The organism is Pseudomonas cremoris, assembly GCF_014230465.1.
Genome location: NZ_JAAXCY010000021.1, coordinates 1 through 50,789, shown reverse-complemented (window position 1 = coordinate 50,789; position 50,789 = coordinate 1). Strand labels below are relative to the sequence as shown.

General features: G+C 60.4%; 44 protein-coding genes and 1 pseudogene. 25 read left to right on the top strand and 20 right to left on the bottom strand.

Translation table 11 applies throughout. The annotated features are described in order from the left end of the window. Window positions 1-151 precede the first annotated feature (151 nt). Window positions 152-1,132 (bottom strand): Abi family protein, encoded by a 981-nt coding sequence (locus HF257_RS32530; RefSeq protein WP_020189851.1) that lies wholly within the window; start codon window positions 1,130-1,132, stop codon window positions 152-154. A 458-nt stretch (window positions 1,133-1,590) separates the two neighbouring features. Between HF257_RS32530 and HF257_RS32525 the strand changes: the two genes are divergently transcribed. After that, the gene (locus HF257_RS32525) at window positions 1,591-2,136 is read left to right on the top strand and encodes a sce7726 family protein (protein ID WP_020189852.1); all 546 of its coding nucleotides are present in this window, start codon (window positions 1,591-1,593) and stop codon (window positions 2,134-2,136) included. On the opposite strand, the gene HF257_RS32520 is transcribed toward HF257_RS32525, so the two are convergent. Beyond that, on the bottom strand, window positions 2,133-3,197 hold the full coding sequence (locus HF257_RS32520; protein WP_020189853.1) for a beta family protein: 1,065 nt from the start codon (window positions 3,195-3,197) through the stop codon (window positions 2,133-2,135). The genes HF257_RS32525 and HF257_RS32520 overlap by 4 nt on opposite strands. A gap of 250 nt (window positions 3,198-3,447) precedes the next feature. Further along, window positions 3,448-4,506: a hypothetical protein gene (locus HF257_RS32515; protein ID WP_020189854.1), complete on the bottom strand. Its 1,059-nt coding sequence runs from the start codon at window positions 4,504-4,506 to the stop codon at window positions 3,448-3,450. 303 nt (window positions 4,507-4,809) lie between these two features. Here HF257_RS32515 and thyA point away from each other — a divergent pair. After that, window positions 4,810-5,091: pseudogene (thyA, locus tag HF257_RS32510) on the top strand (thymidylate synthase); the annotation flags it as partial. Between the two features lie 133 nt (window positions 5,092-5,224). On the opposite strand, the gene cadR reads toward thyA, so the two are convergent. Beyond that, window positions 5,225-5,665, bottom strand: coding sequence for a Cd(II)/Pb(II)-responsive transcriptional regulator (gene cadR / locus HF257_RS32505; RefSeq protein ID WP_185709741.1), 441 nt, complete (start codon window positions 5,663-5,665; stop codon window positions 5,225-5,227). 85 nt (window positions 5,666-5,750) lie between these two features. On the opposite strand from cadR, the gene HF257_RS32500 reads away from it, so the two are divergent. The 8 genes from HF257_RS32500 (at window position 5,751) to HF257_RS32465 (ending at window position 15,262) form a co-directional block, all read left to right on the top strand. After that, window positions 5,751-8,015: a heavy metal translocating P-type ATPase gene (locus tag HF257_RS32500; RefSeq protein ID WP_185709740.1), complete on the top strand. Its 2,265-nt coding sequence runs from the start codon at window positions 5,751-5,753 to the stop codon at window positions 8,013-8,015. A 16-nt stretch (window positions 8,016-8,031) separates the two neighbouring features. Then, window positions 8,032-8,895: a LysR family transcriptional regulator gene (locus HF257_RS32495; RefSeq protein ID WP_185709739.1), complete on the top strand. Its 864-nt coding sequence runs from the start codon at window positions 8,032-8,034 to the stop codon at window positions 8,893-8,895. A gap of 119 nt (window positions 8,896-9,014) precedes the next feature. After that, window positions 9,015-10,079, top strand: a complete 1,065-nt coding sequence (locus HF257_RS32490) for a putative 2-aminoethylphosphonate ABC transporter ATP-binding protein (RefSeq protein WP_185709738.1) — start codon at window positions 9,015-9,017, stop codon at window positions 10,077-10,079. Window position 10,080: 1 nt separating this feature from the next. Beyond that, window positions 10,081-11,793: a putative 2-aminoethylphosphonate ABC transporter permease subunit gene (locus HF257_RS32485; RefSeq protein WP_185712150.1), complete on the top strand. Its 1,713-nt coding sequence runs from the start codon at window positions 10,081-10,083 to the stop codon at window positions 11,791-11,793. Window positions 11,794-11,812: 19 nt separating this feature from the next. Further along, a complete protein-coding gene (locus HF257_RS32480; RefSeq protein WP_185709736.1) occupies window positions 11,813-12,835 on the top strand; it encodes a putative 2-aminoethylphosphonate ABC transporter substrate-binding protein in 1,023 nt (340 codons plus the stop codon). A gap of 125 nt (window positions 12,836-12,960) precedes the next feature. Continuing rightward, window positions 12,961-14,094, top strand: a complete 1,134-nt coding sequence (locus HF257_RS32475) for a TIGR03364 family FAD-dependent oxidoreductase (RefSeq protein ID WP_185709735.1) — start codon at window positions 12,961-12,963, stop codon at window positions 14,092-14,094. Beyond that, a complete protein-coding gene (locus HF257_RS32470) occupies window positions 14,094-14,648 on the top strand; it encodes a phosphonate degradation HD-domain oxygenase (protein WP_185709734.1) in 555 nt (184 codons plus the stop codon). The genes HF257_RS32475 and HF257_RS32470 overlap by 1 nt, the downstream gene beginning before the upstream one ends. A gap of 92 nt (window positions 14,649-14,740) precedes the next feature. Beyond that, window positions 14,741-15,262, top strand: a complete 522-nt coding sequence (locus HF257_RS32465; RefSeq protein ID WP_185709733.1) for a hypothetical protein — start codon at window positions 14,741-14,743, stop codon at window positions 15,260-15,262. Window positions 15,263-15,267: 5 nt separating this feature from the next. Here the strand turns inward: HF257_RS32465 and HF257_RS32460 are convergent, their stop codons facing one another. Both HF257_RS32460 and HF257_RS32455 read right to left on the bottom strand, forming a co-directional pair. Then, window positions 15,268-16,635, bottom strand: a complete 1,368-nt coding sequence (locus tag HF257_RS32460) for a DUF3482 domain-containing protein (RefSeq protein WP_185709732.1) — start codon at window positions 16,633-16,635, stop codon at window positions 15,268-15,270. Then, window positions 16,628-17,998 carry a DUF2868 domain-containing protein gene (locus HF257_RS32455; protein ID WP_185709731.1) on the bottom strand — a complete coding sequence of 457 codons (1,371 nt, stop codon included), beginning with the start codon at window positions 17,996-17,998 and terminating at the stop codon, window positions 16,628-16,630. Before HF257_RS32455 ends, HF257_RS32460 begins: the two co-directional genes overlap by 8 nt. A gap of 69 nt (window positions 17,999-18,067) precedes the next feature. Between HF257_RS32455 and HF257_RS32450 the strand changes: the two genes are divergently transcribed. Continuing rightward, window positions 18,068-18,580: a dihydrofolate reductase gene (locus HF257_RS32450; RefSeq protein ID WP_185709730.1), complete on the top strand. Its 513-nt coding sequence runs from the start codon at window positions 18,068-18,070 to the stop codon at window positions 18,578-18,580. 96 nt (window positions 18,581-18,676) lie between these two features. Here the strand turns inward: HF257_RS32450 and HF257_RS32445 are convergent, their stop codons facing one another. Next, complete coding sequence (locus HF257_RS32445) at window positions 18,677-20,068, bottom strand: L-cystine transporter (protein ID WP_185709729.1); 1,392 nt, start codon at window positions 20,066-20,068, stop codon at window positions 18,677-18,679. 239 nt (window positions 20,069-20,307) lie between these two features. On the opposite strand from HF257_RS32445, the gene HF257_RS32440 reads away from it, so the two are divergent. The 4 genes from HF257_RS32440 to HF257_RS32425 all read left to right on the top strand — a co-directional run bounded on the left by HF257_RS32440 (window position 20,308) and on the right by HF257_RS32425 (window position 25,651). Beyond that, window positions 20,308-21,366, top strand: a complete 1,059-nt coding sequence (locus HF257_RS32440; protein WP_185709728.1) for an HAD family hydrolase — start codon at window positions 20,308-20,310, stop codon at window positions 21,364-21,366. A gap of 216 nt (window positions 21,367-21,582) precedes the next feature. Further along, entirely contained in the window at window positions 21,583-22,116 is a 534-nt protein-coding gene (locus HF257_RS32435; protein WP_135291902.1) for an RNA polymerase sigma factor, read from the top strand. Continuing rightward, on the top strand, window positions 22,113-23,060 hold the full coding sequence (locus tag HF257_RS32430) for a FecR family protein (protein WP_185709727.1): 948 nt from the start codon (window positions 22,113-22,115) through the stop codon (window positions 23,058-23,060). The genes HF257_RS32435 and HF257_RS32430 overlap by 4 nt, the downstream gene beginning before the upstream one ends. A gap of 131 nt (window positions 23,061-23,191) precedes the next feature. Further along, window positions 23,192-25,651, top strand: coding sequence for a TonB-dependent siderophore receptor (locus HF257_RS32425; RefSeq protein ID WP_185709726.1), 2,460 nt, complete (start codon window positions 23,192-23,194; stop codon window positions 25,649-25,651). 187 nt (window positions 25,652-25,838) lie between these two features. Here HF257_RS32425 and ilvD read toward each other — a convergent pair whose 3' ends face one another. Beyond that, the gene (gene ilvD, locus HF257_RS32420; RefSeq protein ID WP_078050582.1) at window positions 25,839-27,680 is read right to left on the bottom strand and encodes a dihydroxy-acid dehydratase; all 1,842 of its coding nucleotides are present in this window, start codon (window positions 27,678-27,680) and stop codon (window positions 25,839-25,841) included. 278 nt (window positions 27,681-27,958) lie between these two features. Between ilvD and HF257_RS32415 the strand changes: the two genes are divergently transcribed. Further along, window positions 27,959-29,692 (top strand): DUF4153 domain-containing protein, encoded by a 1,734-nt coding sequence (locus HF257_RS32415; RefSeq protein WP_185709725.1) that lies wholly within the window; start codon window positions 27,959-27,961, stop codon window positions 29,690-29,692. Here HF257_RS32415 and HF257_RS32410 read toward each other — a convergent pair. Then, window positions 29,667-30,842: an MFS transporter gene (locus HF257_RS32410; protein WP_185709724.1), complete on the bottom strand. Its 1,176-nt coding sequence runs from the start codon at window positions 30,840-30,842 to the stop codon at window positions 29,667-29,669. The two genes, HF257_RS32415 and HF257_RS32410, sit on opposite strands and share 26 nt — an antisense overlap. 233 nt (window positions 30,843-31,075) lie before the next feature. Next, window positions 31,076-32,272: a class I SAM-dependent rRNA methyltransferase gene (locus HF257_RS32405; protein WP_003195152.1), complete on the bottom strand. Its 1,197-nt coding sequence runs from the start codon at window positions 32,270-32,272 to the stop codon at window positions 31,076-31,078. Window positions 32,273-32,569: 297 nt separating this feature from the next. Here HF257_RS32405 and HF257_RS32400 point away from each other — a divergent pair, with 297 nt between their 5' ends. Next, on the top strand, window positions 32,570-33,382 hold the full coding sequence (locus HF257_RS32400) for an HDOD domain-containing protein (protein WP_185709827.1): 813 nt from the start codon (window positions 32,570-32,572) through the stop codon (window positions 33,380-33,382). Window positions 33,383-33,403: 21 nt separating this feature from the next. Next, window positions 33,404-34,216, top strand: a complete 813-nt coding sequence (mutM, locus tag HF257_RS32395; RefSeq protein WP_185709723.1) for a bifunctional DNA-formamidopyrimidine glycosylase/DNA-(apurinic or apyrimidinic site) lyase — start codon at window positions 33,404-33,406, stop codon at window positions 34,214-34,216. A gap of 114 nt (window positions 34,217-34,330) precedes the next feature. Here mutM and HF257_RS32390 read toward each other — a convergent pair whose 3' ends face one another. The 5 genes from HF257_RS32390 to HF257_RS32370 all read right to left on the bottom strand — a co-directional run bounded on the left by HF257_RS32390 (window position 34,331) and on the right by HF257_RS32370 (window position 39,040). Continuing rightward, entirely contained in the window at window positions 34,331-34,582 is a 252-nt protein-coding gene (locus HF257_RS32390; protein ID WP_008364838.1) for a YfhL family 4Fe-4S dicluster ferredoxin, read from the bottom strand. Window positions 34,583-34,684: 102 nt separating this feature from the next. Next, on the bottom strand, window positions 34,685-35,164 hold the full coding sequence (coaD, locus tag HF257_RS32385; RefSeq protein WP_003176711.1) for a pantetheine-phosphate adenylyltransferase: 480 nt from the start codon (window positions 35,162-35,164) through the stop codon (window positions 34,685-34,687). A gap of 114 nt (window positions 35,165-35,278) precedes the next feature. Further along, the gene (locus HF257_RS32380; RefSeq protein ID WP_185712149.1) at window positions 35,279-36,874 is read right to left on the bottom strand and encodes a GMC family oxidoreductase; all 1,596 of its coding nucleotides are present in this window, start codon (window positions 36,872-36,874) and stop codon (window positions 35,279-35,281) included. 164 nt (window positions 36,875-37,038) lie between these two features. Further along, a complete protein-coding gene (locus tag HF257_RS32375) occupies window positions 37,039-37,584 on the bottom strand; it encodes a twin-arginine translocation pathway signal protein (RefSeq protein ID WP_185709721.1) in 546 nt (181 codons plus the stop codon). A 28-nt stretch (window positions 37,585-37,612) separates the two neighbouring features. After that, a complete protein-coding gene (locus tag HF257_RS32370; RefSeq protein WP_185709720.1) occupies window positions 37,613-39,040 on the bottom strand; it encodes a coniferyl aldehyde dehydrogenase in 1,428 nt (475 codons plus the stop codon). Between the two features lie 147 nt (window positions 39,041-39,187). Between HF257_RS32370 and HF257_RS32365 the strand changes: the two genes are divergently transcribed. Then, window positions 39,188-39,859: a TetR/AcrR family transcriptional regulator gene (locus HF257_RS32365; RefSeq protein WP_185709719.1), complete on the top strand. Its 672-nt coding sequence runs from the start codon at window positions 39,188-39,190 to the stop codon at window positions 39,857-39,859. A gap of 33 nt (window positions 39,860-39,892) precedes the next feature. Beyond that, complete coding sequence (locus tag HF257_RS32360; RefSeq protein WP_185709718.1) at window positions 39,893-40,747, top strand: sulfurtransferase; 855 nt, start codon at window positions 39,893-39,895, stop codon at window positions 40,745-40,747. A 120-nt stretch (window positions 40,748-40,867) separates the two neighbouring features. On the opposite strand, the gene HF257_RS32355 is transcribed toward HF257_RS32360, so the two are convergent. From HF257_RS32355 to HF257_RS32340, 4 genes are all read right to left on the bottom strand, one after another. Then, window positions 40,868-41,863 carry a hydrolase gene (locus tag HF257_RS32355; protein WP_185709717.1) on the bottom strand — a complete coding sequence of 332 codons (996 nt, stop codon included), beginning with the start codon at window positions 41,861-41,863 and terminating at the stop codon, window positions 40,868-40,870. Between the two features lie 106 nt (window positions 41,864-41,969). Next, window positions 41,970-42,575 (bottom strand): 16S rRNA (guanine(966)-N(2))-methyltransferase RsmD, encoded by a 606-nt coding sequence (gene rsmD, locus HF257_RS32350; RefSeq protein ID WP_185709716.1) that lies wholly within the window; start codon window positions 42,573-42,575, stop codon window positions 41,970-41,972. Continuing rightward, window positions 42,575-44,065: a M16 family metallopeptidase gene (locus tag HF257_RS32345; protein WP_185709715.1), complete on the bottom strand. Its 1,491-nt coding sequence runs from the start codon at window positions 44,063-44,065 to the stop codon at window positions 42,575-42,577. The genes rsmD and HF257_RS32345 overlap by 1 nt, the downstream gene beginning before the upstream one ends. Beyond that, the gene (locus HF257_RS32340) at window positions 44,058-45,413 is read right to left on the bottom strand and encodes a M16 family metallopeptidase (protein ID WP_185709714.1); all 1,356 of its coding nucleotides are present in this window, start codon (window positions 45,411-45,413) and stop codon (window positions 44,058-44,060) included. The genes HF257_RS32345 and HF257_RS32340 overlap by 8 nt, the downstream gene beginning before the upstream one ends. 233 nt (window positions 45,414-45,646) lie before the next feature. On the opposite strand from HF257_RS32340, the gene ftsY reads away from it, so the two are divergent. The 4 genes from ftsY (at window position 45,647) to rpoH (ending at window position 49,679) form a co-directional block, all read left to right on the top strand. Then, complete coding sequence (gene ftsY / locus HF257_RS32335) at window positions 45,647-47,008, top strand: signal recognition particle-docking protein FtsY (RefSeq protein ID WP_185709713.1); 1,362 nt, start codon at window positions 45,647-45,649, stop codon at window positions 47,006-47,008. Continuing rightward, a complete protein-coding gene (gene ftsE / locus HF257_RS32330) occupies window positions 47,005-47,676 on the top strand; it encodes a cell division ATP-binding protein FtsE (RefSeq protein ID WP_017737950.1) in 672 nt (223 codons plus the stop codon). The genes ftsY and ftsE overlap by 4 nt, the downstream gene beginning before the upstream one ends. Continuing rightward, on the top strand, window positions 47,673-48,698 hold the full coding sequence (gene ftsX / locus HF257_RS32325) for a permease-like cell division protein FtsX (RefSeq protein WP_185709712.1): 1,026 nt from the start codon (window positions 47,673-47,675) through the stop codon (window positions 48,696-48,698). The genes ftsE and ftsX overlap by 4 nt, the downstream gene beginning before the upstream one ends. A 126-nt stretch (window positions 48,699-48,824) precedes the next feature. After that, window positions 48,825-49,679, top strand: coding sequence for an RNA polymerase sigma factor RpoH (gene rpoH / locus HF257_RS32320; protein ID WP_003176698.1), 855 nt, complete (start codon window positions 48,825-48,827; stop codon window positions 49,677-49,679). Between the two features lie 126 nt (window positions 49,680-49,805). On the opposite strand, the gene mtgA is transcribed toward rpoH, so the two are convergent. Then, window positions 49,806-50,528, bottom strand: coding sequence for a monofunctional biosynthetic peptidoglycan transglycosylase (gene mtgA, locus HF257_RS32315; RefSeq protein WP_185709711.1), 723 nt, complete (start codon window positions 50,526-50,528; stop codon window positions 49,806-49,808). Between the two features lie 74 nt (window positions 50,529-50,602). Between mtgA and HF257_RS32310 the strand changes: the two genes are divergently transcribed. Beyond that, window positions 50,603-50,789, top strand: a 187-nt coding sequence (locus tag HF257_RS32310; protein ID WP_185712148.1) for a DUF423 domain-containing protein, incomplete at its 3' end; no start/stop codon positions are given.

The following is a 50,789-nucleotide window of genomic DNA, read 5'->3' as shown; positions in this document are numbered from 1 at the left end:
ACACGTCCCGCCGAGCCGGCTTTGCCGGCACGATAATTACTAATCCCTTCAGCTAAGCATCTATCAAGAAGCGGGCATTGCTTCGCGTGCCATATCTAAAATCAACGTGTATTAGCGGGACGCTTACGGACGGCCACACGCCTGTGAGGCCTCAGTGAGTGGGATAGAAATTTCCAATCACTTTTTGCTGGTGCGAGATCTGGATTGGTTTGCCACCCTTGAGTACCAGTTTCATGCCCCAGGATTTGGTCATGCTGCTGAGCTTGACGTCCGAGTGGGTGTACCCGCGCTTGAAGCCGTCCAAGGCCTCCTGGGTCATCAGGTACAAGGTCTTTTGATGAAATTCTGACTGAACATGGTCACTGGCTCTGTCGCTCGAAAGCCAATGGAGCGTCTGGGTGATTCGGCGATAGAGCATGTTCAGTCTGGCCAGCACTTCGACCTCAGTAGTGGGCGCCGGATACTCGACATTGACCGTTACCCCCTTGGCTTCTTTCTTCTCTTCTTTGATGTCCGGGATTTTCCACAGCGGCTCGAAATGGGCGACCCGGTTGCGCAGCGACCTGACGGTCTCAAGGCGGGCGTAGACGGTGCCTACGTTCGTCTTGTTGTTCCAGTGACCAGCGTTACTCGCGTAGCGATGGTGAGGAAAGATCGTCGGGATGATCGTGTCCCAAGACAGGTTGAGATCCAGCAGTGGTGCCCAGAAGCCGAACGTCATATTCGCAATCACTTGATTGGGGCTGACCGGGTGGAGTTTCGGGGTGTAGGTGTGTCGCTTTTGAGCCTTGTTCCAGTACCTGTCGTGAGTGACGGCCTGCACCTTCTCCCAGCTTTTGCCGCTCAATCTCAATACTTCGTACCAATTGTTGGCATCAGCGCTGCCGATGATTCTGGAAGAATGCTGGGCCATCGCATACTGGCTAAGAGCGAGGTGGAAGCGATTTCTCAACGCTACTTCGACGATGCCTGTTAAGCGCATGAAATTCGTGGATAGAACCTCGTTCCAGCAATACAGGCCGTACAGTTCTGAGTCGGACGCCGGGATGAAAAAACGTCTGTAGGAGGACAGCCTGGCAGCTGAAATGGAATCCAGCGAGCTGAGTAGGTTGAACGGCGTCGGGTTGTACATGGTTGCTTCCACTGCGGTTTCAGCGCGAGCTTAGCCGGCGTGCATTGCGTTGAGCGCCGGTGGTTGGCCGATAGGATGACTTGGCTATGGGTTTAAATGGCGCTTCAATATCATATCATCGCTGGTGATGTGGGTTGGGCGGCTGTGAAACGGGGCCTCTCAAGTCGAGACCCTAAGCCCGGAGGACTCCATTAGTGCGACACACCATCGTCCGCTCACCGCGAATGCGCGGACGTCGCCTGCCTTGCGAATCGACCACCGTTAGGGTCTGAGGTCGGCCAGGGAGATCGGCCAGAGGCAAGCTGATCAAACCAGGAATGACCAGGCTCACGCCTGGCCTTGCGTCATCATCTCCACCCCTTGCCGGACAGGTATCACACACATGCGAGCCCTTGGTGATCGACGACTGGGCGCTTTTTTAGCGTGAGAAGCCTCAACTGTCTGTCTATAATCCGCGCATGTTGAATCCTACCGAAATCCGCCCAATCCTCAAGCAGTGGGTCGCGAAAGCGATGTCCCATGAAGAGAGTGACGTCTTCATCGAGGAGCTGTGCTTCATCGATAAGGCCAGACGCGCCGATCTCGTTCATGCCAACGGCAAGCTGACCGCTTTCGAAATCAAGTCCCATGCTGACACGTTGACTCGCTGGGAGGGCCAGCAGCAGGCCTATATGGCGTGCTTTGACGAAGTCTGGCTATGCTGCCATTCAAAGCACTTGGTGAAGGCTCTTGAGTCATGTCTGCCGCATGTTGGCGTACTCGTCGTCGATGACTATTCCGGCATGGCGATGATTCGAAAGGCGAAGCCCAACAAGCTCCAGGATAAATTCCACCTTACGGGATTTTTGTGGCGTAGTGAGTTGGATGCACTCGCTAACCAGCATGGGGTGCCAACGAAAAGTCGCGACCTCATAAAAGAAGTGCGCCGCCAGCTCAGCGACGCCCTTCCCATGAATGTGATCAGGTCACATGTATTGGTCAGCCTGAAACAACGTTATCGTTAGAGTAAGTCATCGGCGTCGAGGTCATCGAAGCCGTCAGTATCTACGATGGACTGGATCATGGCGCAGATATGCTGATTGATCCTGTATCCATTCCATGTTCCGTTGTTCCCGTAGCCGGTAGATGTGGCGACAATTCTGCTGTACTCACGAGTGGCCCAGCAGAAGTCGTCGCCGTGATAACCCGGTAAGCCTCTGATCTCTTGGGCGATTTCAATGTATCGCACAAATTCCTTATCCGAGCCTTTGCGTCGCTGCCACCATTCCGTTGGGGTGTAATAGCAGGCGAAAGGAAGTACAGGCATGCCTCGTATGTATTCCATTGAGGCGGTTGGGTTGGTGGCCGCATAATCCCCGTAGACGATATCTGACTCTATGCCGGTGGTGTCGACCCTTCCTTGCCATGCAACGTCGTAACAGGCGGAGGAACGGGAGGTATTTGAGGCTGGCTTATCGATAGGAAAGGAGGTGCTCATCAGAACCAGATTCCGTATCTGATAGCTGTTGAGTTGGCGCAGGGATACATTGAAATCCGACCCTGAGGCAGTATTGGCCGGAGTTGTGGCGCCGAAGTCCAAAATCACCGTCGCAGTGTCCGGGCTGTCAAGAGCATCCAGGATTGATAGCAATCTGTTCCACGAAGTCGCGGTGGGGTTTTCCGGACAGGTAACCCTGATGGCTATATGTGGGAAATCGCCCTGAAGAGCGAGAGCACTTTGGATGACTGCTCGTTGAGGGTCGTCATCAACCCAGGAGACCACCGGTATAACGTTCTGGTTGATGCCTGCCACATCGGAGAAGAAGCGCCGTTTGTTCTCAAACGCGCCATGAGGATTGTGCAGGTCATTGGTAGTAATGAATTCTTCACCAACGTCCTTCGTTATTCTTGAAGCGTCTAGGAAAAAAGGATGCTCAGTCCAACTCGCTAGGAATGTTTGAAGGTGTCTGTCGTCGTCACCTCGCATGTCCAACAGCGGAGCCACGACTTCCCGCCTGTGGTCTTCCAGATTTATCAGCGCCTTAACGTCATTCTGACCAACTCGTAAACAAGCCACGTACTGCATCTTGCACTCCTTGCATGGTGTGAAAACCGGTTTCGCCGTAATGCTGAAGGCATGGCGAGTCACAGGCCCCGGCAATCAGCGAGCGTCGACATACGGAACATGTCGGTTTTGCCCACTGCCACTGGCCGACGTCATGCTCCCAGTGAGACGGCAGGTCGAGATTGGTACGATAGCACTTGGCCACTCAATAGAAGCCTTAATGCGTTGTTTTTCGGATATGGGGTGCGCGTATGTCCGATTAGTCTGTGGGTTACTCATAATGGAGTTCACCAAACAGTCCGATCATGAGGTCACCATCCAGGATCTCAAAAGGGAGGGTGACATACTGGTCAGGGTGCCGGGGCAGCGCCTTACCATCGTGCGGTGCATTCTTCGTGTGCCCTTGAACCTTTTCTCCGTTCTCCTTGATATAGGGGAGCACGACGATGCGGCCATGGTTCTTGGATAGGATCGTGCCCTCGTGCCACAAAGTGTTCCCCTCTTCGCTGCTGGACTCGCCACCCGTGTTTTTCAGCACCCACCGTGGCACCCCGTCGTCCTCATACCAGAACACGAAGCCACCACAGACCAGTACCCTCTGGCCGCGCATCCTCGCCTCTGCGAGCATTTGCTTGACGCTTGCTAATTGCAGCAGCTGGTTCGCTCGGGGGAGTAAAAGTGCGCGTATCTGCGCTTTGGTTCTTCCCCAGTGGTCGGCTCCCGAAAGACCAAACCCTTTGGCTGTCACTTCGCGCAGACAGATCTGCGAGCGTTTGGGAGGCAGGGCTCCGATCTGCTCCCATGTCTGATCATCGACACGGCGAAGGCACGTGTTGAATCTCGGCAAGGCAACTATTTCTAGATAAGGCGCACGCTTAAGTTCCTCGTGGAGCGGTTGCCGCAAGCTCTCCATCGTATTGTGCAATTTCAGCTCTTGCGCGGAGAGCCGGGGCAGATGGGCGTTCCGCTTGATTGCCTCGCGCTCCATGAGCTCCTCTTCTCCCTGGATGCGGCGCGCCGCCGTCAGTGCTTTCTCGACTTTCAGGGTGGTTGAGTTTTGAAGCACAGGATCCGGTACCGCCTGAGCCACCAGTTCATTGGTGCGGCTGTTGAATTCGTCTGCAGCTTCCATGGCCTCCTCGTAGGAGGTGAAAACAGCCGCCCTCGCATGGCCACTGCCGTTATCGTAGAAGTAACGCTTCCAGGACAGTTGGGACTCGGGAAAAAGCTTGAGTGCCCGCAGTTGCCACGTCCATCCGATCCCGAATTGTCGGAATGGAAGCACGGCCAGGGTGGGCCTTGAGTGGTATGGCATCTGATCTAGGCGCATCAATTCTCCCTGCTGTTTGCGTCATAGCGGCTGCGGAAGTGCTGAAGTTGTTCCTAGGGCGATTGATTCCCCCGACACCATGGATAGCACATTGCCAGAATGAGTCAATTTCTTGGCTACAGGCCACGTATTTCGGGCCTTCAGGAGAAAGGGGGCTGCGGGCGGGACTTTAAAAAACTGATGGTTTATCCAGTGTCGGGGGTTGCACAGGTAATGTGCAAACGCTATAATGCACATATACAAAGTTGCTTGGAAGGCATTACAAGTCAGCGTAATGTGCGGTAAAGGTGGGGGGTGAAACTGCTCGGCCTGCCGTACAACACCGCTGCCCTGGCGTTGCTCACCCATATGCTGGCGCAGCAGTGCGACCTGATCCCCCACGAGATCATCGTCACCACGGGCGACACCCACGCCTACAGCAACCACATGGAACAGATCCAGACCCAGCTGGCGCGCACGCCGAAGAAGCTGCCGGAGCTGGTGATCAAGCGTAAACCTGCGTCGATCTATGACTACAAGTTCGAAGACTTTGAAATTGTGGGTTATGACGCGGATCCAAGCATCAAGGCTGACGTCGCTATCTAAAGGCTGCCTCGATCATAAAATGTGGGAGCTGGCTTGCCTGCGATAGCGGTGGATCAGCGACATAGATGTCGCCTGACACTCAGCCATCGCAGGCAAGCCAGCTCCCACAGTTTGATTCGGTTTTCACCCCTGGCTAGTGGCCATGGCTTCTGCCCACATGCGAAGGCTCCGCCTCGCTGGCCGCCACACTCCCGCTGACCTCCAATCGCTGCAAAATCCCGCACTGCTCCCCGCCGCCACAGCGTTGGCGCAGGTCCAGCAACTGTTCCTGCAACGCCAGCAGCCCATCGATCCGCGCTTTGACATGGTGGATATGCTCGTCGATCAACGCATTCACGCTCTCGCACTGGTCCTGGGGACTGTCACGCAAACCCAGCAGGCTGCGGATCTCCTCCAGCGTCATGTCCAAACTGCGGCAGTTACGGATGAAGACCAGCCGCTCGGTGTGCGCCTGCGTGTAGACGCGGTAGTTGGCGTCTGTGCGTGCCGGGGGCGGCAGCAGGCCTTCCTTTTCGTAATACCGGATGGTTTCCACCGGGCAGTCGGTCAGTTTGGCCAGTTCGCCGATCTTCATTGCAGCAATCTCCAAATGGGTGCTTGACCCTATAGTGGCTACAGGGTCTTTACTTGGCAACAGGCACCTTTACGGACGCGACAGAATGAGCGATTCCATCCACACCCCGAATAAACATGATCACAACCACGACCATAGCCACGACCATGGTTCCAAACTGACGCCGGTCAAAAAGCACGACCACGCGGGCGGCTCCTGCTGCTCCGGTGCTGTGGCGCCTGCCGTTGTCACGCTGAGCGAAGCGCCGACCGCCGGCTCGCGTGTGAGCACCTTCCGCATCGAAGCCATGGACTGCCCCACCGAACAGACGCTGATCCAGAACAAACTGGGCAAGCTCGCTGGCGTGCAGCAGCTGGAATTCAACCTGATCAACCGGATTCTCGGCGTGACCCACGACCTGCCGAGCACCACGCCGATCATCGAGGCGATTAAATCCATCGGCATGCAAGCCGACCCCATTGAAGAAGGTGCCCCAGCCGCCGCGCCACCGGCGAAGAAACATTGGTGGCCGCTGGCGTTGTCCGGCATCGGGGCATTGGGTGCCGAGGTGCTGCACTTCACCAATGCCGCGCCTACCTGGGTGATTGCGTTGGTGGCGCTGGTGTCGATCCTCAGCGGTGGCCTCACCACCTATAAAAAGGGTTGGATCGCCCTCAAGAACCTCAACTTGAACATCAACGCGCTGATGAGCATCGCGGTCACCGGCGCAGTGCTGATTGGCCAGTGGCCGGAAGCGGCAATGGTGATGTTCCTGTTTACCGTGGCCGAACTGATCGAAGCCAAGTCCCTGGACCGTGCGCGCAACGCCATCAGCGGCTTGATGCAAATGACCCCGGAGCAGGCCACGGTGCAACAGGCCGATGGTTCGTGGGCGGAACAAGAAGTTAAAAGCATCGAATTAGGTGCGATTGTGCGGGTAAAACCCGGTGAGCGCATCGGCCTGGACGGTGAGGTCACCGCCGGTCAGTCCACCATCGACCAAGCGCCGATCACCGGCGAAAGCCTGCCGATTGAAAAGACCGTGGGCGATAAAGTCTTCGCCGGGACGATCAACCAGGCCGGTTCCCTTGAATACAAAGTGACCGCTGCGGCCAACAACTCCACCCTGGCGCGCATCATCCACGCGGTGGAACAGGCCCAGGGCGCGCGGGCGCCGACCCAGCGGTTTGTCGACAGCTTTTCGAAGGTCTACACCCCGGCAGTGTTCCTGTTTGCCCTTGGTGTGGCGTTGATTCCACCGCTGTTCATGGCTGGCGCGTGGTTCGACTGGATCTACCGCGCCCTGGTGCTGCTGGTGGTCGCATGCCCTTGTGCACTGGTGATCTCAACGCCGGTGACCATCGTCAGCGGCCTGGCGGCGGCGGCGCGCAAAGGCATCCTGATCAAGGGCGGCGTGTACCTGGAGGGAGGTTACAAACTCGACTACCTGGCCCTCGACAAGACCGGCACCATCACCCACGGCAAACCGGTGCAAACCGATTACCTGGCACTGTTCCCCAACATCGAAGACAGTGCCCCGGCCCTGGCCGCCAGTTTGGCTGGGCGATCCGACCACCCGGTGTCGCTGGCAATCGCCAATGCGGCTGTGGATAAAAACCTGCCAAGCCACATTGTGGATAACTTTGAGGCCCTGGCCGGTCGCGGTGTGCGCGGTGATATCAACGGCGAAACCTACCACCTGGGCAACCACCGCCTAGTGGAAGACCTTGGCCTGTGCTCACCGGAGCTGGAAGAAAAACTGTTCGCCCTGGAAAAACAAGGCAAGTCGGTGGTGTTGCTACTCGACAAGTCCGGTCCGCTGGCACTGTTCGCCGTGGCGGATACGGTCAAGGACAGCAGCCGCGAAGCGATCCAGCAGTTGCATGAGCTGGGCATCAAGACCCTGATGCTCACCGGCGACAACACCCACACCGCCAAGGCGATTGGTGCCCAGGTCGGCATCGACCAGGCCCAGGGTGACTTGCTGCCCACTGACAAACTGCAGGCTATCGAAACCCTCTACGGCCAAGGCCATCGCGTCGGCATGGTCGGCGACGGGATTAACGACGCACCGGCCCTGGCCCGCGCCGAGATTGGTTTTGCCATGGCTGCTGCCGGTACCGACACCGCCATCGAGACCGCCGACGTGGCCTTGATGGATGATGATTTGCGCAAGATTCCGGCATTCATTCGGTTGTCGCGGCAAACGTCGAGTATCCTCAAGCAGAACATCGCCCTGGCGCTGGTGATCAAGGCGATCTTCCTTGCGGTCACGTTCCTAGGCATGGCCACCATGTGGATGGCGGTGTTCGCCGACATGGGCGTGAGCCTGTTGGTGGTGTTCAATGGCCTGCGCTTGCTGCGCAAATAGAGGATGAGAGGGTGGTGTGCTGAGTGCCGAGCTAAAGGCTTTTTTCATGGTCGCCCGCCTGGGCAGCATTACCCAGGCGGCGAAAAAACTCGGCCTGAGCCAGCCCACGGTCACCACCCAGATTCGCAACCTGGAAAGCCAATACGGCGTTGAACTGTTTTATCGCGGTGGCCGCCGCCTCACCGTCAGCGACGAAGGTGCGCGCCTGCTGCCGATGGTCAAGGCGCTGTTGCAGCAGGAAGCGGACATCGAGTTTTTCTTGCGCAACAGCGGCCAGGTTCAGGGCGCGCTGAGGATTGCCGCGACGGCGCCGTATTACATCCTCGACCTGGTCAAAGCCTTTCGCGAACGTCTGCCGCAGGTTGAGGTGTCGGTGGAAATCGGCAATTCCCAGCAGGTGTTGGAAGCGCTGGATGATTACCGCGTCGACGTGGCTGCATCCTCGCAGCTGCTGGAAGACCCCCGCCTGATCCGCCGTGTGCTGGGCACCGACCCGCTGGTGCTGGCGGTGCATCGCAACCATCCCCTGGCCAAGCTCGACCATGTGCCACTCAGCGCGTTGGCTGGGCACACCTTGTTGATGCGTGAAGCGGGCTCGACCACGCGGCGGTTGACCGAGGAGATGCTGCAGGGCGCCAACGTGAGTTACGGGCCGCTGCTGGAGATCGGCAGCCGTGAATCGATCCGCGAGGCGGTGCTACGCAATATCGGCATCAGCATCATTGCGCGTCAGGAAGTGCCCCATGACCCGCAGCTGCGCGTGTTGACCATCGAGAATGCGCCGCAAATTCCGGAGTATCTGTACTGCCTCAAGGAAAGAAAGGGCGCGCGGTTGCCGGCGGCGTTTCTGGGGTTGGCGCAGGAAATGTCGCCGCTCTGACCGAGGCCCGCTCACTACAAAATCCACCAATACCACTATCACTCCCTTTTGCCTTCCTGCCACATGAGCGACGCATTGCCTGCCTAGCATGGCCTTCATCAGTTTGATGAGGTGCCCCCATGAACACACTCCTGACCCAGCCCGGCGCGCCAATGAAGGTGCGCGGTGTCCAGAAACGCTTCGGCGCCTTTACTGCGCTGGACAATGTCTCCCTGGACGTCGCCGCCGGCGAGTTGGTGTGCCTGCTGGGCCCGTCCGGCTGTGGCAAAACCACCTTGTTGCGTTGCATCGCTGGCCTGGAGCGCCAGGACAGCGGTGAACTTTACCTGGGCGAGCGTGACGTTTCCCTGCTGCCTCCCCAAGCGCGGGACTACGGCATTCTGTTCCAGTCCTACGCGCTGTTTCCCAACCTGACGGTAGAGGCGAACATCGGCTACGGCCTCACTGGCAGTGGTCGCGATGAAGTGCGCAAGCGCGTCGGGCAGATGTTGGAACTGGTAGGCCTGGTGGGCAGCGAAAAGAAATACCCCGGCCAACTCTCTGGTGGCCAGCAACAACGCGTGGCCCTGGCCCGTGCGCTGGCGCCGGCGCCTTCTTTGCTGTTGCTGGATGAGCCGATGTCCGCCCTTGATGCCCGCGTTCGTGAGCATCTGTGCACCGAGCTGCGCCAACTGCAACGCCGCCTGGGCATCACCACATTGATGGTCACCCACAACCAGGACGAAGCCATGTTGATGGCCGACCGCATCGCCGTGATGAACAACGGCAAGGTCGAGCAATACGCTACGCCCCAGGAGATCTACGATCGCCCGGCCACACCGTTCGTGGCGGAGTTTGTCGGCCAGGGCAACTGGCTGCCGTTCAGTCGCAACAGCGCCAGCCACGCCCAAGTCGGCGGGATGAACATGCGTCTGGCCGAGGATGCCGGCGTGGCCAAGTCCGGTCGGCTGTTCTGCCGCCCGGAAGCCATCAGCGTCAACCCGCCGGTGCATGAAGAAAACCTGTTCCCGGCCAAGGTCCGCGAGATCACCTTTCTCGGCAACCGTTGCCGCATGAGCTTCGAATTGGAGCAATTGCCGGGTCACCCGTTGCTGGCCGAACTGGCACCGGAAGCCATGCCGCGCCTGGGTGCCCAAGACATCTGGGTCGCCTTGCCGCCGCGCAGCCTGCAGGTGTTTGCCTGAGATGGCCGCTGTCATGACCTTGCCCGTTGTGCGTCAGGTGTCTCGCGCCGAACTCGGCGACCGTCTCTTCGTGGTCGGCGGCAAACTGCTCTGGCTGTGCCTGTTGGGCGTGGCGGTGTTGCTGCCATTGCTGGCGATTTTCTGGCGAGGGTTCAGCAGCGAAGCCGGGCAGGGCGGAGGTCTTGTCGCCGCACGGGAGCTGGTAACCAGCGCCAATTTCCACTGGCTGCTGGGCAATAGCCTGAAAGTTTCCCTGAGTGTGGCGGCCATTGTCGTACCGCTGGCCTACCTGTTTGCCTACGCGTTGCAACGCACGCTAATCCCCGGCAAGGCGATTTGGCGCGGTATTTCGCTGCTGCCCCTGATGGCGCCGTCGATGTTGCCGGGCATCGCGCTGGTCTACCTGTTCGGTAACCAGGGCATGTTGCGCGGGTTGCTCTCGGACAACATCTACGGCTTCTGGGGCATTGTGCTGGGCGAAGTGATCTACACCTTCCCACATGCCTTGATGATTCTGCTGTCGGCGCTGTCCTTGGCCGATGCGCGACTGTTCGATGCGGCCTCGAGCATGGGCGCCAGCCCGGCCCGGGCATTTCGCAGCATTACTTGGCCGGCCACGCGCCAGGCGGTGTTCGCCGCGTTTTGCCTGGTTTTCACCCTGACCATCACCGATTTCGGCGTGCCTGTTGTCGTCGGTGGCGACTACCAAGTGCTGGCGCTGGAAGCCTACAAGGCAGTCGTTGGTCAGCAACAGTTCGGTCGCGGTGCGTTGATCGGCATGGTGTTGTTGCTGCCGGCGCTGTTCAGCTTTGGTATGGATGCCTGGCTGCGTCGCCGTCATGGCGACGCCATGAGTGGCCGCGCCCAAGTGTTCCAACCGGCGCCGTCGCGTTTGAGAGACGGCTGCTACCTGGCCATCGTGTTGCTGATCTGTGCGGTTTTGCTGCTGGTGTTCGGCATGGCGGTGTACTCCTCGCTGGTGAAGTTCTGGCCGTACAACCTGTCGCTGTCCCTCAACCATTACCAGTTTGAAGACACCGCTGGCGGTGGTTGGCTGGCCTATCGCAACAGCCTCACCATGGATCTGTGCACGGCGCTGATCGGCAGTGTGCTGATCTTCACCGGCGCCTACCTGATGGAAAAGACCAAGGGGCAAAAGGGCTTGAACCTGGCGCTGCGCATGCTCAGTTTTGTGCCGATGGCCGTGCCGGGGCTGGTGTTGGGCCTGGGCTACGTGTTCTTTTTCAACCTTAATGGCAACCCACTGCACGTGTTCTACGGGACCATGACCTTGCTGGTGGTGTGCACCATTGCGCATTATTTGACCACCGCACAGATGACCGCCACCACCGCCCTGCGCCAGTTGGACGCCGAGTTCGAAGCGGCCGCGTTGTCCCTCAAGGCGCCGCTGTACCGCCATTACCTGAAAGTCACGGTGCCGATCTGCTTGCCCGCCTTGCTGGACATCGTGCGCTACCTGTTCGTGTCGGCCATGACCACCGTGTCCGCCGCGATTTTCCTCTACAGCCCCGACACCATCCTCGCCGCCGTCGCCGTGTTGAACATGGACGACGCCGGCAACGTGGGCGGTGCGGCGGCCATGTCCACCCTGATCCTGTTCACCTCGGCCGGCGTCTCGCTGCTGCTGGCGTGGGCTTCACGTGGCGCACTGCGTCGCTCCCAAGCCTGGCGCCAAACCGCGCCTGGTCAATAATCCCGATAGGAGGTGTTCCATGTTCAAGCCCCTGGCGCTGGTCGCTGCCGTACTGTCTGCATTCAGCCTGAATGCCTTCGCCAAGACCGATCTTACGGTGTACACGGCCCTCGAAGCCGAGCAGTTGAAGACCTACAAGCAAGCATTCGAAGAGGCCAACCCCGACATCGAGATCAAGTGGGTGCGTGACTCCACCGGGATCATCACCGCCAAGCTTCTGGCCGAGAAAGACCGCCCGCAGGCCGATGCCGTTTGGGGCCTGGCTGCTTCCAGCCTGGCGATCCTGGACCAGCAGGGCATGCTGGATAACTATGCGCCGAAGGACCTGGACAAGATCGGCAAAAACTACCGTGACCCTGCCAACCCACCGGCCTGGGTCGGCATGGACGTATGGGCCGCGACCATCTGCTTCAACACTGTCGAAGCCGAAAAGCAGGGCCTGACCAAGCCGGTGAGCTGGCAGGACCTGACCAAGCCTGAGTACAAGGGCAAGATCGTGATGCCTAACCCGGCGTCGTCCGGCACGGGCTTCCTGGACGTGAGCGCCTGGTTGCAAACCTACGGCGAGAAGCAGGGCTGGCAGTACATGGACGACCTGCACCAGAACATCGGCCAGTACGTTCACTCCGGTTCCAAGCCGTGCAAGCTGGCGGCATCCGGCGAGTTCCCGATTGGGATTTCGTTTGAATACCCGGCAGTGCAGTTGAAACGCCAGGGTGCGCCGCTGGACATCATCCTGCCCAAAGAAGGCCTGGGTTGGGACATTGAGGCGACGGCTGTGATGAAGGGCACTGCGCATGCCGACGCGGCTAAAAAGCTTGCTGACTTCTCCGCCAGCCCCGCTGCGATGGAGTTGTACAAGGACAACTTCGCCGTGCTCGCCCAGCCGGGGATTGCCAAGCCGCAGACCGAATTGCCAGCGGACTATGAGCAACGGTTGATCAAGAACGACTTTGCCTGGGCGTCGAAGAACCGCGACAGCATCCTCACCGAATGGCGCAAGCGCTATGACGGGAAGTCGGAAAAGGTAGCCGGTCAGTAAGGTTTTCGTTAGGGCTATTGGCCTCTTCGCGAGCAAGCCCGCTCCCACATTTGAATGGATTCACACATCAAACTGTGGGAGCGGGCTTGCTCGCGAAAGCGGCTTTGAATTCAGGACATCACTGCATGACACAACAAAATGATCTGCTCATTGTTGGCGCCGGCATCCTCGGCCTGTCCCACGCCTACGCCGCCGCCAAACGCGGCCTCAAGGTCAAGGTCTTCGAACGCAGCGCCACGCCGCTGGGCGCTTCGGTGCGCAACTTCGGCCAGGCCCTGGTTACCGGCCAACCGCCGGGCACGATGCTCGACCTGGCGCGGGAAAGCCGCGATATCTGGGGCCATTGGGCCCAGGTCGCAGGCCTGCAACTCAAGCGCAACGGCTCATACCTGTTCGCCCGTACCGAAGCCGAAGAGCATCTGTTGGAAGCCTTCTGCGCCGGCCGCGCAAAAGAGTACGGCTACAACGTCGAGTTGCTGCAAGGAGCGGCGATGAAGGATGTGTACGGCGGCCAATTTCGCCATCACCGCGCTGCACTGCACGGCCAGGATGACCAGCAACTGTATTCGCGCGAAGCGATCCCGGCGTTGATCCACTACCTCAGCCAGGAATTGAACGTGGAGTTTCACTTCTCCACGCTGGTGCGCGACGTCGAACCCGGCCAGCTTCACAGCACAGCAGGCAGCTTTCGTGGCGAGCAGATCATCGTGTGTTCCGGCCATGACTACCAAACCCTGCTGGCCGACGCGCTGGCCGAGCTCAACCCGAGCATCTGCCGCCTGCAAATGCTGCGTGCCCGACCGGCGGTGAATCTCAACCTGCAACACGCCTTGCTCACCGGCCTGAGTTGCGTGCACTACGGCGCCTTCGCCGATCTGCCCGAGGCTGCGGCGGTGCAGGCGCAGATCCTGCGCGAGGTACCGCACCTGCATGAACACGGCATCCACCTGTTGATCAGCCCGACGCCCCATGGCGAACTGATCATCGGCGACTCCCACGACTACGGCAGTGATGCCTCGCCGTTCAATGCCGAGCGGGTGGATGACTGGATGATCGAGTTGGCCGAGCAGACCCTGGGCGGCAAGATCCAAGTGGTGGAGCGTTGGCAGGGTGTGTACGGCTCACGCGGGCCGGGGCCGTTTTCGTTCCTGCGCGCGGCACCGGGGGTGAGTGCAGCGTTGATGCACACGGGCGTGGGCATGAGCGTCGGGCCGGCGCTGGCCGAGCGCAATATCAGCACTTTGTGGGGAGCCGTGTGATGAGCCCGGAACAGGCAATTGCCGACGTATTCGGCTTGTATGAGCAACACGGCGCGGCGGATTACATCGGCGAGCCGGTGTCGCAGATCGAGCATATGTCCCAGGCCGCGCAACGGGCGATGGCCGAGGGCTTTGACGATGAAGTGGTGCTGGCGGCGTTTTTCCACGACATCGGTCACCTCTGCGGGCAGGGCGCAGACAACATGGGCGGCTACGGTGTCGTCAGCCATGAACGGCTGGGGGCGGATTATCTACGTCGCGCAGGCTTCAGCGAGCGCATGGCCAAGCTGGTGGAGTATCACGTGCAGGCCAAGCGTTACCTGACGTTCAGCCAGCCGGACTATTACGCCCGGTTGAGCGAAGCCAGCCGTCGCACGTTGGCTTATCAGGGTGGAGTGATGAGCGCGGACGAAGCCCACTCCTTCGAACAGGACCCTCTGTGCGCGGTGAGTCTGCGCATGCGTCACTGGGATGAACAGGCCAAGGAACTGAACGTGCCGGTGTTGGATTTGAAATTGCTCAAATTCAAGGCCGCCCGGCTACTAGCTGCATAGACTGGCCTTACGCTAAACGCAGATGCGACGCCTATAGCATCGGCCAGCGTGTCACTAAGGTGTTTGCTTCTTAAATCAAAGGAGCAACCCGGATGCGCTATTTGAAAGCTATTGCCCAGGACCTGCATGGCAACGGTCACGCCAATACCGTCATTCTGCACTTCTATCAGCAACGAGTTGGCAGGCCCGATGAATTGATCCACGACATCGTCGGCAGCGACATGTCCTCTTGTGCGAGATGGACAGGACGTAGCCATCACGATGCGCTTGACCTGAACAAGTCCAGGATCGCCAGCTTCGCCGACAGCTTTTTGAGGCTCAACTGGTTCAATCCAGCCAGCCATTGGCGGCGCACACTTGTCGTGTATGTGGATCATTTCGGCAAAAAAGGACGCCCAAACTCGGTCAAGTTCGACTTTCGGGAGAGCACGACATCTGGCGGACAAGCGTCGCTGGTCTGCAATGCCGCAGCCTATGACGGAGACAGCGATGGGGTGCTCGAGACGTTTACCAACAGCGACGTCGACCGCAACGGGGTGGCCGACAACGTCGACAAGGAACTGATCCGATCCCTTGGCACCACGTTTCTAGGCTTAACGTGGTACGCACATTAATCGGGTCACGCTTCGTCTAGGCGTTGAGCCAACGCCTCGACCTGCTCCTGGCGCTCGGCCTGGCTCAGCTTGGCGTGGGGGTTGAGGGATGACCATTGCGGATGGGCGCGGGCTTTGTGCAGGGCGTCCGGCAATTTGCCTTCGCGCCAGGTTTTGTCTTGAGGCGTGTCGACCTTGATGCTGTGCATCGCCGCGTGGCCGCGCAGGTTCAGGGCCTTGAGCAGCTGGCGTTGGCGCAGGGCGAGCAGGCGCAGCACGCTGTCGTCTACGGTCAGCTCGCGTTGGCCTTTGATTTTGCCCAGCAGGCGGCTGCCATAGCTGCGCGCGGTTTGCAGCGCGCCACCGGCAATCGCACCGGCGAGGGCGGCGGCGCCCAGCGTCAGGCCGCCCACCAGTAGATCCACACCGGCACCGGCTGCCGCGCCTGCGGCGATCCCGCCACCGACGCGCACCCCTAGTTGTTTGAGGGTCTCGGGGTTGAACAGGTCGTCGCCCCAGCGTCCGTCCAGCAGCGGCAAGTCACTGGCGGCGGCGTCCTGCGGGCGGAAACCGAAGAGCTTGAGCAGCGCTTCCACGCATTTTTGTTCACGTTGGCGTATGGCCTTGCGCAGCTCGTTGATGGCTTGCGGCTCATCTTCCGTCACCACGCTGCGACGGCAGGCGGCGCAGTCGATCAGCAGTTCGGCGATCAAGCGGGCAGCGCTTTGCTGACGGGCCTGGCGTTGGGCCTCTTGATCCAGGATCAAGCGTTCCAATTGCGGTCGTGCGCTTTCCAGCAGCAGGGCGAGGCTTTCATACAGGCGCCGTTCGCCGTCTTCCGGTGGTGCCACGCTGTCGAAGCGCACCAGCGCATGCAAGCCCAGGCGGGCGAGGGCTTCACGCCAGTCCGGCTCGCGATGGTCGCTGCTGCTGACAAAGTTGAGCACCGGCAGCAGCGGCTTGCCGCAACTGGCCAGCACTTGCAGCTCGTCACGGTATTTGGCCAGTACTGGCTCGCGGGCGTCGATTACGTACAGGCCGGCGTCGGAGGCCAGCAACTGGCGCAGTACTTTGGCTTCCTGCTCGAAACGCTGGCGTGCTTCGCTACCTTCGAGGAAGCGCGCCAGGCGGGCCGGGCCGTCGAGGCGTTCGCCAGGGCGGTCCAGGCGTTCCAGATAATCGAGCAGGGCGATGGCATCTTCCAGGCCGGGGGTGTCGTACAGCTCCAACAGTGCTTCGCCATCCACCGACAAGCGTGCACCTTCCACATGCCGGGTGGTGCTGGGGCGATGGGAGACTTCGCCAAAACCCACGTCGCGTGTCAGGGTGCGCAGCAGCGAGGTCTTGCCGACATTGGTGTGGCCGACCACGGCCAGTTTCAGCGGTTTAGTCATGACCGGTCTCCAGCCAATTCAGCGGCGCGCTGTCGGCGAAGGGCAGCTCCAATTGCTGCAGCGCGGCGTGCCAGTCGCCCAGTCGCTCGGCATCCAGGGCTTGGCCGGGCGGGGCTTGCAGCAGCCACACCCGTGTTTCGGTGGCGCTGCGCGCCAGCTCGGCGATCAGCGCCAGGCTGCCGCGATCCGGCGAGCGACGTGGGTCGCAGGCGATGGCCAGGCGTGCAGGTGGGAAGCGCGTGAGTTGTTCCAGCAGCTTGTTGCGCGATTCACGGCTGTCGAGGATGCCGGCGTTGTTCACGCTGGCGGGCAGCTCGGGCGGCCACGGGTGCTGGTCGTCCAGCTCGATGGCCACCAGCAGCGCGCCGTCGCTGTGCAGTTCGCTGACGCCGCCGGTGACGTGGTGCAGTTGATCGGGTGCGGCGTCGTTGACGCCGAGACGTTCGCTGCTGGGCATCAGGCGTTCGCGCAAATGGCTGTAGCCGGGCAGGTTGAGGTCCAGGCGCAGGGCGGCGCGCCCGCGTTTCCAGCGCCACAGGCACAGCAGAGCGAGGATCAGGCGCGGCAGCAGGCCGTAGACCAGCAACACACCCACCAGCCAGGCGGCCCAGGCTTGGCGAGCGCTTTCGATATTCAGGGCAGAATCGCCGCTGGTGCGGATCATCTCGACGGTGGGCACGTTGAAGCCCAGCAGGGCGGGCAGGGTGCCCAATGCTTGAGTCACCGCGACGAAGGTGTCGGCACTGAGAATGGTGGTTTCCCACACAAAACCGTAACGGCGTGTGGCAAGCAGCGTAAGCAGAATCACCAGTGCGCTGAGCAATGCCAGCAGCCACAGGCTGTTGACCAACACGCCGACGGCCCAGCGGTTGAGCTTCTGGCGTTGCAGCAGCAATAAAAGCGCTGGCGCCAGTTGCGCAGCCTTGGCGTCACGGGCGAGTTTTTCGCTGAGCCATAACCACAGGCGCCCAAGGCTGGCGCCATGCTCGCCGGCAAACAGTAGGCCCAGGGCCCAGCTGATCAGCAGGATCAGATTCAAGCCGAGCAGGCTGCCGAGCGCCCAGAACACATTCACCGGGGTCAAGCCGTTACCCAGCGCGGCAAAGGCCAAACCGGCGCCGCTGACCACCGCGACAATCGCCAGCAGCACCAGCGCCAGGCGTGCCCCTTGCAGCCAGCGGGTGAGGGCGACTGTCAGGCCGTCACGTTCGGCCAGGTGCAAGGCGCGCTGTTGAATGCGCGTCGGCAAGTCGCCACCGGCCGCGCGGGCCAGGCGATTGGCTTCCAGGTCTTCCAGGGGCCCTGCGTGTTCTTCGCGCAGGCGCACGGTTTCTGTCAGCCAGAGTGTGTGCAGAGGAGTCACGCGCTGTCCTGTTGTGTTTGTGAGCCTGGAGCATAACCCCTGGCTCGGGGCTCTGGTATTCTCGTCGCCATGAAAAAAACTCTCGCTTTAAGCCTGATCGCAGCCCTCGGTGAAAACCGCGTGATCGGCGTCGACAACAGCATGCCCTGGCATTTGCCGGGCGATTTCAAATATTTCAAGGCCACCACGCTTGGCAAGCCGATCATCATGGGGCGCAAGACCTGGGATTCCCTGGGCCGACCGTTACCGGGGCGCTTGAACATCGTGGTCAGCCGTCAGACCGATCTGACGCTTGAAGGTGCGGAAGTTTTTCCGTCGCTGGATGCAGCGGTAGAGCGCGCAGAAGCATGGGCGCTGGCGCAGGGCGTTGATGAGCTGATGCTGATCGGCGGCGCGCAGTTGTATGCGCAGGGTCTGGAGCAGGCGGATCGCCTGTATTTGACGCGGGTGGCGCTGAGCCCGGAAGGGGATGCTTGGTTTCCGGAGTTTGATCAGGGGCAGTGGAAGCTGGTGTCGAATCTAGAGAATCCGGCTGAGGGTGACAAACCGGCGTACAACTTTGAGGTTTGGGAAAAAGCCTAAGAGCTTCGCGAGCAAGCCCGCTCTCACATTTGACCGAGTTCTAACATGAGAATGTGGTCAAACTGTGGGAGCGGGCTTGCTCGCGAATGCGGTCTATCAGGCCTGCGCTAACTCAGCATGCTCATCGGCATCCAACATCGCCTTATCCGTCTGCCCCATGATCTGGCTGGTAATCGCCCCCGCTGTCATCGAGCCGTTCACGTTCAGCGCCGTACGGCCCATGTCGATCAGCGGCTCCACCGAAATCAGCAGCGCCACCAGTGACACTGGCAAACCCATGGCCGGCAGCACGATCAACGCGGCAAACGTCGCACCGCCGCCAACGCCGGCAACCCCTGCCGAACTCAACGTCACAATCGCCACCAGGGTCGCGATCCACAGCGGGTCCAGCGGATTGATGCCCACGGTCGGCGCGACCATCACCGCCAACATGGCGGGGTAGAGGCCGGCGCAGCCGTTCTGGCCGATGGTTGCACCAAACGAGGCCGCGAACCCGGCGATGGACTGCGGGATGCCGAGGCGGCGGGTCTGCGCTTCAATGCTCAGCGGAATGGCTGCGGCGCTGGAGCGGCTGGTGAAGGCAAACGTCAGTACCGGCCACACTTTGCGGAAGAAACGCAGCGGGTTGATGCCGGCCAGGGACAGCAGCAGGCCGTGCACTACGAACATCAGGCCCAGGGCCAGGTACGACACCACCACAAAACTGCCGAGCTTGATGATGTCCTGCAGGTTGGAACCGGCGACCACCTTGGTCATCAACGCCAATACACCGTAGGGCGTGAGCTTCATCACCAGGCGCACCAGGCGCATCACCCAGGCTTGCAGGGTGTCGATGGCGTTGAGGACTTTCTGGCCTTTTTCCACGTCATCCTTGAGCAGTTGCAGCGCGGCAACCCCCAGGAATGCAGCAAAAATCACTACGCTGATGATCGACGTCGGCTTGGCCCGGGCCAGATCGGCGAACGGGTTCGACGGCACGAACGACAGCAGCAGTTGCGGGATATTCAGGTCGGCGACCTTGCCCGCGTAGTCACTCTGGATCACTTGCAGGCGTGCCATTTCCTGGGTGCCGGCCACCAGGCCTTCGGCGGTAAGGCCGAACAGGTTGGTCAGGCCGATGCCGATCAACGCCGCAATGGCAGTGGTGAACAGCAGGGTGCCGATGGTCAGGAAGCTGATTTTGCCCAGGGACGCAGCGTTGTGCAGACGGGCCACAGCGCTGAGGATCGAGGCAAATACCAGCGGGATCACGATCATTTGCAGCAATTGCACATAGCCATTGCCGACCAGGTCAAACCAGCCGATAGAGGCCTTGAGCACCGGGTTACCGGCGCCGTAGATCGAATGCAGCGCCACACCAAACGCCACGCCCAGCACCAAGGCAAACAACACCTTCTTGGCCAGGCTCCAATTGGTACGACGGGTTTGTGCCAGGCCCAGTAACAGGGCCACGAACACCAGTAAGTTGAGAATCAGGGGCAGATTCATTGAAGCTCCGTAAGAGGCTGCCAATCGCGTGAGCCTGCGATTGCGAACCGGAAAGCCTAACAGCTTGATATCTAATGAATTAATAACAAGATGGAATGGTGACTGTCGTTTTTGGAATAAGCCGCTGAAGCCCAGGCGTACGGCATTGGCGCAATCACGACGCAAGCGGTCGCGCTCGGACGGGAACTGTCACACAGATTTGTTAGCGTCGATGTCTTTCACTCAGGGAGAAAACGCTCATGAAGCTCGCGCCAAAACTGCTTGCCGCCGCCTTCTGCCTTGGCCTTGTCAGCCAGGCATTCGCCGCCACCGAGTTGAAACACTGGCCGGCGCCTGCCGCCAAGCAACTGAACGAAATGATCGCCGCCAACGCCAACAAGGGTAACTTTGCGGTGTTCGACATGGACAACACCAGCTACCGCTACGACCTCGAAGAGTCCTTGCTGCCCTATCTGGAAAACAAGGGCCTGATCACCCGCGACAGCATGGACCCGTCCCTCAAGCTGATCCCGTTCAAAGACACCGCCGACCACAAGGAAAGCCTGTTCAGCTACTACTATCGCCTCTGCGAAGTCGACGACATGGTCTGCTACCCATGGGTTGCGCAGATTTTTTCCGGCTTCACCCTCAAGGAACTCAAGGGCTACGTGGATGAGCTGATGGCCTCCGGCAAGCCCGTGCCCGTCACCTATTACGAAGGCGACGTGGTGAAGAACTCCGAGGTGCAGCCGCCGAAGGTCTTCACCGGCCAGGCCGAGCTGTACAACAAGTTGATGGAAAACGGCATTGAGGTGTACGTGATGACCGCCGCCTCGGAAGAGCTGGTGCGCATGGTCGCCGCCGATCCGAAGTACGGCTACAACGTCAAACCCGAGAACGTCATCGGTGTGAGCACGTTGCTCAAGGACCGCAAGACCGGCGAGCTGACCACCGCGCGCAAACAAATCGCCGCTGGAAAATATGACGAGAAAGCCAACCTCGGCCTGGAACTCACGCCTTACCTGTGGACCCCGGCAACCTGGATGGCCGGTAAACATGCGGCGATCCTCACCTATATCGACGAGTGGAAGAAGCCGGTGATCGTCGGCGGGGATACGCCCAGCAGCGACGGCTACATGCTGTTCCATGATGTAGACGTGGCCAAGGGTGGCATCCATTTGTGGGTCAACCGTAAAGACAAATACATGACCCAGCTCAACGGCATGATGGCCAAGCATGCATCGGCGCAGGCCAAAGAAGGGTTGCCGGTGACTGCCGATAAGAACTGGGTGATCGTTAAGCCGGAGGAAATTCAGTAATACCGAGTTGCCCCCATCGCAGGCAAGCCAGCTCCCACAGTTGACCGAGTTTCATCATGAGAATGCGGTCAAAATGTGGGAGCGTGCTTGCTCGCGAAGACGGCCTCAAGAACGCCGCCGAACCCACAGTAAAAAATAGATATCAATTGCGAACCAATCTCATCCTCTGCTAGCGTGCGCACCTCCTGAACCCCTCGTTCTTCTCAAGGTCGTGCCGTGCTCTCCTGGAATTCGCAGATCGCGCGCCTGTTCGCGGAGCAGAAAAAAGCCCTCGAAGCCTTCGTCACCCGACGCACGGGCAGCGCCCAGGTGGCTGCTGACCTGACCCAGGAATCGTTCCTGCGTCTGGCGCGCCTGGATTCGGGCGAGAAGATCGATAACCTCCCAGCCTTTCTCTTCACCATCGCCAGCAACCTGGTGCGCGATCACCAGCGCCAGGCCATCCGCCGCGAGCGCCTCGATGCTGGCGAACCCAGCGAAGAACTGCCGTGCACCAACCCTGGTGCCGACGAACAATTGGCCGCCTACCAGCAGGAACAACTGATGCAGGACGCAATCCTGGCGTTGCCCGAAGCGACTCGGCAGATCTTCCTGCTCTATCATGTCGACGAACTTTCCTACCGCGAGATTGGCGAACGTCTGTCCATCACCCCGCGCAGTGTGGAATACCAATTGCGTCGCGCCTTGATTGAATGCCGCGCCTACATCAAGACGCGGCTCGCCTGCGACACACAAGGACGTCGGTCATGACCGCCACCCCCACAGCCGACGAATTGTTCGAAGAAGCATCCGGCTGGTACTTCCGCCTGCAGGCCGAGGACGTCACCCCAGCCGAAATGGAAAATTTTGCCGCCTGGCTCGGCCAAGGCCAGGCCCAGGATGATGCCTGGCAGGAAGTGCAGGCGCTGCTCGGCGGCTTGCGTGAGCCGGCTCGGGTGGTGCGCCGCGCCGAACAGGCCGCCTGGCGCAAACCTGCGCGACGTTGGGCCTGCGCCGCCGCCGTGTTGCTGGCGGTGGGGCTGACCGTACAAAACACCCCTTGGCTGGACCGCCTGCGTGCGGACTACGCCACCGGCACCGGTGAGTCTCGTACCGTTGAATTGGCGGACGGCTCCCAGTTACAACTCAATACCGACAGCGCGATTCAAGTGCGTATGAGCGGCGGTGAGCGTCAGATTCGTCTGCTGCGCGGCGAAGGTTTTTTCAGCGTGACCAAAGACCCGACGCGGCCGTTCGTGGTGCAGTCCGGCGATGGCTGGGTCAAGGTGGTCGGCACCCAATTCAGCGTGGCACGGCGTGATGCGCAGACGCGAGTGCAAGTGGCCCAAGGCAAGGTGCAGGTCAGTGCCGGCAGCGGCACACCGGTGTACCTGGAACCTGGGCTGGCCGTGGAATATCAGGACCAGCACCTGGCCGATGTCCACGGTTTCGACCCGGCTAGCGGCTTTGCCTGGCGTCAGCGGCAATTGGTGTTTCGCCAGCAGCCGCTGTCGGAAGTGGTCACCGAGCTGAACCGCTACTGGCCCGGAAAAACGTTGGTACTGGGGGATGCGTTGCGTAACCGCGTGGTGTCCGGCGTGTTCGAGATCGACAAACCCGATGCAGTAATCAAGGCGTTGGAGTACACCCTCAACCTGCACGCCGAGCACTACACCCCGTATTTGTTGGTGTTGCGCGAAGGCAAAGCATCCTGAGTGCAACTTTTTCAAAATATTTTCAGGGTTTCTCCGTACGGCATCGTCCTTGATCACTGAGGCGCAAATAGTAAGCACTCTCAAGTAGTGCAGCGCCGATCACAGACTTTTTGCACCGGGGAGCATCATCCATGGCACACCGATTCGCCGCACGGCCTTTGTTGGCACTGGCCATTTCCATCGCCAGTTGCACTGCGCCACTGTCCTTGCAGGCCGCTCAGACCACCCAGGCCCAGAGCTATCGCTTCGATATTCCAGGGCAAAGCCTGGACGGTGCGCTGGCGGCGTTTTCGGCGGTGACGCGGGTTCAGGTGCTGGTGTCCGGTGAGCTGACTCAAGGTGTGGTATCGCCAGGGGTGAGTGGCAATCTGGGGCAGCGCGAGGCACTCGGCCTATTGCTCGGCGGCACCGGGCTCAGCGCGGCCTTTATCAATGCCGATACCGTCACCCTCGAAAAGCGCGTGGACACTGGAAGCGCCCTCGAAGTCGGCGCGACTACCATCAGCGCTGACCACCTGGGGACGACCACCGAAGGTAGCGGTTCCTACACCACCGGTGCCGTGACCATCGGCAAAGGTACGCAAAAGCTCAAGGACATCCCACAGTCCGTCAGCGTGCTGACACGCAAGGCCATGGATGACCAGAACATCAGCACCCTGACCCAAGCGATTGAAGCGGTGCCGGGCATGGCGTCGGTCAAGTCGCCAGGGCCGGGGATGTTCATGTTTGCGCGGGGTTTCGAGATTGAATCGCTGCAATACGACGGCGTACCGGTGCCCCGCAACGTGTATGCGCTGGGCAGCTACATCACCGAGAACATGGTGATCTACGACCGTATGGAAGTCCTGCGTGGTGCGGCCGGCTTGCTGCAAGGTGCCAACAGTCCGGGCGGTGCGGTGAACCTGGTGCGTAAACGCCCACAAGCGGCACCCACTGTGACCTTGAGCGCCAAGGCGGGTAGCTGGGACCGTTATGCGTCCCAGGCGGACGTCGGCGGCCCGTTGAACGAAGCCGGGACGATCCGTGGGCGGGCGGTGGTCAACTATGAGAAGGGCCATTCCTTCACCGACTACGTGTGGAACTGGGAGCAGACCGTCTACGGTGCGCTGGACTTTGACCTGGACGACGACACTACCCTGGGCGTCGGTTTCAGCAACAAGAAGAGCCACGGGCGGCCGTATCTGATTGCCTTGCCGCGCCACACCGACGGCAGCGCGCTGGATGTATCGCGCTCCACGTACACCGGGGCGAGTTGGAACCGTTCGTTCAACGACCAGACCGCGGTGTACCTGGATCTTGAGCATCGCTTTAACGACCATTGGAAATTCAACGCTTCGGCGTTGGCGATGAATGAGTCCAATGAAGCGACGTATCAGTTCATCGTCGGCGCGGTACCGGTGGGTAGTACCAAAAGCGGTAACTACGCCGACTATTCCACCGACTTCTACGGCAAAAATCGTGGCTTCGACGCCTACGTCAGCGGCGACTTCGAAGCGCTGTCGTTCAAGCAAAGCCTGGTGCTGGGCGGCAACTATTCCAAGTACAACACCGACGATGGTTATGCCCGCGCCTTCACGCCGGGTGCCGATATTGGTGCTATCGACCATCACCGCCCGGAGCCGACCTACAACAGCATTGCCGATCGCGCCAACCTGGCCTTGAGCACCTACGACATCACCCAAAAAGGTCTATACGGCACTTGGCGGATCAACCTGACGGACCCCCTCACATTGATCCTCGGTGCCCGCACCAGCTGGTATGACTTTGCCTTTGACCAGGACAACTACTACGCCCGTCAGTACGAAGAGGGCGGCGAGAAAAACTCGGTCAAGAGCAATGGCAAGGTCACACCGTTTGCTGGGCTGGTGTATGCACTGGATGACCAGTGGTCGGTGTACGGCAGCTACGCCGAAGTGTTTATCCCGCAAACTCAACTGACCCAGCAAAAGACCGGTCTGCCGCCCATTGAGGGGCGCAACTACGAGGTGGGCATCAAGGGCGAGTTGATGGATGGCCGTCTCAATACCTCCCTGGCACTGTTCCGCTATATCCACGAAAACCGCGCCGTCACGGATTTCAGTACGGACATTGACGGCCCCAACGCTTGCAGTGGTTGGTACTGCTCCACCGCTTCGGGCAAGGTGCGCAGCCAGGGGCTGGAGGCTGAGATCAGCGGCCAATTGGCGCCGGGTTTGCAGATCAGCAGCAGCTATACCTACAACACCACCGTGTTTTTGAAAGACACCGAACTCAAAGGCAAGGTGTTCAGTACGGCGGTGCCCAAGCACATGCTGCGGATTTGGAGTGATTACAAACTGCCAGGAGATTTGAGCCGCATCAGCCTAGGGGCAGGGGTTAATGCACAAACGGCCACCACCAGTTTTGACCGCAACTTCGGCCAGGCCGGTTTTGCCATCTTCAATTCGCGGGTTGCCTATGAGGCCAGTGATGAAGTGACCTTGGCGGTGAACGTGAACAACATCTTGGACAAGCGCTACTACATCCCTTCGTATAGCCAGTTGGTGGGCAACAACTACTTTGGCGACCCGCGAAACATGATGTTCAGCGTGACCTACAAGCCGCAATTTTAAGACCCGCCGCAGTACCCCTGTGGGAGCGGGCTTGCTCGCGAAGACGGTGGGTCAGGCAACACACCTGTAACTGACAGACCGCCTTCGCGAGCAAGCCCGCTCCCACATTTTGATCTCCAGTGTTCTGGAGGGTTTTGGCCAGGCAAAAAAATGCCCCGCATGTGCGGGGCATTTTTATGAGCGAGTCTTACAGACCGTCAAGCATCGCCTTGTTACGCACAGCACCCTTGTCGGCACTGGTGGCCAGCAGGGCGTAGGCCTTCAACGCAGTCGTCACTTTACGCGGACGCTTCTCAACCGGCTTCCAACCTTTCTTGTCTTGCTCAACCCGGCGTGCCGCCAGTTCTTCATCGCTGATCAACAGGTTGATCGAGCGGTTCGGAATGTCGATCAGTACCTTGTCGCCATCCTGCACCAGGCCAATCGCGCCACCGGCAGCGGCTTCCGGCGAAGCGTGGCCGATGGACAGGCCCGAGGTGCCACCAGAGAAACGCCCGTCGGTCAGCAAGGCGCAGGCTTTGCCCAGGCCCTTGGATTTCAGGTAGGACGTCGGGTACAGCATCTCCTGCATACCCGGGCCGCCTTTCGGGCCTTCGTAGCGGATGATCACGATGTCGCCTTCCTTCACTTCGTCAGCGAGGATGCCGCGAACCGAGCTGTCCTGGCTTTCGTAGATCTTGGCGCGGCCTTCGAAGACGTGGATGGATTCATCCACACCGGCGGTTTTCACCACGCAGCCGTCCAGGGCAATGTTGCCGTACAGCACGGCCAGGCCGCCTTCTTGCGAATAGGCGTGCTCGACACTGCGGATGCAGCCGTTCTCACGGTCGTCGTCCAGGGTGTCCCAACGGGTCGACTGGCTGAACGCGGTCTGGGTCGGGATGCCCGCCGGGCCGGCCTTGAAGAAGGTGTGCACGGCTTCGTCGTCAGTCTGGGTGATGTCCCACTTGGCGATGCCTTCGGCGATGGACTTGCTGTGCACGGTCGGCAGGTCGGTGTGCAGCAAGCCGCCACGGGCCAGGGAGCCGAGGATCGAGAAGATCCCGCCGGCACGGTGCACGTCTTCCATGTGGTACTTCTGGATGTTCGGCGCGACCTTGCACAGTTGCGGCACGTGGCGGGACAGACGGTCGATGTCGCGCAGGTCGAAATCGATCTCGGCTTCCTGGGCGGCGGCCAGCAAGTGCAGGATGGTGTTGGTGGAACCGCCCATGGCGATGTCCAAGGTCATGGCGTTTTCGAACGCCTTGAAGTTGGCGATGTTGCGCGGCAACACCGACTCGTCGTTCTCGCCGTAGTAACGCTTGCACAGCTCGACGATGGTGCGGCCGGCCTGCAGGAACAGTTGCTCGCGGTCGCTGTGGGTGGCGAGCGTGGAACCGTTGCCCGGCAAGGCCAGGCCCAGGGCTTCCACCAGGCAGTTCATCGAGTTGGCAGTGAACATGCCGGAGCACGAACCGCAGGTTGGGCAAGCACTGCGCTCGTATTCCGCGACCTTCTCGTCAGAAGCGCTGGAATCGGCGGCGATGACCATGGCGTCCACCAGGTCCAGGCCGTGGGAGGCGAGCTTGGTCTTGCCGGCTTCCATCGGGCCGCCGGAAACGAAGATCACCGGAATGTTCAGGCGCAGGGAGGCCATCAGCATGCCGGGGGTGATCTTGTCGCAGTTGGAGATGCACACGATGGCGTCGGCGCAGTGGGCGTTGACCATGTATTCCACGGAGTCGGCGATGATCTCGCGGCTCGGCAGGGAATACAGCATGCCGTCATGGCCCATGGCGATGCCGTCGTCCACGGCGATGGTGTTGAATTCCTTGGCAACGCCGCCAGCGCGCTCGATCTCGCGGGCGACCAGTTGGCCCAGGTCCTTTAGGTGGACGTGGCCCGGTACGAATTGGGTAAACGAGTTGGCAATCGCGATGATCGGCTTCTTGAAGTCGTCATCTTTCATCCCCGTGGCGCGCCACAGTGCGCGTGCGCCGGCCATGTTGCGGCCATGGGTGGATGTTTTCGAGCGGTAATCTGGCATGGAGCACTCCGGGCGGCTAATCAGGTATCAATGGGGAGTGAGCTTCTATTGACGTCTGGAACACCCGAAAAATGGCCGTGTGTCCGGAAGTTGCCACTCGCGTCGCGGGATCGCCGCTTGCTTGGGCCTCGAGCTCATAAACCCGCCGGGGGATGACTGGCGATGAATAGGGCCGATTCTACACCGCTGGAGGCTGGAGGGAACGGGGCAATACAGGGCCTGCGGCTTTGTTTAGACTGGCGGCCTTTTTTGCCCCTCCCCACTCCAAAGGAACTGGAATGCCCGGTATCAATCGTTTTCTTGGGTTCTACCTGCTGATCGGCCTGGTCCAGGGAATCGCCTTCTATTACTCCGACCAGCTTTATCGCGTAAACGAAGCGCTGTTTTTTGTCACCTACACCCTGGCCCTGGTGGGCGGCACCACGTTGCAGTTGCTCGGGGAAAAAGTCCGACACTGGCGTTCGTTGTTGCCGACGCTGGTGTTTACCCTGCTGATGGGCGGCATGACGCTGTGGGTGTGTTACGGCGTCGAGCATATCGACAACAATCGTTGGGCGATCAACTCCTGGTTTATCAGCGTGGTGGTGCTGAGCTACGTCTGTGCCAGCTTCCTGTTCGCCTGGCCCTCTGCCAAAGGCCAGCGCTGGCGCTATGAAGACCTGTTCCAGCAAGCCTGGAACAGTGTGTTTATCGTGCTCTATGCGTTGATCCTGGTGGGGCTGTTCATGGCGTTGCTCAAGCTGTGGAGCCGTCTGTTCCTGATGCTGGGCATCGAGTTTTTCGAGCGGCACTTCTGGAGTGAGTTGTTCCTGTGTTTCGCCCTGCCGCTGGTGTTCGCGCTCGGCATGTACTTGGCGGCGCGCAGCGAGAAGGTCATCGGCCAGATGCGCAGCATGCTACTCAGTGCCTGTGGCCTGCTGCTGCCGTTGATTGCGCTGATCAGTGTGCTGTTTACCCTGGCCCTGCCGTTTACCGGGCTCGGGCGGATCTGGGCCACGGGCTACTCCACGCCGATTTTGTTGGTGTTGGCGGGTGCGCAGTTGTTCCTGCTCAACGGGGTGTTCCAGGATGGCCGGCAGCCCCGGCCCTATCCCCAGTGGCTGACGCGCTTTATCGAGTTGAGCCTGTTGTGCCTGCCGGTCCTCGCGGCGCTGGCGTTTTATTCGAGCTGGCTGCGGGTTGAGCAATACGCCTTGTCGCCGCAACGCTTCATCGCCCTGGCGGCGGCGTTGCTGTGCGGTTTGTACGGCCTGGCGGCGGTGTGGGCGGTGGTGTTGCGTAAACCGGTGTGGCTGGGCAACTTGCGCGTGACCAACCCAGCGCTGGCGTTGCTGTTTTGTGCGCTGGTGGTGTTGATCAACACGCCGCTGCTCAACCCGGTACAGATTAGTGTGAATGATCAGGTGCAACGCTTGCTCGACGGGCGCACCAAGGCTGAGGCCTTTGATGCGCACTACCTGCGTTTCGGCCTGGAGAAGGCGGGTGAAGAAGCGTACGCCCAGTTGCAGGTCGACCTGGATAAAGAGCGTATTCTTGACGCGGACTCGCGGCGCGTCTTGCGCGAGCGGATGGACGACACCGCGCTGAGCTTCAGCGAGCAATACGCCAAGGAGCGCGCCAACCGGCCCAAGGCCGAACTGGAATGGATCGGCCCCAAGCCCAAAGGCAGCGAGCAGTTTGCTGAGCTGAGCCTGGAAACCCACTCCCCGTGCGAGTCCAATTGTGTGTTGTGGGCAGTGGATCTCGACCTGGATGGACAACCCGAAGTGCTGGCGATTCCGAACACCGGCTACCGCCACGACTCCAAGCCACCGCGCATCTTTGCCCTGGATGAGAAGGGCAAGTGGGACGATCGCGGCCCATTGGTCTGGACGCAACTGCCGGAGGGTTACGTGGACACCGAGATGTTGATCCACGACATCCGCATAGGCAGGATCGAGCTGGTGAAGCCGCGTTACCGGCAGTTGCAGACCAGTGACATGCTGCTCACGCCGGTGATGCGCGAGCCGTAGCCTGGCGGTTGGTCACCAGCCCCCATAGGCTGAACACGATAAAACTGAGGGCGATGGTCAGCAGCAAATGATCGCCCGCCTGGGCCAGCGCCGCGCTGCTGACGGCGGCGGTGAGAAACATGATGCTGTTGCCCGCCGACGCCGCCGTGCCGGCGCTGTTTGAAAACAGTAGCATCGCTGCGGAAATCGCGGCGGGTCGCACCAGAGTGACGGCGAGGGCGCTGATCAGCATCGGGATCAGCAGGGTCACGGTGGTGATCGCGTCCATACTGACGATCAACGTCAGCAGCCCACCGGCGATTGTCAGCAAGGCGAGGCCGATATTGATCTGCCGGTACAGGGGGATGCGTTTCTGCAAATACGACGCCCCGACCCCGCCGAGCAGGTAGGCCACGCCATACACCATCAGCACCAAAGCGTATTGGTATTCGGAGAGCTTCAATGCATCCATGAAGATCAGCGGTGTGACGCTGATGAGGGCGAAGTAGCAGGCGAAGACCAGCGCGGCGATCCACCAGTAGCGCAGGAAATGCTTATTGCGCATGACGGCCTTGAGGGTGCCGATGATCGACAACGGCTCGCGATGCGGGCTGGCGGACTTCGACGGCAAGATGCACAACGCGTGGATCAACATGCCCAGCGCCATCAGGGCAAAGCCGTAGAAGCTGCCTTGCCAGTCGAAGGTGGTTTGCAGCCAGGAGCCGATCAATGGCGAAAGCGCCACAAACGAGCCGCTCAAGGTCATGTAATACAGGCGTATGCGGGCGCGATCTTGCTCATCGAACAAGTCCTCCACCAGCGCGTGGCCCAATACAAAGAACCCACAACCCATTGCCTGCACACTGCGAAACAGCAGAAAGCCCAGGTAGTCCTGCGCCAGTGCGCAGCCGATGGCACCGAGGATCGACAGGCCGATGCAGCCGACCAGCACTTCCTTGCGCCCCCATTTATCCGACAGCGGCCCGGCCACCAGTTGGGAGATCGCAAAAACCAGCGTGAACAGGCTGATGGACAGTGCGACATCGGCGGTGGGCGTATCGAAGTGGGCGGACAGGGCAGGAAAAGAGGGCAGCAGGATATTGATCGGGAAGAAGCTGATCAGGGAGATGCAGGTGATGAGGATGAAGCGCGAAAGGGTGGGCCCAGACATTGTTTTTGTTTTCCGGAAGTAGAACCAGCAACCGATACTAGTCTGCGGAAAATGGAATTCAATTGTCGTGGCACGAAAAAGCGGTCCTGACACGCCGCAAAACAATGTGGGAGCGGCGGTGCGACGATTCGACTTGCTCGCGAATGCGGTGTGTCAGTTAACAACTCTGTAACTGATCCACCGCATTCGCGAGCAAGCCCGCTCCCACATTTTGATCTGCGTTCTAGATTTACTTAGCTGTTAGGCAACAACCGGCACGTAATGCTCTTGATGTAGCGCGTCTCTGCAATCGCCGGGTGCACCGGGTGATCCGGGCCCTGGCCGCCACGCTCCAGCATCTGGATATTGCGGTCCAAGTGACGGGCGCTGGTCAGCAGGATGTTCTGCAGGTCATCTTCCGGCAAGTGCATGGAGCACGAAGCGCTGACCAGGATGCCGTCCTTGCTGAGCAGGCGCATGGCTTGCTCGTTCAGCCGGCGGTAGGCGCCTTCGCCGTTCTTCATGTCTTTTTTGCGTTTGATGAAGGCCGGTGGGTCGGCGACGATCACGTCGAAGCGTTCTTCGCTGGCTTTCAGCTCTTTGAGGGCTTCAAACACGTCGCCTTCGATGCAGGTCATCTTCTCGGCGAAGCCGTTCAGCGCGGCGTTGCGCTCAACGCCATCGAGAGCGAAGGCGGAGGCGTCGACGCAGAACACTTCACTGGCGCCGAAGGCAGCAGCTTGCACGCCCCAGCCGCCGATGTAGCTGTATAGGTCGAGCACGCGTTTGCCTTTGGCATACGGGGCCAGGCGTGCGCGGTTCATGCGGTGGTCGTAGAACCAGCCGGTTTTCTGGCCCTGAATCACTGGGGCTTCGAATTTCACGCCGTTTTCTTCCAGCGCAACCCACTCCGGCACCAGGCCGAACACGGTTTCAACGTAGCGGTTGAGGCCTTCGGCGTCGCGTGCGGCGGAGTCGTTCTTGAACAGGATGCCGCTAGGCTTGAGCACTTGGGTCAGCGCAGCGATCACGTCTTCCTTATGGGCTTCCATGGTCGCGGAGGCGATCTGTACCACCAGGATGTCGCCGAAACGGTCGACGACCAGGCCTGGCAACAGGTCGGAATCGCCGTAGACAAGGCGGTAGAACGGCTTGTCGAACAGGCGATCACGCAGGGACAGGGCGACGTTCAGGCGGTGCACCAGCAGCGACTTGTCCAACGGCAACTTGATGTCGCGCGAGAGCAGGCGGGCGCAGATCAGGTTGTTCGGGCTCATGGCCACGATGCCCAGGGTCTTGCCGCCGGCCGCTTCCAGGATAGCCTGGTCGCCTGCCTGGAAGCCGTGGAGTGGGGTGGCGGCCACGTCGATTTCGTTGCTGTAGACCCACAGGTGGCCGTTGCGCAAACGACGATCGGCGTTGGCTTTGAGACGCAGGCTTGGCAGGGACATGACGTCGCTCCGGAAAAAAGAGCGGGAGTATACCGTGTTGTGTAGGAGTTGGCGGCGCCGCCGGACATGTGGGAGCGGGCTTGCTCGCGAAGGCGGCGGGTCAGCCAACTAATCCTTCACTGATACACCGCCTTCGCGAGCAAGCCCGCTCCCACATTTAATTGGGTTTCAGTTCAGGTTTTTGAGGTGTCGGTCAGATTGCCATCGGGGTTAGAATCCCCGCCTAGCCCAGAGTGTGTACTTATGTCCCAAGAGCTTTCCGCCGAGCAGATCCAACAGGCCCTGCAAGGCATCAGCGTGCCGCCCCAACCGCAGATCATGGTGGATCTGCAGATGGAGCAATACATGCCCGACCCGGACCTGGAAGTGATCGCGCGGTTGATCTCCCAGGACCCTGGCCTGTCCGGCGCATTGCTGAAAATCGTCAACTCGCCGTATTACGGCCTGAGCAACAAGATCGCCTCGATCCAGCGCGCGGTGAACCTGCTGGGCAGTCGTTCGATCATCAATCTGATCAACGCGCAGTCGATCAAGGGCGAGATGAGCGACGACACCATCGTCACCCTCAACCGCTTCTGGGACACCGCCCAGGATGTGGCCATGACTTGCCTCACCCTGGCCAAGCGCACCGGCTCCCAAGCCGTGGACGAAGCCTATGCCCTGGGCCTGTTCCACGATTGCGGCGTGCCGTTGATGCTCAAGCGCTTCCCCAACTACATGGCCGTGCTGGAAGAGGCCTACGCCAATGCCGGCGCGGACTGCCGCGTGGTCGACACCGAGAACAACGCGTTCAACACCAACCATGCCGTGGTGGGCTACTACACCGCCAAATCCTGGCGCCTGCCGGAGCACGTGACCGACGCCATCGCCAACCACCACAACGCCTTGGCGATATTCAGCGACGAGTCTTCGCGCAACCCGCAGCTTAAAAACCTGCTGGCGATCCTGAAGATGGCCGAGCACATCTGCTCGTCCTACCGCGTGCTGGGCAACCAGGCTGTGGACCATGAGTGGAATGCCATTGGCCATATGGTGCTGGACTACGTGGGCCTGTCGGACTACGACTTCGAAAGCATGAAGCTGTCGATCCGCGAGTTGGGCACCCACTAAACCCTTCTTCAAGAGGTCTGCATGCCCGAGTTACCTGAAGTCGAAACCACCCGGCGCGGAATCGCGCCACACCTGGAAGGCCAGCGCGTCAGCCGCGTGGTGGTACGTGAGCGGCGCCTGCGCTGGCCGATCCCGGAAGACCTGGATGTGCGCCTGTCCGGGCAGCGCATCGTGCTGGTGGAACGGCGGGCCAAGTACCTGTTGATCAATGCCGAAGTGGGCACCTTGATCAGCCACTTGGGCATGTCGGGCAACCTGCGATTGGTTGAAGCCGGCTTGCCGGCGGCCAAACATGAACACGTGGATATCGAGTTGGAGTCGGGCCTGGCCCTGCGCTACACCGATCCTCGGCGTTTTGGCGCGATGCTCTGGAGCCAGGACCCGCACAACCACGAGTTGTTGATTCGCCTGGGTCCGGAGCCGTTGACCGACCTGTTCGATGGCGAGCGGTTGTTCAAACTGTCCCGTGGGCGTTCGATGGCGGTGAAGCCGTTCATCATGGACAACGCGGTGGTGGTAGGCGTGGGCAATATCTACGCGACGGAAGCGCTATTTGCGGCGGGGATTGATCCGCGTCGTGAGGCGGGTGGTATTTCGCGGGCGCGTTATCTGAAGCTGGCGATCGAGATCAAGCGCGTGCTGGCCGCTGCCATCGAGCGCGGCGGTACTACGTTGCGGGACTTTATCGGTGGGGACGGACAGCCGGGGTATTTCCAGCAGGAACTGTTTGTTTATGGCCGGGGTGGCGAAGCATGCAAGGTCTGCGGGACTGAGCTGCGCAATGTGGTGCTGGGGCAGCGGGCGAGTGTGTTTTGCCCTAGGTGCCAGAGCTGATTGCTGTGTGATGGCTGATGCCGCCTTCGCGAGCAAGCCCGCTCCCACATTCGACCGCATTCTCATGTTGGAACTGGGTTTAATGTGGGAGCGGGCTTGCTCGCGAAGAGGCCCTTAAGCCTTACCGGTAATCTTCCGGTACTTCTCCATCAGCTGCTCTTCCGACTCCGGATGAGCTTCATCCAATGGAATGCAATCCACCGGGCACACCTGCTGGCACTGGGGTTCGTCATAGTGGCCAACACACTGCGTGCACAGGTTAGGGTCGATCACGTAGATCTCTTCACCTTGGGAAATGGCAGCGTTCGGGCACTCGGGTTCGCAGACGTCGCAATTGATGCAATCGTCGGTGATGATCAGGGACATGGAAACTCCTGCCAGGGCTGTCAGCCAGGGCATCTGAAAACTAATGCGCGCAATTGTGCCGCATTGGCGCCCGCAGTGCGAGCAGGCGCCGATCAGGGGACCTTACTTCTTGAAGCGCAACGTCAGCGCATCGGCCACGGCTGGGTGCACGAACTTGGTGATATCACCGCCCAAAGCGGCAATTTCACGGACCAACGTCGAGGAAATGAACGAATAACGTTCCGACGGTGTGAGGAACAGGCTTTCCACGTCCGGCGCCAGCTGGCGGTTCATGTTGGCCAGCTGGAATTCATATTCGAAGTCCGATACCGCGCGCAGGCCGCGCAGGAACACATTGGCGTTCTGCTCTTTGGCGAAGTGCGCGAGCAACGTGGAAAAGCCCACCACTTCCACATTGGGCAGGTGCTTGGTGACCTCACGCGCCAGCTCCACGCGCTGTTCCAAGGGAAACAGCGGGTTTTTCTTGGGGCTGGCTGCGACCGCGATGATCACATGGTCGAACAAGCGCGAGGCGCGTTCGACCAGGTCGCCATGGCCTTTGGTAATCGGGTCGAAGGTACCTGGGTACAACACTCGGTTCATCGCGTCGTCCTGGCGGAGTCCGTTGGGGAACCGGATGGTATCGCAGCCATCCCGGTCGGCCAAGTCAACTTATGCAGAAGAAAGCACTATAGACAGCACGAATAGCGTGTTTTTTCACGCCGTTTTCAGACGTTCGGCCAAGGCTGTCGCCAGTTGGGCGGTCAATCCGTACACCGACAATTGTGGATTGGCCCCAATACTGGTGGGGAATAACGACCCATCGTGGATCGACAAGTTGCGCAACTGATGATGCCGACCAAGGCTGTCGGCCACCGCTTTTTTCGGGTCTTCGCCCATCGCGCAACCGCCCATCACATGGGCGCTGCCCAGGCAGGTGCGGTGCAATTCCAAGTTGAGGCCGTCGATCAGCGTGCGGGCTTCACCGAGGGTTTTGACGTAGCGCGCATCATGATGCAACGGCTTGACCGACTTGGCCCCTGCCGCAAACTGGATCTCGGCCATACTGTGGAACGCACGGCGCAGGCCGTCCCAGGCGTAGTCGGACACTTGGTAGTCGAGCACTGGCGTGCCGTCGCCATGTAAATCCACGGTGCCACCGGGGCTGTCGGGGTGAAAACCGTCGCGTAGCAAAGCGAGCATGGCGTGGGTGTTAGGCAGTTGGCTCATGTCCAGGGCGTTTTGGGTTCCGTAGCCGCCGAGCAGGGTACTGGCCAGTGCAGGGTGTAGGGGCGGAGCTTCAAGCTTGTACGACATTTTGCCGGTGGTGCCGTCTTGCCATTGGAAATGGTCGGAATAGATCGACTGCGGGGCGCCGTAGAACGGGTTGATCACCTCATCGAACAGCCCAGCGGAGAAGTTCACCAGATGCAGGAACGTGCGCTTGCCCACTCGCGAATGCGGGTCCGGCGCGTCCGAGCGCATCAGCAGCGCCGGGCTGTTGATACCACCGCCGGAGAGCACGTAGTGCTTGGCCTTGACCGTGATCTTGCGGCCGGTCGGCGCTACGCACAGGGCATCCATGGCCACGCATTCCAGGCTGCTGATGGTGTCGCCGCTGTATTTGAGGCGTTCGGCGCGCGCCAGGTAGAGCAGCTCGCCGCCTTTTTCGAGGGTGGACGGGATGGTGGTCACCAACATCGACTGTTTGGCGTTGACCGGGCAACCCATGCCGCAATAACCGAGGTTGAAACAGCCGCGCACATTACGTGGGATTACATGCCAGCTGTAGCCGAGCTTTTCGCAGCCTTTGCGGATCACATCGTTGTTGGCATTGGGCGGCATGGCCCAGGGCGCGATGCCGAGGCGCTGTTCCATCTTTTCGAACCACGGCGCCATTTCGGCACTGCTGTGGCCCCTTACCGCGTATTCACTGGCCCAGTGGGAAAGGGTCGCGTCGGGTGTACGAAAGCTGGATGTCCAGTTGATCAAGGTGGTGCCGCCCACGGCCCGACCCTGCAAGATAGTGATCGCACCGTCCTTGCTCATGCGGCCGATGCCTTCCTGGTACAGGCTGGTGTAGGCCTCGTCTTCCAGCAGCTTGAAATCGCTGCTGGTCTTGAGCGGGCCTTCTTCGATCAACAGCACTTTGTAGCCTGCCGCGCTGAGGATCTCAGCCGTGGTGCCACCCCCGGCGCCGCTGCCGATGATGGCGACGTCGGCTTCCAGGGTCAGGTCGCTGTCGAGGGCTGCGCCATTGTGGGTTTTCCAGCCACGGGCGAGGCCTTCACGGAACAGATCGGGTACGGGCATAGGTGTGCACTCTTGTTGTTATAGGTGTCGGTCGCTACGAAGTTGCAATCTAAATGTGGGAGCGGGCTTGCTCGCGAAGGCGGTGGGTCAGCCGCTACGTTCGTCACTGATGCACCGCTTTCGCGAGCAAGCCCGCTCCCACATTTTTGATTGGGTTTTCAAGGCTAGATCTTCGGTGGCCCTGGATAGCCGCAATGCGCCCACGATGCCGGCTGGAAGTACCACGCCATGATCACCAGCTTGAGCAACGAGCCCTGGCCCATGCGCAGCAGGTTCAAGTAGCTGTTTTCCCAGCGGTGCAGGAAGTTGCGGATCTGCTCGGCGCTGGCGGTATCCCAGTTGCCCCACATCCCCGTCAACGGCCCACGAGTGATGCCCATGCCCAGTACGTCGAACAGTTGCTGGGTGAGCTTGAACATTTCCGGCGACAAGCGCTGCAGGCTGAAATCGAGCTTTTTAAGCGTGCCCTCTATCCCGCTGGTCACTTCTTGGGCGCTGGCCACACCTTCCAGCAGCACCGGGATCACCGCCCGTAGAAACGGCAAATCACTGCTGCGCAACATCGCAAAGCCGCTGGCCGGCGTGCTGGCGGAGCAGCCACTGAGGCTGGCGCCCAGCCCGGCCGTGGCCAGGAAGGCACTGGCGCATAGGCCGATTTTCAAGACGCCGCGCCTTGATAGCGCAGGTGTTTCAGTCAGGCTTGGGTTCATTTTTATTGTTATCCCGGGAGTGGCGTTATCAGCGGATAAACAGCTTCTGGATCAACTTCTGGATCGACTTTCCATAAGGCGGGTAGATCAATTTCGCCGCGTTCAGGCGTTGCTTCACCAATACGCCCTTGGCTTTGCTGAAGGTGAGAAACCCCTCATGGCCGTGATAGTGGCCCATGCCCGAAGGGCCGATACCGCCAAATGGCATGTCGTCCTGAGCCACGTGCAGCAAAGTGTCGTTCAGGCATACGCCGCCGGAGTGGGTTTCGTGGAGCACACGGTTCTGCTCGCCCTTGTTGTAGCCGAAGTAGTACAGGGCCAGCGGGCGAGGGCGCTGGTTGATGTAGGCAAAGGCCTGGTCGAGGTCGCGATACGGCACGATGGGCAGCACCGGGCCGAAGATTTCATCCTGCATCACCGTCATGTCATCGCTGACATTCAGCAACAGGCTGTGGGCCATGCGCCGGGCTTGGCCTTGGTCGTACAGCGGGATCAGAGTGGCGCCTTTGTCGGTGGCGTCCTTCACGTAGGCGTTGAGTCGGGCCAGCTGCCGCTCGTTGATGATCGCGGTGTAGTCCGGGTTATCGGCCAGGGTGGGATAGAACCCGCGCACGGCCTTGGTGTAGGCCTCGATGAAGCCGTCAACCCGATCTTCCGGCACCAACACGTAGTCCGGTGCCACGCAGGTTTGCCCGGCATTCAGCGCTTTGCCGAAGGCGATACGCTCGGCGGCGTCCCTGAGCGGCACATCGGCGGAGACGATAGCGGGCGACTTGCCGCCCAGTTCCAGGGTGACCGGGGTCAAGTGCTCGGCCGCCGCCCGCATCACATGCTTGCCGATGCTGGTGGCGCCGGTGAACAGCAGATGGTCGAAGCGCAGCTTTGAAAACGCCATGCCCACGTCGGCCTCGCCCAGCACCACGCACACCAAGTCCTCGGGGAAGATCTTTGCCAGCAGCGCCTTGAGCAACTCGCCCGTGGCGGGTGTCGATTCGCTGAGCTTGAGCATCACCCGGTTACCGGCAGCCAGGGCGCCGACCAGCGGGCCGATGGCCAAGTAAAGCGGGTAGTTCCACGGCACGATCACCCCAACCACGCCCAACGGCTGGTAGATGACTTTGGCTGACGCGGGTTGAAAGGCGATGCCTACAGCGCGGCGGGAAGGTTTCATCCAGCTCTTGAGGTGTTTGCTGGCGTAGTGAATGCCATGCAGGCTGGGCATCAGTTCGGCGAACAAGGTCTCGTCGGCGCTGCGGTGGCTGAAATCCTGGCTGATGGCGTTGATCAACGCTTGGCGTTCGTCGCTGAGCAGGTCGCGCAGGGCCTTGAGCCATTGCTGGCGCTGAGCGGCTGGCGGCATCGGGTTGGCTGCATAGGCGCGTTGTTGGGCGTCGAACAGGTCCTGGAGTTGATCCAGCGCCTGGGAATCTTGCAGGTAAGCAATGTTGGCAGACATGGCGCAGTTCCCAATTGTTATAGGTCTGCATCGATTTTTAGAGTCATTGCTCTAAATTGTCAAATAACATTGCAGCAACATGCAGTTTTATCCCGGCAAGGATAGGCCGTAAGATGCCCCATCACGTGTACAGAAGCTGATTCCCCTATGGCACCACGAGTAAAGACCAGCGAGCGCATTGTGCAAACCAGCCTGGAGCTTTTTAACCAGCAGGGCGAGCGCAGCGTCAGTACCAACCATATTGCCGCCCATATGGAGATTTCGCCGGGCAACCTGTACTACCACTTCCCCAACAAGCAGGCGATCATCGCCGTGCTGTTTCGCGAATACGAAGCCTTGGTGGACAGTTTTCTGCGCCCGCCCCAGGGCCGCGCCGTGACCGTTGAAGACAAGCGCTTCTACCTGCAAGCCGTGCTGGCGGGCATGTGGCGTTATCGCTTCCTGCACCGCGACCTTGAGCACTTGCTGGAGAGCGACCCGGAGTTGGCCACCGGCTACCGGCGTTTTTCCCAGCGCTGCCTGACCCAAGGCAATGCCATCTACCAGGGGTTTGTCGATGCCGGCATTCTCAGCATGGACCCGATACAAACCGAAGCCCTGACCCTCAACGCATGGATCATCCTGACTTCGTGGGTACGGTTTTTGTGCACCACCAATGAAAACTCCGCCCACTTGAGCGCCGAGGCGATCAAGCGCGGGGTGTATCAGGTGCTGGTGCTGGAGGCGGGTTTTGTCACGCCCGAAGCCAAAGATGCGGTGGATGCGTTGTTCAAAGAGTTTTACGTGCCGTTGAATCAGGCACTGGAAGAAGTGAAGTAGGACCTTTCCCGAATCTAGCTACTGGAGTCCGTCATGCCGCTTGCCCAACTGATCAGCCCCCAGCAATTGGCCGAGCGCCAGAAGGCCGGCGGCTTGGTAATCCTTGATTGCCGTTTTGCCCTGGAAGACCCGGATTACGGGCGTTGCAGCTACGCCGAAGGGCACATCGAAGGCGCGCAGTATGCCGACCTGGAGCGTCATCTCAGCGGGCCGGTGAGCAAAGGCGTAACGGGCCGCCATCCGTTGCCGGCGGCGGACACCCTGGTTCGACAACTGCGCGCTTGGGGCATCAACGCCGATACCGATGTAGTGCTGTATGACGACGGCCCCGGCGCATTTGCCGCTCGGGCCTGGTGGTTGCTGGCCTGGCTGGGCAAGCGTGATGGTGTGTTTATTCTGGATGGTGGGCTCAAAGCGTGGCATTCGGCAGGTTTCCCACTGAGCCTGGATGCACCGGTGATTGAGCCCGGCACCTTTGCCGGTACACCGGATAATCACCTGCTGCTGGACGCCGAGCACCTGCAAAAACGCCTGGGCCAACCGGGCCTGACCTTGATCGATGCCCGTGCCCAAGCGCGTTTTCGTGGCGAAGTGGAGCCGATCGATCCGGTTGCCGGGCATATTCCTGGGGCGCAGTGTGCGGCGTTCAATGAAAACCTGGGCAGTGACGGGCGCTTCTTGCCGGCTGAGCAGCTCAAACAGCGTTTTGCTGCTCAACTGCAAGGCCGTTCACCGGATGAACTGGTGGCGTATTGCGGCTCGGGGGTGACGGCGTGCCATAACCTGTTTGCCCTGAGTTTGGCGGGTTATCCGTTGGGCAAGTTGTATGCGGGGTCTTGGAGTGAGTGGATCACTGATCCAGCGCGGGCAATTGCGACTGGCGACTGAGTTGTCCGACGTGTAAACCCAATCCAAATGTGGGAGCGGGCTTGCTCGCGAATACGGTGTATCAGTCACACATGTATCGACTGACACTCCGCATTCGCGAGCAAGCCCGCTCCCACAGTTTTAACCGTGTTGTGTCAGTAGCCATTGGGGAATGCGGCGTTCCAAGTAATAGCTGGGGCGCTTGAGCGTTCCGTCAACGAACCCAACATGCCCGCCCTTAGCCAGCAACTCAAACTCCGTGCAATCCGACAGTTCGCTCGCCTCAGGCAAGCTATGGGCAAACACAAACGGATCATCCGCCGCCTGGATAATCAGCGTAGGCGTGCGGATTTCACCCAGGTAATACCGGCTCGACGCACGGCGGTAATAGTCCTCGGCACTGAGAAAGCCATGCAACGGCGCCGTCACCCGCCCATCAAAATCCCAGAACGTGCGCATCTTCTCCAGCGAGCCCAAGGCCTCCAGGGCTTTGAGCCCGTCGGCGCGACCGTCCTGTAGAAAGCGACTCTGTTTGACGCGGATATACGCCAGCATCTCGCGCATGAAGTGCTTCTGATACACCCGCGAAAAACCCAGCCCGATGCGGTCCGCGCATTGGTCCAGACGAAATGGTACCGACACCGCTGCAGCGCCCTGTAGCCCCGAAGCCGTGCCCGTTTCACCCAAGTGCTTGAGCAACACATTGCCCCCGAGCGAATACCCCACGGCGTACAACGGCGCCAGTGGCCGCTTGGCACGCAAATGGGCAATCGCTGCCGCCAGGTCTTCGCTGGCGCCCGAGTGATAGCTGCGGGCCAGCAGGTTAGGTTCGCCGGAACAGCCCCTCCAGTTCAGCGCTGCGCTGGCCCAGCCTCGGCCGGAGAGGGCTTTTTGCAGGCCGGCCACATAGGGCGAGTTGGACGAGCCGGTCAGCCCATGCAGCACCAGCACCAACGGCGCTTGCGCGTCATGGGGGCCATGCCAGTCGAGGTCAAGGAAGTCGCCATCATCCAGCCACAGGCGTTCGCGTTGGCGTTCAATATGGGTAGTAGGTCGCCACAGCGGCCCCCACAGGGTTTGCAAGTGAGGGTTGCCGAGGCCAAAGGCCGGGGTGAACAGGTCGGCGGAAGGGGTCATGAATGCCTGTCCTGTAGGAGCGAGCTTGCTCGCGAAAAACGCGGGGTCACCGCGTATTTCGCGTCTTCAGCGTTATCGTTAACCGTTTTCGTGAGCAAGCTCGCTCCTACACGGAGCGCTGCCACAACGCGTAATACACCCGCCCGGACTTCTGTTCCCGGTGCAGGCGCCAGCCAGCCGGCAAGCCGAGTGTGGACGGTGCGGTCTCGCTTTCAGTGTAGATCCACGAATCCGGCGCCAGCCATTGGCGATCTTCCAGCAGAGCGCACACGGTCGGCAGCAGGTTCTGATTGAACGGTGGGTCGAGGAAAACCACGTCGAATTCGCTGGCCGGCTGGGTTTCCAGGTAGCGCAGGGCGTCAGCGGTCTGGACCTGGCCAGTGGTGCAGCGCAGCGTGCCCAAGTGTTCCTTGAGGCTTGAAACCGCCACATTACTGGCGTCCAACGCCTGGCCCAAGGCGGCGCCACGGGACAGCGCCTCCAGGAACAAAGCGCCACTGCCCGCGAACGGGTCCAGCACCTTGGCGCCCGCGATATACGGCGCGAGCCAGTTGAACAGGGTTTCACGCACACGGTCCGGCGTCGGGCGCAGGCCCACCACGTCGGGGAAGCTCAGCTTGCGGCTGCGCCATTCGCCGCCAATGATGCGAAGTTGGCCCACACCGTTATGCACGTTGTGGACAGGTTTTTTTGGGCGAGATGAACTGGCCATTAATGCTCCGGAACCCCGAGCGGCTGCTCGGCAGGTTTATCAGTGGGGGGCGGTAGTGGCTTTTGCGCAATCGTCGGGCCGGCGGTCACGATGACCATTTTGTCGGCGCTCAAGTGTTTGTTCATTGCAGCCTTGACCTGCTCTACGGTCAGGGCCTGGGATTGTTTCATGAAATCCTCAAGATAGCTCAGCGGCAGGTTGTAGAAACCCATTGCCCCCAGCTGTCCGACGATATCGGCGTTGCTGGCGGTAGACAGTGGGAAGCTGCCAGCCAGCTCACGCTTGGCGTCATCCAGTTCCTTTTGAGTCGGGCCGGTCTTGAGGTAGTCGGCCAGCACGTCTTCCACCAGGCGCAGGGTGCCGCCGCTCATTTCGGCGCGGGTCTGCAGGTTGATCATGAACGGGCCACGTACCTGCATCGGTGAGAAACCGGAGTAGACGCCGTAGGTCAGGCCGCGCTTCTCACGCACTTCGCTCATCAAACGGGTGCCGAAACCACCGCCGCCGAGGATCTGGTTACCCAGCGACAACGCTGCGTAGTCCGGGTCGGCACGGTCGATGCCCAGTTGGGCGAACAGCAAGTGCGTCTGCTTGGATGGGAACTCAATATGGCTCAAGCCGGCCTTGGGTTCGGTCGGTTGGGCGATCTTCGCCAGGGCGGACCCTTTGGGCAGCGAGGCCGACACCTTGGCCGTCATGGCCTCGGCTTCAGCGCGGGTGAGGTCGCCCACCACGGCAATCACTGCGTTACCCGCGGCGTAAGCCTTGGCGTGGAACGCCTGCAACTGTGCCAGGGTAATCTTCGGAACGCTCTGGGGCGTGCCTTCGCTCGGGTGAGCGTAAGGGTGGTCGCCATACAGGCGCTTGAACAGCTCAAGGCTGGCCAGCTTGGCCGGGTTCTGCTTCTGGTATTCGAAACCGGCGAGGATCTGGTTCTTGATCCGGGCCAGCGAATCGGCCGGGAAGGTAGGCTTGCCGATCACCTGATCAAACAGCGTCAGGGCCGCGTCGCGTTTATCGCTCTCGCTCAAGCTGCGCAGGGATACCAGCGCCATGTCGCGGTAGGCGCCATTGCCAAAGTCCGCGCCCAGGCCTTCGAAGTCGCGGGCGATCTGGCTCACATCCTTGCCCGGTACGCCTTCGTTGAGCATGGCGTTGGTCATCAGCGCCAGGCCCGGTACGTCGCCGTCCTGGCTGCTGCCGGCGGCGAACAGAATGCGCATGTCGAACATCGGCAGCTCGTGGGCTTCTACGAACAGCACCTTGGCGCCTTCGGCGGTGGTCCAGGTTTGCACGTCGAGCTTGCGGTTGGTCGGCGCCTTGCCGTCCAGCTCCGCCAACGACTGCAGCTTGTTGGCCGATTGAGCTTTTTCCAGCGCCGGGCTGGCCACGGATTCACTCGGGCGCAGGAAATACACGGCGCTCGCCGCGACCAAGGTGACAACGATCAGGCCGGGGAAGATCAGGCGGCTGCTTTTGCGATCACTCATGAGCGGTCTCCTGGGGTAGAACATGGGCGACGCTGAGACGTTCGCGAGTGAAATAGGTGCGCGCGGCTTTCTGGATATCTTCTGGGGTCACGCTTTGCAGGTCGGCAAGCTCCGTGTCCATCAGTTTCCATGACAGGCCAACGGTTTCCAGCGAGCCGATGGCCGTGGCCTGGCTGGTGATGGAGTCACGCTGGTAGACCAGGCCGGCGATGACCTGGGCGCGGATACGCTCCAGTTCTGCGGCGGTCGGTGGCTTGGCTTTCAGTTCATCCAGCAGGCGCCACAGGCCGGCTTCGGCTTGGGCGATGGTCTTTTTCTTCTGCTGGTTCGGCGTGGCCGAAAGGGTGAACAGGCTGTCGCCACGGGTATAGGCGTCGTAGCTGGTGGAGGCGGCGGAGACCAGTTCTTCACCGCGCTCCAGTTGCTCGGAAATACGCGCGCTGTAGCCGCCGTCCAACAGGGCCGAGATCAGGCGCAGGGCCTGGACCGAACGCTTGTCTTCGGCAGTGGCCAGGCCGGGTACGTTGAAACCGAGGATCACGCTGGGCAGTTGGGTCTGCACTTTCATGGTCAGCAAGCGTTCGCCAGGCTCGGCCAGTTCCATCGGGATCTTGGCGGGCGGCACGTCACGCTTGGGAATCGGGCCGAAATACCGCTGGGCCAGGGTTTTCACTTCATCTGGAGTGACATCGCCGACCACCACCAGCGTGGCGTTGTTCGGCACATACCAGGATTGGTACCAGTGGCGCAGCTCTTCGACTTTCATGCGGTCCAGGTCGGCCATCCATCCGATGGTCGGCGTGTGGTAGCCGCTGGCGGGGTAGGCCATGGCCTTGAAGCGCTCGTAGGCCTTGGACATTGGATTGTCGTCAGTGCGCAGGCGGCGTTCTTCCTTGATCACCTCGATTTCACGGCTGAACTCGTCGGCCGGCAGGCGCAGGCTGGCCATGCGGTCGGCTTCCAGTTCGAAGGCCACGCCCAGGCGGTCACGGGCCAGTACTTGGTAGTACGCGGTGTAATCGTCGCTGGTGAAGGCGTTTTCTTCGGCGCCCAGGTCGCGCAGGATCAGCGAGGCTTCGCCTGGGCCGACCTTGGCGCTGCCCTTGAACATCATGTGCTCAAGGGCGTGGGACAAACCGGTCTGGCCCGGGGTTTCGTAGCTCGAGCCGACCTTGTACCAGACCTGGGAAACCACCACCGGCGCGCGATGGTCTTCGCGCACGACCACCTTGAGGCCGTTATCCAGGGTGAATTCATGGGTGGGTTGTGGGTCGGCAGCCAAGGCTGAAAGAGGCAGACAAACTGTGCTGAACAGCAGGCCTGCGGCGTGGCGGGCTAGAGCATTCATTCGTTTTTAAACCTGTTGGGCTGCCCGCTTGGTCTTAGCGTCGGCGGGCGAGGAGGTGCTAGGATACTGGTCGGATTTACGGACGGCCACTGCGGCAGTCTTGTTTAGGCCCTATTTAGGCCTTACAAAATGTTGCGCATGAACGAGCTGGCTAAAAAACAGTCTGTTACGCATCGAATTTTATTTACCGACGCGCCCCCCTGGCGCGTCGCTACCTTGAGATAGCCGTCTCCATGTTTGGTTCCAACGACGACAAGAAGACCCCAGCCACGGCTGGCGAGAAAAAAGGCCTGTTCGGATGGCTGCGCAAAAAGCCGCAGGAAACCGTCGACGAACAACCACAGGTTCAGCCTGAGCCGACCCCAGCCCCTATAGTAGAAGCCGAACCGGTTGCTGAAGCCCCAGCGCCGGTGGTGTTGCCGATGGCTGAGCCGGTGTTGCAGCCAGTCGTAGAGGCTGCACTTGAGCCAGAACCAGAGCCTGAGCACAAACCGTGGCTGGAACTGCCGGTGGCCGAAGAGCCCGTGGCATTGGTCGAAGACGTGCAGGCTGAACACATCACGCCGCCGATTCCCGCCGTGGTTGAGCCGGTGCCGGTCGTTGCCGAAGCGCTTTTGCCTGCGGTGATCGAGCCTGTGCCAGTGGCTGCAGCTGTCGAAGCGAGCAAGACCGGCTTCTTCGCCCGTCTCAAGCAAGGCCTGAGCAAGACCAGCGCCAGCATCGGCGAAGGCATGGCCAGCCTGTTCCTCGGCAAAAAAGTCATCGATGACGAGCTGCTGGAAGACATCGAAACCCGTCTGCTCACCGCCGACGTGGGCGTCGAAGCCACCGCTGTGATCATCCAGAGCCTGACCCAGAAGGTCGCGCGCAAGCAGCTGACCGACGCCGACGCCCTCTACAAATCCCTGCAGGCCGAGCTGGCCGCCATGCTCAAACCGGTGGAAGCGCCGCTGGTGATCACCCCGAACAAGCCGTTCGTGATCCTGGTGGTCGGCGTCAACGGCGCTGGCAAAACCACCACCATCGGCAAGCTGGCCAAGAAGCTGCAGTCCGAAGGCAAGAAGGTCATGCTGGCCGCCGGCGATACCTTCCGTGCCGCAGCGGTTGAGCAACTGCAAGTCTGGGGCGAGCGCAACAAGATCCCGGTTATCGCCCAGCACACCGGCGCCGACTCGGCTTCAGTGATCTTCGACGCCGTGCAAGCCGCCAAGGCCCGTAACATCGACGTATTGATCGCCGATACCGCCGGTCGCCTGCACACCAAAGACAATTTGATGGAAGAGCTGAAGAAAGTGCGCCGCGTGATCGGCAAGCTCGACGCAGACGCTCCGCACGAAGTGCTGCTGGTGCTCGACGCCGGTACCGGCCAGAACGCCATCAGCCAGGCCAAACAATTCAACCAGACGGTACAACTGACTGGCCTGGCATTGACTAAGCTCGACGGCACGGCCAAGGGCGGCGTGATCTTCGCTTTGGCCAAACAGTTCGGGTTGCCGATTCGTTATATCGGTGTCGGTGAAGGCATCGACGACCTGCGCACCTTTGAAGCAGAACCCTTTGTACAGGCGCTGTTTGCCGAGCGGGAGCGTTCATGATTCGATTCGAACAGGTCGGTAAACGCTATGCCAACGGGCATGTGGGCTTGCATGAGCTGAGCTTTCGAGTACGCCGGGGCGAGTTCTTGTTTGTAACGGGTCACTCCGGTGCTGGCAAAAGTACCTTGTTGCGCCTGCTGCTGGCCATGGAGCGCCCAACCACTGGCAAACTGCTGCTGGCGGGTCAGGACCTGGCCACCATCAGCAATGCGCAAATCCCATACCTGCGCCGCCAGATCGGCGTGGTCTTCCAGAATCACCAGTTGTTGTTCGATCGCACGGTGTTCAACAACATTGCCCTGCCACTGCAGATTCTCGGGCTGTCCAAGGCCGAGATCGTCAAGCGCGTGGATTCGGCCCTGGAGCGCGTGGCGCTGTCGGATAAAACCGATCTTTACCCCGGCGACCTGTCCACCGGCCAGCAACAGCGCGTGGGTATCGCCCGCGCCATCGTCCACCGCCCGGCCCTGCTGCTGGCGGACGAACCCACCGGCAACCTTGACCCACGTTTGGCCGCCGAGATCATGGGAGTGTTCGAAGACATCAACCGTCTGGGCACCAGCGTATTGATCGCCAGTCACGACCTGGCGCTGATCGCCCGCATGCGCCACCGCATGCTGACCCTGCAACGTGGCCGCCTGATTGGTGATGGAGAGGCTGGCGTATGAGCGCGACACGCAGCCCTAAAGTTTCCGAGCGCGTGGCGCCGAAAGCCGCCGACCCACAACCGCAGAAGAAAAAACACGACCACGATGACGACGGCCCGGACTTCGGCACGCTGCTGCGCGCCTGGATCGAAAGCCATCGCGCCAGCCTGCTGGACAGCCTGCGCCGCCTGGGCAAGCAGCCTATCGGCAGCTTCTTCACCTGCCTGGTTATGGCCGTGGCCCTGAGCCTGCCGATGGGTTTGTCGCTGCTGCTCAATAACGTGGAGCGTCTGGGCGGTTCCTGGCAGCGCGCCGCGCAGATTTCGCTGTACCTGAACATTGATGCCAGCGCCAAGGACGGTGAGTCCCTGCGTGACGATATCAAGAACCTGCCGGGCGTGGCCGATGCCGAGTACATCAGCCGCGACCAGGCCCTTGAGGAGTTCCAGCAACAATCCGGCCTGGGTGAGGCGCTCAAGGAGCTGCCGCAGAACCCGCTGCCGGGCGTGGTGCTGGTGACCCCGAACGAAGTCGACAAGCCCGCGCTGGAAGCCCTGCGACAAAAACTCGCAGAGATGCCCAAGGTGCAACAGGCTCAGCTTGATCTAGTCTGGGTGGAGCGCCTGGCGGCGATCCTCAAGCTGGGTGACCGATTTGTGTTCGGTCTGACGGTGCTGTTGGTGTCTGCATTACTTTTGGTGATAGGTAATACCATTCGTCTTCATATTGAAAACCGTCGCACCGAGATAGAAGTGATTAAACTGGTCGGCGGCACGGACAGCTATGTGCGTCGTCCTTTTCTGTACATGGGCGCGCTTTATGGCTTTGGCGCAGGGATTTTGTCCTGGGGCGTGCTGGCGTTTGGCCTTGACTGGCTGAACGACGCGGTTATCGGGCTAGCCGGCTTGTACGGCAGCGATTTCGCCTTGGCCGGCGTGCCCGTAGCCGATGGTCTGAGCCTCTTGCTTGGCGCTGTATTGTTGGGGTATATCGGTGCTTGGATTGCGGTCGCTCGTCATTTACGTGAGTTGGCACCGAAGTAGTTAATGTCAGATTAATGTGGTTTCGTTTGTATTGACCGTATTGGTGGTTTAGGGAACCTTTCCTACGGTTCCCGGTCAATTTTCGCAGTGCTTCACTGCACGAGTTATGTAAGTCGGAGGTTTCGTATGACCACTTCTTTGCAACCTGCTTATGCTCTGGTCCCAGGTGCGAACCTGGAGGCGTATGTGCACACGGTCAACAGCATTCCATTGCTGACGCCCGAGCAGGAGCGTGAACTGGCCGAGAGTCTCTACTATGAGCAGGATTTGGGGGCGGCTCGGCAGATGGTGCTCGCCCACCTGCGTTTTGTTGTACATATCGCCCGTAGCTATAGCGGCTACGGCCTGGCGCAGGCTGACCTGATTCAGGAAGGCAACGTCGGCCTGATGAAGGCTGTGAAGCGCTTCAACCCTGAAATGGGTGTGCGTTTGGTGTCGTTTGCCGTGCACTGGATCAAGGCGGAAATTCACGAGTTCATTCTGCGCAACTGGCGCATCGTGAAAGTCGCGACCACCAAGGCCCAGCGCAAGCTGTTCTTCAACCTGCGCAGCCAGAAAAAACGCCTGGCGTGGCTGAACAACGAGGAAGTCCACCGCGTGGCCGAAAGCCTCGGCGTGGAGCCGCGTGAAGTGCGCGAGATGGAAAGCCGCCTGACCGGTCATGACATGGCCTTCGACCCGGCCGCCGAAGCGGACGACGACAGCGCCTTCCAATCGCCGGCCAACTACCTGGAAGACCACCGGTACGACCCGGCGCGTCAACTGGAAGATGCCGACTGGAGCGACAACTCCAATCACAACCTGCACGAAGCGCTGGAAGTGCTGGACGACCGCAGCCGTGACATCCTCTACCAGCGCTGGCTGGCAGAAGAAAAAGCCACGCTGCACGACCTGGCGCAGAAGTACAACGTGTCGGCTGAGCGGATTCGTCAGCTTGAGAAGAGCGCGATGAACAAGCTGAAGCTGTCGATCGCCGCCTAAGACGCGACTCGGTCTAAAATGTGGGAGCGGGCTTGCTCGCGAAAGCGGAGTGTCAGTCACTGGAAATATTGACTGATCCACCGCTTTCGCGAGCAAGCCCGCTCCCACATTTGTTTTTGTGTTGTGTCAGTCGGACCAAGGGGCCTTGCGGGAGTTGTTCAGCTCAAGCAGGTAGCCATCCCCACCCAGTTGACTCATCTGCTGCCGAATCCACGCCGCCCGCCTTGCCACATACGCCGTCGGATGGCTGGCACTCCACACGCGAGGGTTAGGCAACACTGCCGCCAGATAGCTCGCCTGCTGGCGGGACAGCGCCTTGGCACTCACGCCAAAGTGATGCCGCGCCGCCGCTTCTGCGCCAAACACCCCTTCATCCCACTCCACACTATTGAGGTACACCTCAAGAATCCGCTGCTTGGGCCACAGTATCTCGATCAGCCCGGTAAACCAGGCTTCCAGCCCTTTGCGCAAATAACTGCGGCCAGCCCACAGGAAAAGGTTTTTCGACACCTGTTGGCTCAAGGTGCTGGCGCCGCGAATGGATCCGCCGCGCTCGTTGTGCAGGATCGCCGCCTGGATTGCGCCGAAATCAAAACCCCAGTGCTGTGGGAAGCGTTGGTCTTCACCGGCCATCACCGCCACTTTGAGGTCGTCGGAGATCTCGTCCCACGGCACCCAGGTGCGTTGCAGGTCAATCGGTTCGCCGTCGACCCAGGATTCGACCTTGCGCTCCACCATCAGCGCGGTGCCCGGCGGCGGGACGACGCGGAACAGCAGCACCAGCAGCACACTGGCGATGGCAAACCATTTCACGACGTTGAGAAAGCGTTTGAAGAGGAGACGCAGCATAGAGATGGCTTGGCCGAACCCGTTGAGCGGGCCATTATACAGACCCTGCCCATTGCGTCTGACTGGAGTTCCTCATGCTGCGTGGCTTTCTGATGTTGGCTGCCTTTTTTGGCTTCACCGGTGTCGCCCTCGGCGCTTTTGCCGCCCACGGCCTGAAAAACCGTCTGAGCGCCGAGTACCTGGCGATCTTCCACACCGGCGTGACCTATCAACTGGTGCACACCCTGGCGTTGTTCGGCGTGGCGTTGCTGGCTGCGCATA

Coding starts and splice junctions, on each gene's coding strand:
- HF257_RS32500 (WP_185709740.1), top strand. CDS start 5,751: ATGAGCGATTCCATCCACACCCCGAATAAACATGATCACAACCACGAC.
- HF257_RS32520 (WP_020189853.1), bottom strand. CDS start 3,197: ATGCAGTACGTGGCTTGTTTACGAGTTGGTCAGAATGACGTTAAGGCG.
- mutM (WP_185709723.1), top strand. CDS start 33,404: ATGCCCGAGTTACCTGAAGTCGAAACCACCCGGCGCGGAATCGCGCCA.
- HF257_RS32530 (WP_020189851.1), bottom strand. CDS start 1,132: ATGTACAACCCGACGCCGTTCAACCTACTCAGCTCGCTGGATTCCATT.
- ftsY (WP_185709713.1), top strand. CDS start 45,647: ATGTTTGGTTCCAACGACGACAAGAAGACCCCAGCCACGGCTGGCGAG.
- HF257_RS32390 (WP_008364838.1), bottom strand. CDS start 34,582: ATGTCCCTGATCATCACCGACGATTGCATCAATTGCGACGTCTGCGAA.
- HF257_RS32370 (WP_185709720.1), bottom strand. CDS start 39,040: ATGTCTGCCAACATTGCTTACCTGCAAGATTCCCAGGCGCTGGATCAA.
- rpoH (WP_003176698.1), top strand. CDS start 48,825: ATGACCACTTCTTTGCAACCTGCTTATGCTCTGGTCCCAGGTGCGAAC.
- HF257_RS32425 (WP_185709726.1), top strand. CDS start 23,192: ATGGCACACCGATTCGCCGCACGGCCTTTGTTGGCACTGGCCATTTCC.
- HF257_RS32375 (WP_185709721.1), bottom strand. CDS start 37,584: ATGAACCCAAGCCTGACTGAAACACCTGCGCTATCAAGGCGCGGCGTC.
- HF257_RS32440 (WP_185709728.1), top strand. CDS start 20,308: ATGAAGCTCGCGCCAAAACTGCTTGCCGCCGCCTTCTGCCTTGGCCTT.
- HF257_RS32475 (WP_185709735.1), top strand. CDS start 12,961: ATGACACAACAAAATGATCTGCTCATTGTTGGCGCCGGCATCCTCGGC.
- HF257_RS32445 (WP_185709729.1), bottom strand. CDS start 20,068: ATGAATCTGCCCCTGATTCTCAACTTACTGGTGTTCGTGGCCCTGTTA.
- coaD (WP_003176711.1), bottom strand. CDS start 35,164: ATGAACCGAGTGTTGTACCCAGGTACCTTCGACCCGATTACCAAAGGC.
- mtgA (WP_185709711.1), bottom strand. CDS start 50,528: ATGCTGCGTCTCCTCTTCAAACGCTTTCTCAACGTCGTGAAATGGTTT.
- HF257_RS32365 (WP_185709719.1), top strand. CDS start 39,188: ATGGCACCACGAGTAAAGACCAGCGAGCGCATTGTGCAAACCAGCCTG.
- HF257_RS32415 (WP_185709725.1), top strand. CDS start 27,959: ATGCCCGGTATCAATCGTTTTCTTGGGTTCTACCTGCTGATCGGCCTG.
- HF257_RS32360 (WP_185709718.1), top strand. CDS start 39,893: ATGCCGCTTGCCCAACTGATCAGCCCCCAGCAATTGGCCGAGCGCCAG.
- HF257_RS32525 (WP_020189852.1), top strand. CDS start 1,591: ATGTTGAATCCTACCGAAATCCGCCCAATCCTCAAGCAGTGGGTCGCG.
- HF257_RS32460 (WP_185709732.1), bottom strand. CDS start 16,635: ATGACTAAACCGCTGAAACTGGCCGTGGTCGGCCACACCAATGTCGGC.
- cadR (WP_185709741.1), bottom strand. CDS start 5,665: ATGAAGATCGGCGAACTGGCCAAACTGACCGACTGCCCGGTGGAAACC.
- HF257_RS32345 (WP_185709715.1), bottom strand. CDS start 44,065: ATGAGTGATCGCAAAAGCAGCCGCCTGATCTTCCCCGGCCTGATCGTT.
- HF257_RS32490 (WP_185709738.1), top strand. CDS start 9,015: ATGAACACACTCCTGACCCAGCCCGGCGCGCCAATGAAGGTGCGCGGT.
- rsmD (WP_185709716.1), bottom strand. CDS start 42,575: ATGGCCAGTTCATCTCGCCCAAAAAAACCTGTCCACAACGTGCATAAC.
- HF257_RS32465 (WP_185709733.1), top strand. CDS start 14,741: ATGCGCTATTTGAAAGCTATTGCCCAGGACCTGCATGGCAACGGTCAC.
- HF257_RS32450 (WP_185709730.1), top strand. CDS start 18,068: ATGAAAAAAACTCTCGCTTTAAGCCTGATCGCAGCCCTCGGTGAAAAC.
- HF257_RS32485 (WP_185712150.1), top strand. CDS start 10,081: ATGGCCGCTGTCATGACCTTGCCCGTTGTGCGTCAGGTGTCTCGCGCC.
- HF257_RS32380 (WP_185712149.1), bottom strand. CDS start 36,874: ATGCCCGTACCCGATCTGTTCCGTGAAGGCCTCGCCCGTGGCTGGAAA.
- HF257_RS32340 (WP_185709714.1), bottom strand. CDS start 45,413: ATGAATGCTCTAGCCCGCCACGCCGCAGGCCTGCTGTTCAGCACAGTT.
- HF257_RS32410 (WP_185709724.1), bottom strand. CDS start 30,842: ATGTCTGGGCCCACCCTTTCGCGCTTCATCCTCATCACCTGCATCTCC.
- ftsX (WP_185709712.1), top strand. CDS start 47,673: ATGAGCGCGACACGCAGCCCTAAAGTTTCCGAGCGCGTGGCGCCGAAA.
- HF257_RS32480 (WP_185709736.1), top strand. CDS start 11,813: ATGTTCAAGCCCCTGGCGCTGGTCGCTGCCGTACTGTCTGCATTCAGC.
- HF257_RS32355 (WP_185709717.1), bottom strand. CDS start 41,863: ATGACCCCTTCCGCCGACCTGTTCACCCCGGCCTTTGGCCTCGGCAAC.
- ftsE (WP_017737950.1), top strand. CDS start 47,005: ATGATTCGATTCGAACAGGTCGGTAAACGCTATGCCAACGGGCATGTG.
- HF257_RS32405 (WP_003195152.1), bottom strand. CDS start 32,272: ATGTCCCTGCCAAGCCTGCGTCTCAAAGCCAACGCCGATCGTCGTTTG.
- HF257_RS32470 (WP_185709734.1), top strand. CDS start 14,094: ATGAGCCCGGAACAGGCAATTGCCGACGTATTCGGCTTGTATGAGCAA.
- ilvD (WP_078050582.1), bottom strand. CDS start 27,680: ATGCCAGATTACCGCTCGAAAACATCCACCCATGGCCGCAACATGGCC.
- HF257_RS32515 (WP_020189854.1), bottom strand. CDS start 4,506: ATGCGCCTAGATCAGATGCCATACCACTCAAGGCCCACCCTGGCCGTG.
- HF257_RS32430 (WP_185709727.1), top strand. CDS start 22,113: ATGACCGCCACCCCCACAGCCGACGAATTGTTCGAAGAAGCATCCGGC.